Here is a 57,671-nt window from a genome sequence, read left to right on the forward strand (position 1 = left end):
CACTGCGAGGCAATACGCGCATCAGCGTTGATTCCCTACGATGCCATGAGCAGTGTTTTCTTAAATTGACGGCTATGGTGCGGAATGTAATACAAGGAACGGATTTAGTCTATTCGTAGACGAAATCCCCTAACCGCATCGATTCTCAAGGGCACACTTAATTGTGGATTTTACTATATAATTCCCTATAGTTGAGGGAGACGTGACCGAAATACCACTACGCGCAAACAACATCAGACCAAAAAATAAAAAATATATAAACAATGAAGGAGTTCGCTATGGCAAAAAAGATAGGTGTTCTAACAGGTGGAGGCGATACAAGTGCTCTTAACGCCACCCTTAAAGGCATTGCGTTGAAAGCCGAGGAACTCGGTTTTGAACTCATCGGACTCATGGAAGGGTGGCGTGGCGTTTTGGAGGGTGGACGCTACTTTACGCTAACACCTGACTTGATTGATGAAAACCGGGGTGGGACGCTGTTAAAAAGCTCACGCACGAACCTGATTAAAGATGGCAAATTAGATGAAGCCGTCAGTAATCTGAAAAAACTGGACATCAGTGGTCTTATCCCGATCGGTGGCGATGATACTCTGACGGTCGGGACCGCACTGTCGGATCAATTTACGACCACATTCGTCACCAAAACAATTGATAACGATGTGGGTATCAATCCACCTGAAGGGGATGCCGTCGATTACTCGAAGATGGTGAACTATTTCTGTCCCGGTTTCCCTTCATCTGCAAACAGCGTTATCAACTACGTCCAAGATCTGCGGACAACCACCTACTCCCACGATCGTGTGATTGTTGTTGAAGCGATGGGGAGAGATGCAGGTTGGTTGACCTTATCCGCCGCTTATGGACTCGCGGATCTTATCGTTGTTCCAGAAGTGCCGTATCAACCGGAGAGATTGGCGGAAGCGATTCGTGAAAAACACGCAGCACAAGGGAACGTCATCGTTGTCGTGTCGGAAGGGATTCGGAACGATGCTGGGGAATTGATGATTACTTCACAGGCGGAACTCGATGCTTTTGGGCATACCAAACCCGGAGGGTGTTCAGAAATTATCGTTGAGACGATGAAAAAACTGCTTCCCGAAATTTCAAGTTCCGCTTTCCGGGCATTGATACTCGGTTATCTCCAGCGGTGCGGTAGCCCGATACCCCTGGACAGAGACATCGCTATGAAGGCGGGTGCGATGGCGGTGCAGGCACTCTCAGACGGGATGTTCAACGGTGTTGCGACGATTACACGGACAGAGGTCGGCATTGAACCGACCCTATTGCCGTTAGATCAAGTGCTGAAACGGGATGCCTCCGGACATGTTATGCGGAGGAGTCTCGATCTACGGTTCTACGACGCGGAACGGTATCAGATATCTCCAGCGGGGGTAGGATATTTTCGGCCGATGTTCGGCGACTTACCACACCCAGAATTGTCATTAGATGATCGATTGGCACTGGGTGCTCGGTTGATTGAGATTGGGGAGATTGGATAATAACTGGGAAACGTAAATAAAACGTAGGCGCGATTTTAAACCGCGCCTTTAATTTTGCGTGTAAATGCTTTTTCCTTCGCCGTAGTAAGAATCGTAGATGTGCTGATAAACCGCTTCAGACTTCCGACTAAATAGTTCTGGTGTGTAAGGTAGCGGTAGTTCATCATCAAGTATGTTGCTAACAGTCTCTTTGACTTCAGCTTTCGACTGTGTCCGTTTCCGCCAATCCGAGCCCAACTTCTCTTGCTTGAGTGTCTCAAGCAATCTTCTCACAGCCGTTTTCACTTCCTCTTTCTCAGGGACAGTCAGATGCGGTTCGCGTCGTGTCAGAATATCTAACACTGCCAATTCCTCTTCGGAGAGATCTTCGGTAGTAGTGCGCTAATCTTCTTGATGGAGTTCATCAGCGAAGTCAAAAAGCTGCTCGAAGTAATCTTGGACACCAAGGGTGCCTCCGTTGTATTCTGCAATCATCTGCTCAAATTTTTCCTGATAATCCATTCGACTCCTGTTGAGGCGAATCATCGAAGCGAGTTTGGCGTTGATTGCACCTCTGAGTCTTTCTGCCTCAATGCGTTTATGTTCTGTACCGAATTGTTCCCTTAACTGCTCAAAATCAATTTGGCTTAAATCTACCTGTGCAGCTTCCAATGATTCTGCACTTTGTCGAACATCTTGACAGCGGTGGCTTTATCAATTGAGATGACCATGCCTTTCCCTTGATAGCCTCTGCCCATAAAGTGAGCGACTATATCTTTGGCGATGGTCTCTAATCGATCCTCTCGCGTGATGAGATGATATTCTCTGGCAAATTCGTATTCTAGTGCTGTGTCACGCCTAAAATGATGGATGTGGGCAGCCACAAGGGACTGCCCCTACAGGGAAAATCCCTTCAACCCAACTGACAATACTATCCACGTAGCGAAAATCTTCTGATGTATTCTCATGCCAACCCCAAAGTATGTCTGGGACATTCACACCGTAAGGATTGAGTTTTAAGGATTCCTGAATATCTTGTGTAATAGGAGAGAATCTATTAGGATTCGTTCGTATGTGGTCTGGTTGAAAGTCATAAAATTCCCATCCCTGAATAAACTTTGCTAAGGCACTCGTAGTGGGTTTATAGCCATAATCACCAGCCGACCTCAACGCGAGTTTATTGGATTTATATGTCGTTGTATTCTTGTCATCTTCATCCTTAACTTTACCCTCTCCACTTTGAACTGAGATAACCTCGACCTTATGAACCAATAATGCCTCGTCAATAGTAAGTTTTTCATCCTTAGATTTAAATTCTAATTTATATCGAACGGGTTTCTTCTTCACTTTGACGTGTAATTCGCATTTGATGTCATTTGCCCCACCTGCCTAACCCCTATCTTGGATAAAATCAGCCGTTGTGGGAGGTGTTTCAAATCTCAACATACTGTTGAGAAGACGTAGAGATCTCAAGGTGTTGGATTTTCCACTGGCATTGGGACCAACGAGAACCGTCAAAGGCTTCAGTGGAAGCGTAACGTTCCGCAAGCTTAGGTAATTTTCGATATGAACTCTAAAAACGCTTTCTGTTCGGACATGGGCTTCGCCTTTATATCGGGATTCAACCTTCGGGGCATCTCAGTTTTCAAGGTTCAAGAGGGCCTGCGTAAACTCATCGATGCCTCATGAAAACTGTAGGAGAAAGTCTCTTGCTGTGACGATCTGTATGTTCCGATAGTTTCCAAGTGGTAACAGGTGCCGGCGATCTCCAGTAACAATATGAGTGGTCGCACCGACAACAGCACATTCAATAATTTCGTCGTCGTCCGGATCAACGGTAGCACCTTTGAGCGCGTTGGTAATCTTGACGAGCCTCAGGAAACCGCGGAGATCTTCAAGCGTATCCACCGTTTCGGCAGGCGAAAAATTAAGTTTTGTTGGGAGTTTATCTTCCAATTCTCCCAGTATTTCTGTGCAGGTTAATCCTTCAACGTTTCCTTGGCGTGCTAATTCAAGGCATCGTCCCGGGGTTCCTCCCCAACCAATACTGGACAACAAAATATTTGTATCGTAAACAACTACCGGGAGCATTCACGATCCTCGTGGATGAGATCGTCGACAAATTCCTCGCGATCGGTTTCAAGCATTGCGTCCCAATCTAAACCTCGTGCGGCGCATAATTTCCGAAATTGGGCTTCTGCATAGTCCATACGTGCCGCCCGATCAGGATCTTCAATTCCCAGATGCGCTCTCCACAACCGCGACTCAAGTTCCTGAACCCCCGGCGCGAAAAATACTTTGCCAGCAAAACCGGGGTCGGCAACAATCCGTTTAATCTGATCGATGAGTCCCCCTAATTCCTGTAGGTGTTGACGCGTTAACATTGAACTATCGCTATCGAGAAAGAAAATAACGTAGTCATCCTGCTTCAGGTAATCCCGAACTGCTTTTTGAAGTTTGCCATTCAAAGCTGCCTTACCCTTCCTATTGGGCATTAAGAATCCTTTGCTACCCACTGTTTGGACCGACAGATCATTGAATTTCAAGTTTGTCGCCAAACTATCTACCAAAGATTTGAGGGCTTCCGCATCATAATCGGATTCCACAGTCCATATTCTCACGCGTGCCATGCCGGTTCCTCCATTAAGTCTTATCGTATGAAAAACGGCACTATCAACTCCAAAGTCTATAATCCAACCGTCCCCTCACAAAATTTTTCAATTACGATTTCAATACCGACCCGTGTGCCTTTAATCCGAATCGTTTTTGGGTTGACAAACTCAAAGACACTCGCAAGTTCCATGATAGTCTCCCTCCTAAATAAGTCAGGACTTACGCAATGCACAGTCTTTTCGTCTACAAACCGCTACTTTTTGGTAAAATGCTTGTATCTACAAGAGACCTGTGCTCGTAGTGAGGCGATATATCGCCTCTCTGCGTAAGTCCTATAAGTTTTTCAGCTTTATTATAGTAACCCAAGTTGCTACGTACAAGATTTTAGATGTGCAGCCCCGTTTTTCGTTGAAAATGGTTCATGATTCGCAGGAGTTTCGTAGCGTATCCTGTTGGGTTAGGGACGCGCAGGCACAGACTAACAGTCTATGCTACAACAACTACAATCTAATAGATACTTATACAAAGAGGCAATTTAGGTTATTATATCATATCCTCCAGATGTTTACCAAATTTTATACAATGTCTTATCCTACACAGATACCGCTCCTATGGGGTTGAAGGGGGATTGCGGGATAAATTGGTTTCTGATGTGGACAAGCCTGTAATCCTGATTCAGACGAATCGGTTTCCATCAGCAGTCAGTAGTCGGGAATCGGAGTTCCCTCCTGCCGGCGGGTGCCACAGAGGAAAGACTTTACAACGTTGTAGAACGCTATTTTCTCATCCGCTCGACGCGAAGGGAAATTCTTTCGCAACCACGAACCTGTCGTCGGTTTCAGAGGAGCGGTAGATGAGACAGAGGGTGGCAATCTCACATCGGACTGGCTGCCATTCGGTTTGGAGTCGCTCCTGTTCGGTGCGAAGGGATCGATGAGAAAATTGTCCAACGGAGAGGTGTGGATGAAATCCACCCGCAAATCGCGCTGTATCGTCATAGTCGGGAAGGTGGTGCTGGAGTATGGTGTGTAACTGCACGATTTCGTCTGTAGGTTCGGGGACCAAGAACATGGTAGCCGATTTACGATGTTTGAAAGCATCGAAGCGTGTGAACGCAATGGAGAACGGGGATACCTGTCGCGCGGCTTTTGTGAGTATACGGATAGCCGACTCGAAATCGTGGCGTTCCGCGAAGGGATAGAGCAGCGTTATATGTGGCATCCATCGCACGAAGTTACGGTCATGAATTCGCCGAATGGCTTGGATGGGTGATTGCACAGATTCAGGCGGGATGAGGACAACAGCAGTGGTGTGAGTCTTGTTATGCATATTTTACTTTTGTTCATCTGAGTATCACTCCATTACATACGCTGTGGTTTTTGGATACTCTGAGCCTCTTCCTTAAGATCAAGACGCAAGCCTGCAACAACGGCGCAGGGCTTTTGCTGGGGTGTTTCTTCAACTCTACGGAACGGAACATGAATATCCTAACTTGCCTGACCGAACCGCAAGGAATAATCAAAAATTAGTGACTAACGGACATCCCCCAGCGTCCGCCATCTACGTGTATCGTTTGTCCTGTGATGTAAGATGCATCGTCGCTCAGGAGGAAGGCGATAGCGGACGCGATCTCTTCCGGCGCGGCAAGCCGTTTCATGATACACGAAGAAATCGTTAATTCCGCTAATGCCTTTTTCTCAGCTGCCGGATCCGCGGCACTACCAAAGTGCATCTCCGTCACGATCCAGCCCGGGGCGACGGCGTTAACGCGAATACCGTATTCGATAAATTCGTATGCCATTGTTTTCGTGACAGAGACCAGTGCCGCTTTAATGGCATCGTAGACCCACTGTCCGGGTCTGCCAAGAAATCCGCCCTCTGATGAGAGGTTGACGATAGCACCCCCCTCGTTCTTCAACAACGGCAGTAACAACTGCGTAGTCAATACCCATCCTCGAAGACCGGTTGCGGTTTCGAGGTCCCAATTCGGTAACCACTCCCCATTTTCAATTTTACCCGTCCTCAAGATAGCAGCATTATTGACGAGGATGTGAAGCGTAGAAAACTTTTCGGTGACGGCGTGCACAGCAGCGCGGACACTTTCGTCATCGGCAAGATCAATGCCTATGTAGAGTGCCTTTCCGCCCGTTTCTTGGATTTCTGCGACTGCCTGCTGCGCCATTTCGGCATTGTTATCGGCGATGATGACGTGTGCACCTTCGGATGCGAGGCGATTCGCCGTTGCTCTACCGATACCGGAGGCACCACCTGTGATGAGAGCAACCTTATCTGTAAAACGGATTGTTCCTAACGAATTGGTTTGCATCTGTTGCTAAGCCTTTTGATGTATGGATTCGCGTTGAAGTTCATAGACCGACAGACATTCCCCAACGTCCGCCATCTACATGTATGGTTTGCCCTGTGATGTAGGAGGCATCATCGCTAAGGAGAAAAGCGATTGATGATGCGATCTCTTCCGGTCCACAGCGGCGTTTCATAATGCAAGAATTGATCGCGGTCTCCTCCAATTCCTTCTTGCGTGCGGCAGGATCCGGTGCTCTCCCGAAGTGCATCTCTGTGACAACCCAGCCAGGGGCAACGGCGTTAACGCGAATACCGTATTCCACGAATTCGTATGCCATTGTTTTTGTGAGGGAGACCAACGCGGATTTAATCGCATCGTAGACCCATCCGCCGGGTCTGCCGAGATAACCACCCTCTGAGGAGAGATTGACGATCGCAGCCCCTTCCTGTTTCAAAAGCGGTAACAGGTGCTGCGTGATGACGACCCAGCCTCGGAGCCCGATTGCGGTTTCGGGTTGCCAATTTGGAAGCCATCCCCCGTCTTCAATTTTACCACCTCTCGCAATAGCGGCGTTATTGACGAGGATATGAAGCGCGGAAAACTTTTCAGCGACTTCATTTGCAGCCGCTTGGACACTTTCGTCATCTGCGAGATCGACTTCTATAAAAAGTGCCTTTCCGCCTGCTTCTTGGATTTCTGCGACTGCCTGCTGCGCCATTTCGGTGTTTTTATCGGCGATGATGACATGCGCGCCTTCAGCGGAGAGACGGTTCGCCGTTGCTCTACCGATGCCGGAGGCACCGCCGGTTATCAACGCGACTTTATCTGTGAAACGGATTGTTCCCCATTGGTTTGTTTGCATGATGTTGTGAGTCCTTTTGTTGAGCCGTCAGCAATCGGTTTCCATCGGCAGTCAGCGATCAGGGGTGGTTCCGGTGCGGTTAGGCGAAAGACCCTACTGGGTTTGGGTTACACACCTGCAGCGAATCCACCATCAACGAGCAGAGAAGCACCCGTGACCCACTCAGCATCGTCGGAAGCGAGAAAGATTACAGCACGCCCGATGTCTCTTGGTAGACCGAAACGCGGCATAGCGGTTTTCTCTAATGCTTCGTCAATCTGCTCCGGGGTGAGGTAGTCCTGAATTGCCGTCTCGATATAGCCCGGACAGATGGCGTTGACGGTTATGCCGAACTGTCCGATTTCTAATGCTATATCTCGGACCATGTTGACGATAGCGGCTTTCGCGGGAGCATACGCGGGTCCTGCTCCGCCGCCATACGCATGGACGGAGGCGATCTGGATAATCCTTCCAAATTTCGATTGTTTCAGGTGTGGAATGGCGAGTTTTGTAGCAACAAAGACGCCGCGGAGATTAACCCCAACGACCCTGTCCCACTCAGCGATTGAGAGTTCCTGCGCGCCGCCGGGGATATGGATACCGGCGTTATTGACGAGAACGTCGAGTCCACCAAAATGCTCAACGGTTCGCTGAATTACGCGTGCAACCTGCGATTCATCGGCGACATCGGCTTCGAGGAAGAGTCCCTCTGCTCCGAGTTTTTCGATTTCTACGACGGTCGGGGTTGTGGTATCGGTTTCGTGGTATTTGCCACGGAGAGGTGTCTCCTGTTTATCAATGACAGTAACCCGCGCCCCCTCACGCGCACATTCGAGTGCGATGCCGCGCCCGATGCCTGAACTCCCACCGGTTATGATAGCGATTCGATCCTTGAGTAGCATTTGGGTCTTTCTCTTTGAAAGTAAAGGGACATCATTAGGTCACAAAAACCCGCTGGTGCCTTATTGTTCCATCCGAAGGCGTAATATGAATTTCAACGTTACGATTTAGTTTCTTCAGGATCATTAGCAATCGCTCCAGAGCGAAATCTGTATCCATCTTCTTCAGGCGAGACACATCACTCCGATTGAGTCCAAAGCGTGCTTCCGCTTTCGCAGGAGTCAGTTTTAGTTCCTCAAGAAGACGGTGGATTGCAAAGGCGAGGTCTACTCTTAGCTGATGGTACTCCGCTTCTTCCTCCGAGAAACCGATGTCTAAAAACACGTTACCAGAACTTTCCTCAATTTTGACTTCTTCACTCATTTTTTTTCTCCATCGTTTCGTCGCTTGGTCCAAGACCCTACCCCTTTGGTATTATACCTTATCTTCCAAAATCTTTACAACGTTTTCGGCAATGCGTTCCTCTAATTGATGTGCCTCGGCATTTAGGATTTCCAATTTCTCGTTGAGTTCACCAAATCGCTCTGCGAAGTCAAAATCATCAGAGGTTTGTTCGGCGACCCCAACATACCGCACAAGGTTGAGACTCCATCCTTGTGCTTCGATTTCCGCAAGAGTCGCCACCTTTAACGATCTTCCGTCAAATCCCCATGCTTTAGCTTGTAGGATGTAGACGGCGTATGGGTTTATCATGGAAAAAAGGTTTGATATTGCCCGAAAAATGTGGTATAATGAGAGTATCAAGTTGGCAGACATGTTTAGCGTAACCGCCCCCTTCCAGTAACGGGTGGGGACCCCGGTTGCGTGTCTGCCTCCCACTAAACAGCGGATAACTGCCTGATACCTGATTCCTATGAAGACAGAAAAATACGAGTTTTATCACCAGTCGAATATTATGCAGATTGGCAATCTGATAGACGATCTGCATAGCGTGCATGTCCATCTCTTATTGTTGCAGAGACGCTATTATCGGATTTATGGTAAGTATGCCTCCCTCTCTCGTATTCTGAAACACATAACGAAGTTGAAACGAACAAGCAAACCGCATTGGAATCACCTCCCGTCGCAAATGATCCAAGACGTTGCGATCCGCATTGATCTGGGTTACCAAGCTTTTTTTGACAACATAGAAGATAGGAAGTTAGGCAAAACGAACCGCAAAGTCGGCAAACCGAAAATCAAGCCGAATCATAAGTATAAGTCAATCACCTTCACACAAGCAGGTTTCAAAATAGAAGGCAATCGATTGAGAATCAATTGTCTGAAAAAGTCCTTCACGTTTTGGAAACACCGTGAGTGGACTGGAAACCCGATAAAGAAAATAACACTCAAACGCGATAATGTAGGCGACTACTATTTGTATCTTATCTGTGAGGATTGCGAACCTTCGGAGAAACTCCCATTGACCGGTAGTGAGGCAGGGGCAGACTTCGGAAGTAAAACATTCCTGACACTTTCAGACGGCATAAAGATAGCGTCGCCAGAGTTCTATAAGCAAAGTCTCAACGCAATCCGTTCGGCAAACAAGGCACTCTCTCGTAAGCAATATCTTTCGAGTGGCTGGTTTGGTGCGAAACGTCATCTCGCCCGTGTTCATAAGGATATAGCCAATCGTAGACGGGATTGGTTCTTCAAGTTGGCACTCCGACTTGTGCGTAAATACGATAAGATTGCCATAGAAACGCTGAACCTCGAGGGTATGAAACGCCTCTGGGGACGCAAAATCTCTGACCTTGCCTTCGGTGAATTCGTCTTGATACTTCGGTGGACGTGTGCCAAATACGGCAAACATTGTTGAAATCAGGTCGCTGGACCCCTACGACAAAGCCCTGTTCGGAGTGTGGACACCTCAACGAAAATCTAATGCTTTCAGATAGACAGTGGACATGTCCTGAATGTGGTTCATACCACGACAGAGACGTAAACGCTGCGATAAACATTTTGCAGGCTGGGGTACCCTGGACCTAAACCAGATAAAGCCGCTCTGATTCGGAATAAGGGTTTCCTGCGGGTGGAGCGACAGTAAGACGGTGGACTCTCTGAGAAAACCGCAGTTGCTATGAAACCGAAGCCCCAACCTTTAGGTTGTGGGTGGTATCACAAATCAAGGGTAGCTGCTGAAGGGAAACATTCTTGCCGATAGCTGACTGCCGAAAGCCATTAGAAATAAGATCTGCCGAGTGAGCTTCCAGAACCGAATGCGTTGTAAGGCACGCCAGCCGGTATGGTTCGGAGTCCCCACGTTTCAGTCGTGGCATCGTAACCGATACCCATCGAAACGGCAGGCTCCTGAATCAGATTCACCTGGAACGTGAAGTCCTGACGGACGCTGTTGTAGGGGGAGTCTTCGCGCTTAATTCCGACACGGTTCCAAGAGATGCGCAGGTTCCAATCGTGGAGATTGCGTGTCATACTAATGCGTTGAGAATAGAATTGTCCTTCAATGGGATAATAGATAAGGCTCATGTCAAATGAGAGGTCTTGGCTAACACGGTAGCGTCCAGTAGCAGTAATAGATCGAGATGCCCGTCGGGACGTATGCCGTTTGCTGAAAGAGTTTCCGATACTGACGTTCCAAGACGGTCGGGTGTAGCGGATATTCGTCCGGAACCCTACCATCTTAAACTGTTTCCCATCGTCGGGATGTGGGTTGGGGTCGTGTGTGAATCGGACGGTCATATTTAGGTTTCGACTCGGAAGCGGGACGAATGTGAAATCACTCTCAATGGGTTCATATTTCCGCCTATACAACGGCTCGAAGTCAGTGAAATCGGCGGTGAGTCGGGTATCAAAATAAAAGATACGGTGTGCCGACTGGCTCCGTCGGGTCTTGATTTCAAAGTTTGTATTGAAGTTATAGGTGAGCCTCTTCCGTTCATAGAAGTAGGTGCTCGGACCGAAAGGATAGAGGCTATCATCTTCGTCAACAGCGGGCTGATAATTGAATCGGAGTGAGGATTGGATTTCGTGTCTCAACTTTCGGAGTCCAGGGATATAACCGACGTTAAAAACCCGGAAAAGTGTGTTTGTAGCGGATCCATTGAAGCTGTAAACGCCTTTTACGATGTTCCTATTTTTGTCTTGGTCTTGGTCGTGCCATATCATATTTGTGTTGAGATCAAGGCTCATTTGGAGTTCCCGCAAGGGTGTAATCAGGAGCGTTGACTGCTTACGAACATCGAATCCGAGGTCCAGCGTCTGTAGGTATACATCTCTCTCCTCTACTTTACCCTTATAGACTTCTCTAAAGAAATTTCCCAATTCAAGATCCAAGTCGAAACTTGTGCTTTCAAGGGTTGGAACGGTGAAAAGTGAGAGAAAAGGTTGCTCAGTTTTGAAATTTTCAGCAACCTCTTCCAGACGATCGTTGAGGCTGCCAAGCAGCGGGAGTGCACTTACTCGCATCCGTGAGAAATTTAAGGTGAATTGTGGCAGTTTCTGAAGCGAGGTAGTGCCTTCATCCGTGAAATCGTGAACGTGTCGGACTTCGAGCCTACCGGTAATATCTCCGATTGTTTCCCGCGAAAACGTGAGATTGTCATTCTCGTCGCGATCGGAGTCAGAGACGGTAGACAAACCGGATCCATAGGTGAGTATTGCGAAAGTGTTCAGCCTGGATTCTCCGGGGAGTTGCAGTTCTTCCTTGAAATTACGGGCTTGCAACTCTGTTCTACCGGTAAAATTGATGGGGCGTCTACCTTCTTCACGGCTATCCCACGGCGTATAGAAAGATTGTGTATGTCCCCATCGCATAATCCACCGTCTACCGATACGTGTTGCGTTCTGCCGCTCGTAGGAATATCGGTCCGCACCGTAGAAGTAAATATCGCCGCGATAGGTTCTCTTTTTATCGACTTTGATGAGTCGAATGGACTTTTTGGTTTGAATGGGACGACTGCTAAATTCACCGGCATATAGCCTTTGTGCATCTGAGGCGACGGCACTCGGATCCTCCCAACGTCCTCGAAAACCGTTTTTCCGATACACTTTCAGTTCATCCTCTTCTTCCGCATCTTCTTCAGTGTTGGGGTCATCGGAAACTGCGTCGTCATCGGACGGCTCGGAAGTCGTCTCGCCTTCCACTTCACCCTCTGACGCGTCCTGTTCTACGCTCTGATTTTCATCAGTATCGTCCACCTCGTCCTGTTCTACGATTTGATTTTCATCAGTATCAGGAGGAGAGTCGTCAGGCTTCAGGCTTTGGCTTTCAGTTCCGTTTTCTGTGTCTGTCCTGTTTTCTATTCTTGTTCCAGCGGTGTCAGATTCGTCGCTGACTGCTTCTTCACTCGCGTCTTCCGATTCACCAGCTTCCTCTATATCTTCCGATTCACCATCTCCCGCGGGTTCTTCAGGTTTAGGGTTCATCACCTCTTCGTAGAAAGTATCCCATTCCGCTTCAAACTGTTCAGCAAGTTCCTCGAAAGTCGGGGTCTCCTCTTTTTCAATCAATTGGAAAATGTAAAGACCTTCGGGCATGGTGATAGGTCTCCGTTCAATAACATCTCCGGGATTCTCTAATCGCCTAACCGCGGAACGCCACGAGGATTCCATCTCATTTAAGAGCAAGCCGTTACCTTCATTCGGTTCGGATAAGGTCGGTTCGGCGATGTCTGCGAATTGCTCAGGGACGTGTATAAGTTGTTCAAATGGCTCACCTTCGTGGGCACGTTTGAGCATGTCATCTGCCAATTCGCGCAGGACGAATTCCGTGTCTTCACTGGCGGTAATAGCGATGTCAATGCGGCGGAGTTTAATTTCGCGTTCGCCATAGACATCAAGCACCCGTTCTGCTTTCAGAATATGGAAGGCAGATTCAGTTTGGACAATGGGACTAATTTCGCCCTCTTGTAGTGCGAACAGGGCTTCCTCTAAAACCGGATCGAGTTTCGGTTTGCCCTCCTCATCAACTTCACCGGGGACGAGAAATCCCATGTCGCCGCCATCGTAACGGGTGTCAAAATGGTCAGAATTGCTTTGTGCGATCTGTGCGAAATCCGCACCTTCTTCTTGGAGCTGCCCGAGGACATCTTCTGCCTTATCTTTCGCACGTTGGACATCATCTTCGGTGATTTTATATTCAATGAAAATCTGGCGTAGCCAATAGCGGTCGTATTCACCATCAAGCCTGTCCTGCAATTCATCCGCTTTATCTTTTAATTTCGTGCGTTGGTTCGGTGTTACATCGGGCGGAATCGGGATATAGATTTCTTGAAACTGGGTATCATTGAATCGGTATTTACCTTCAAACCCGAATCCCTGCCCTCGCTTTGAACTTCTGTCATAGAGCAGTGCCCCATCGTAACGGCGGTTGCGTGCTACAGGTAAGATGATACTGATGTTGGGACCTTGATAACTATCCGTCCCAATTTTAACGATAATCTTCGCAATCTTACCTTTCCGTATGTCCCGCCGAATGACAGGAAAATAGAAGAGCGGAAACCCACCGATACGTAAGACGATATTTTTGGCGATCATCTCCTGATTCATTCGGACAATGACTTCGGACACACTAAAATAGTAGTGTGGATATTTCAGTGAGCAGGTCGTCAGGGATGCACCGCGAATATAGGAGCGATCTTCCTGTATTTTAAAGATTTCACTGCCGCCGAAGTACCATGGGTCGCTGAAGGTAAACCCGTTCCGAGCAATCCCTTTTTTGGTTTCGAGGTTGAACACGAGTTCATCGGAGTAAGTCTCTTCGTCCCCCATTATGAGGTGGACGTTCCCGGAGGCGCGCATGAGGTTTTCGTCGAAATCTGCCCAGATATGGTCTGCCCGGAGAATGACATCCTCGAATTTGATAAGTGCATTCCCATGAATTTGGACGAAATTATCAACCATAGCCATATCGTCGCCATCGCCGATGACCATGCCCTCTTCAGGGACATCAGTTTCCGGGTTCAATCGCTCCGAGGCGGCATCCTCCTCCTGCGTCTGATCCGTAGTAGATTCAGGGGCCTCCGTTTCAGACGCAGGGGGTTCAACGGGTTGTGCCTCTTGCGCAAGAATGGACTGGAGGGGGTAAAGGAGACAGGCAATGACGAGTAAGGTCAGTGCTATACGCTCAATTCTGGGTATTGAGATGCGGAAGGCGTGATGTTGGTTTTTAATTTTACCTTGCGGTTCGGTGAGTTGGGTTTCAGGTTTGAAGTGCCTTTTCGTTGAACCGTCCTCCATTCCATTACAGACTACAAGTTTGGTATTATCTTTAATTTTACCACTGAACGGCGTAGCCTGCAACAACGGCGCAGGCGGATTTAAGGAATACACTTAAAACCGGATGTTCAGTGTTTCTCCGCAAGGTATAATTAAAAATCAATTTTAATGTAAGCGTTTTCAAGGAGTTTGTTGGTGTATGCGTCCCATTCCTCTTGGAACCGCTGCTGGCGGAGTATTGAAGTAATCTGTTGTTTCTCTGTTTCGCTGAGGTTTGGACTATTCCGTTCATCGACTTTAAATATGTGAAGACCGGATTCAGTTTCGTGCGGTTGGCTGTGAGTGCCGGATTCAAGGGCTTCAATGATTGCACGAGTTTTAGGATTCAGTTCGGTCAAGGAGCGGACCCCGAGATCACCGCCGTTCTCTCGCGTCTCAGTATCGTCGGAATGTGCCGATGCGAGTGCATTAAAATCTTCGCCGTTCTCCAGTTTTTTGAAAATTTCAACAATACGCTCGCGTGCTTCTTGTATAGCTTTTTCACTCGGTGTAAGGGGAACGATGAGATACCGAAATGCGATCATCTTATCGGTTTTCATTTCGACAGTGAAAACGTAGAGTCCCTCGTTTCCTTCAACCGGCTCGCTAAATTTGCCAGCCTCCAAGTTTGTGAGCACATCTTGGAATACCTGTGGGAACCTTTTGAGCTCCTCTGTAGTAGCCTCTATGAGAATTCCTGCCTGTGAACTTGGATTTTCCTTAGAGGTATATCGTTGTGCCTCCTCCTCAAACTTCGCACCACCCGTTGTGATTTCATCGATCGATTTTTTTATGGTTTCAAGTGCGGTGTCCCGATCGGCTTGATTCGGTTTAAAGGCAACAAAAATGTGCCGCAAATGCACCTTATCTGTTTTAGTGGGGAGTTGGTCCCGATTTTCCTCAAAAAATTGTTGGATCTCGCTCTCGCGTACTTGCAATCGAGGGACAATTCTTCCCATCACAAGCTTCTCTGCTTTGAGATTTCGCTCCGACTGTTCTCGAAACGCTACGAGTGTCATACCCTCTCTGTTTAATTGATTTTTAAATTCTTCGTCTGTCTCAATTTTATATCGCTTCTTAAAGTCTTGAATGTACTGCTCAATTTCCACATCGCTGACGGTAACCTTCAGCGTTAATGCGGCTTCCAAAAGGAGCATTTGCCTGATAAGTCGGTCAAGTAATTCCGATCGTTGTCGTTCAGCCTCATTGAGTGCTTCCCGTTCGCTGAAGCGATAAACCTGTTGGAGTTCCATAGCACGCTGATTCACCAAGACATCGAGTTCCCGCTTAGTCACAACATCGTCATTAACGTAAGCGACGATTTTGTCAAAGGTGCGGGCGACACCACTCCCTACACCACTGCTAATGAGTAGTAAGATGAACATGAGATACGCAGATACTTTATAAACCATTATGGATGCCTCTATTATCGGTCTTCGATTGGAGGAGTGAATGTGGCTGGAAGGTTGGAAGGTTGGGGGCACCCATCCTTCCATTCTTCCTATCTTCCAGCTGAGCGTTATTCTTCAGGTTCCGCCTCTACGGGAGGTGTTTCGGATTGCGCTTCCTCCGATACCTCTTCGGCTTCTTCAGATTCCGCCTCTGGGATGCGATCTATATACGTTTTGACCTCGGCGCGTTCTCGAAGTTCGATGACCCAGTTGTCCATGAGTTCCTGTCGTTTCTCGCGTTCCGCTTTCCGGATAACACTCTTACGAACGTCTTCCTCCTCAAACGGTTTTTGGTATTCATCGCGAGCTTCATCTTTTCGGAATATCATGTAGTATTTCTGTCCCTGAACGTCGACTTCAATAACACCATCGTGCATCTGACCGATCTCCGCAGCAAACGCCGCATCTAAGAAAGGTTCAGTTCCCGCAGGAAAGGAACTCCGACTAATATAGTCCGTGTCACCCGGAGATGTTGGATTCGCACCGGGACCGACGAGTTCTCCGCGGTCGGAGAGTTCCTGAGCGACTTCAAGGATGTCTTTGCCTTCCTTGATTTGCGCGTATACTTCATCACTCCGCTCTTTATTCAGGAGCGTGATGCACGAGAGCCTGACCTGTTCAGGACGAACGTACTCGGCTTTGTTCGCTTCGTAGTGCTGAGCGTAGTCGTCTTCGGTCAAAGTGAGCTTGCCGTCTACCTCTTGTGCGGTAATTTTCTTGACCATCAACTCGTGAAGATAATCCTGAACCTTCTTGAGAATTTCTGGGTCTTCATTGAGTTTTTCGTCTCGAGCGAGATTGAGAATGAGTCGACTCTCCGCCATGAGGAGCATATAAGTTTCCAGCCCCTCTTTATCCTGATATTGACGCTGCTTGTATTCGGGGAGTTCACTAATCTCCTGCATCATCTCTTCGAGGGTGATGCGTTGTTTACCGTTCCATTCAAATTCAGCGATGACCGTTCCATCCGCACCGATCGCCTTGTCGCCGCAGCTATAGAAGACAGGATGCGTGACAAGGATCCCGATGAGAAGTAAGGGGGTAATTCGCGACGAAAAAATTCTGCCCATGGAGCGGGCAACTATTCTGAGCATTTCTCTAACTCCTTTTTTCATAGCCGTCGGCGATTGGCTATCAGCCATCAGTAAGAAACAAACGCTTTTCTGATTGCTGATGGTTGACGGCTGACGGCTATTCTTCTGACGACTCATCTGATTCCTCGGTTTCCGCTTCTTCTACTTTCGGCGGTTCCGGAATATTTTCAGGATAGGTTTTTAACTTGCCTTTTTCAGTAATTTCGGAGACCCATTCATTGATACGCGCGCGTTTCTTTTCGCGCTCAACCGTTCTACGGACATCGTCCTTGACCTCGTCGAATTCCTGCTGGCGGTCTGGATGATGCTCTTCTTTACGGAAGATGAGATAGAAGGTATCTTCATTGACATCTACCTCAAAAAGGGTATCCGTCGTTTCGCCGATTTCTTGCGCAAAAACAGCGTCGATGAACTCCGCCCAACGCGGTGATGCGGATTTGGTAAACATGTTGGTGTTCCCTGGGTCGTCTTGATTGGTGCCAGGTCCGTTGGCGAGTTTACCGGCTTCGGTGAGTTCCTTTGCCATCTCAGCGATGTCTTTGCCTGCTTTGATAGCATCAAGGGTCTCGTTGCCAAGATCTTCATCGTCAACCGTAATACAGGTTGCGCGAACCTTGGCTTCCTCAATGTACTCACTCAAATTCGCTTGATAATGTGCCATGAGATCTTCATCGGTAATGACGATCTTAGCATCCACTTCAGCTTCGGTCAATTTTTCAACCATCAACTGATGCGTATAGTCTTCAAGCTTTTTGACGTGTTCGGCAAGCGAATCAAATCCGTCGTCGGCAGCGCGAAGAATCTGGAGTCGTTCATCTATCAATTCCTCAAGATACTCGGCTTTGTCTTCCCGAGTATCATAGTTCTGTTGACGATAAACGGGCAATTCTGCGATGGCAGCGTTCAAATCAGCCAATGAGATTTGATAAGGTTTGCCATTCCATTTGTACTCTGCCAAAATTACCTTGCTTTCGTCCATAGCAGACATGGGTTGTTCATGACTATCGGATTGAACAAATCTCCATGTCAGTAGACAGGTCAGGGTAACAATTACAAAGATAGCAATCGTTTTTTTCATATTTTTAATGTTCCTTGCGGTATAGTGGCTATCAGCAGAATAGCCGTCAGCGATCAGCACTCAGGCACCAAAGGAACCTTTGTTAACGAAAATCCCTTAACTGATAGCCGATGGCTGATAATTGATAGCCGTTGGTTACATATCAACAAACAACCTGAGCGTTTGTTGCAATTCGGTCAACATATTCACGCCAGTCACTCCCGGCATGCGAATCTGAAGTTGTGCCGGCGGTTGTAACTGGAGATTTTTATTTTGGTGGACTATTTCAATGAATTTCTTCACATTAATTCGTGGTTTTCTTTCATCAAAGGCAACCTTCACCTGCTCCTTTCCAGCAACAATGGCTGTGATACCGAGATGTTGGCTGAGCTGTTTGATGTCAGCGACCTCCAGCAACATCTCAGCAGGTTCGGGTATTGCCCCGTATCGATCCTTCAACTCCTCGCGAAGTTCATTAAGTGCTCCTCGATCTTTCAAGCCAGCAATTTTCTTATAGATAGAGACCTTTTGACGGCTATCGGGGACGTAGTCATCCGGCAGATACGCTTCAATGGGCAGGTTGATACGCGTTTCCACGGTTTCCTCAACCTTTTCACCCCTAAGCGCCATCACCGCTTCCTCAAGAAGTCGACAATACAGTTCATAACCGACAGTGACGATGTGTCCATGCTGTTCCGCACCGAGGATATTTCCAGCACCGCGAATCTCTAAATCTCGGAGGGCTATTTTGAAACCTGAACCGAGATCTGTGAATTCTTCGATAACGCGAAGTCTCTTTTGTGCGCCCTCTGTGATTGCTTGATCCTGTGGATAGAAGAGATACCCGTAAGCTTGCGCCGCCGCACGTCCGACGCGCCCTCGTAACTGATAGAGTTGTGCCAAACCGAGTGCATCCGCTCGATTAATGAGGATCGTGTTAACGTTGGGAATATCCAGTCCCGATTCAATAATCATTGTGCAGACCAGAACATCATGTTTGTGCCGCACGAACTCCAGCATAATGGTTTCCAATTCACGCTCAGGCATCTGTCCATGTGCGACTGCGATGCGCGCATCCGGAACCAGTTGTTGAATTGCTAAAGCGATGCTTTGTATGTCTTGAACGCGATTGTGGACAAAAAACACTTGTCCATCGCGTCCTAATTCAGTCGTGATGGCTTCCCGAATCACATCACTGTCATAAGGCATGACGTATGTTTGGATCGGCAACCGATCGGCTGGTGGCGTGTTAATGACACTAAAGTCTCGGATACCCACAAGCGACATGTGGAGTGTACGTGGAATTGGTGTAGCGGTCAATGTAAGGACATCAACGGTTTCTTTGAATTGTTTTATTTTCTCTTTATGCTTAACGCCGAAACGATGTTCTTCGTCAACTATTAGGAGTCCGAGGTTGTCGAACGCAACCGTTTTTGAAAGTAGGCTGTGTGTTCCAATCACAACATCAACTGTGCCTTTCGCCAACCCCTCTTTAATCTGTTTTATCTCTTTCGGTGTGCGGAACCGATTTAACATTTCGATTTTGACGGGAAAGGGTTGGAAACGTTTTTCAAAAGTGTCGTAGTGTTGGAGGGCGAGAATGGTCGTAGGGACAAGAACTGCCACCTGTTTCTCGGACATGACGGCTTTGAAAGCGGCACGCAACGCTATCTCGGTTTTTCCGTATCCGACATCTCCGCAGACGAGCCGATCCATCGGACGTTCATCTTCCATATCTGCTTTGACATCTTCAATCGCTTGGAGCTGATCGTTAGTCTCCTGATACGGGAAAAGTGCCTCAAACTCGGTTTGCCAAGGCACCTCAGTCGGGAAACTGAAGCCTTTGCGAGCTTGGCGAAGGGCGTACAATTTGATGAGTTCGCCCGCCATCTGTTCAATGGATTTCTTCGCCTTGCCCTTTCGTCGATTCCAAGCAGCCCCCCCAAGACGATCGATACGGGGTTTATAAGAATTGTCCTTGCTACCGACATATTTCTGAACGAGGTCAACTTGATAGGTCGGTACATAAAGGATGTCATCCGCGCTGTATCTGAGTATCAGAAAATCTTGTGACTTTCCGTCAATTGCCAATCGTCGTATCCCATCATAAATAGCGATGCCGTGCGAGACGTGTACGACATAATCCCCAACCTTTAGATCGATGAGGCTGAGAATTGGCGTTCCGTCTGTAGAAGGGCGGTGTCGGATAGGACGGCGGTGCTGGCGACTGCCAAAGAGTTCATCTTCGGAAATAACAACAAAATTCAGTGATTCGTTGAGAAAACCTTCACTAATTATCCCGACACTGGTTTGAATATCTGGAGGCGATAATTCGCGTTCTGCTAATATTTCAGATACGCGCTTCGACTGTTGCGGCGTTTCACAGAAAACATGAATTCGGATTCCTTCCTCTGTCCAAGTTTTCATCTGATTGATGACCGTTTGATAGTTACCAGAGGGGAGTGCCAACGGTTGCATCTCAAAATGCAAAGATGATGTCTGATTGTCCATTACCTCACGGGGTGGTGCTAAGGACGATGAAATAACCGACTGCTTCTCGAATTCAGCAGTGAGTGTTTCAAAGGAGGCGAGAAGTTTATCGGGTGGGACCATGAGGCTGGATTCCACTAACTTCTTCTCGTACAACTCCTGCATCTGCTCGTGCATGTGTGAGGCTTCGCGCTGCTGCCATTGGGGTTCAATGAAACAGACAATTGTGTCATTGGGCAGGTAATCGGGCAGCAACTCGGTTTCTGGAACCAGCATCGGCAAAAAGCCTTCTATGCCGTCATGCAGTGGACATTCTTGAAGCCGATATTGAGAAGATGCTGCTTCTGTTAAAGATTGTGTTATTTCCCGAACCGTGTTTATCAATTGTGGCGTTGCGTGTTCTTTGATGAGAGCATCCGCTTCGGTTTGCCAATGGTCGACCGATACATCAGCAGAAAGGACTTCCCGTAAGGGCGTAAGTGTAACCGATTCCATTGCTTCCGTTGAACGTTGCGATATCGGATCGAAAGCGCGGATCGTATCAATTTCATCGCCAAAAAACTCTACCCGAATAGGCATATCGGCAGTAAGTGGATAGACATCTAAGATGTCGCCTCTACGCGCAAATTCACCCTTGACTTCCACCAGTTCAACATTTTGGTAGCCCCCTTGAATCAGCATCGCTGCGACATCATCTGGATCTATCTCATCTCCGAGATTGAGGACGCGACATGCCTCGGCAAATCGATGGCGCGGCGGGAGTCTGTAAAGTATCGCTTGGCTTGATGTTACAATGATGCTTCGTTCTTTATGGAGCAAGTGTTCCAGACATCGCATTCGCTCCGCGACGGTTTCCTTGGGAGGCGCGATGCCATCAAAAATTTTTCGGTGCCAGCCTGGAAACAGATTTATCTTCGACTGCACATCGAGCATAGGTGTCGCTTCTGAAGCGGGATATGCCGTGTAGGCACAAATTTCTTCTAAGACTTGCTCGGCTTCACGTTGTGAAGGAAGGATAATCAGGAAGGATTTTTCAGGAAAATCGCAGCTGAGGGTTGCCAAAAGATACGCCGTTGATGCGTTTGCTAATCCTCTGAGCCATGGAAGATTCTGGTTTCCATCTTTGAGACGTGCCACCAGCGTTCGATAATTTTCCGTTTTGCGTAGAAGCTCTATCACTACTATTTCCTTCATTGGCTGTCAGGGGATTAACCATCGGCTATCAGGTCGCTTCGCTTTCGGCGGTCAGGAAAGCGGTGTTTTGCTGACCGCCGAGAGGGGTCCCCACCCGTTACTCGGAAAGGGAAACGCAGCGAACCCCCTGACTGCTGATCGCCATGCTTAATCTGTAAATTCGATGTCAGCTAAAGCGATTTTTACTGTCAATTGTCCTATCTTGCTCTCCGCTTTGACAGGTAAGCGACGTTCATCATCTGTGAGCCAGAAGCGGTCGCCTGCTGAAGTTCGCAGGACGAGCGTTTTGACCATGCCCAATGCCTTACTTTTTACCATCTCGCTACGCTCAACAGCGAGCGTAACCTTCTGGACTTTTCCCTTGGCGATAATCGGAAAAAAATAGGTTTTACCGAGTTCAAATTCTTTAGAACGCAAAAAGTAGAGCGTTGACAGTTCATCTTGTGTGCCAATGGGTGTTTCTATGACTTTTGTTTCGCGTCTTTCAGGCGATTTCGGCTTCGGACGTGAGGTCTTTTCATATGCTGCCGTTTCTTCTCGAAAATCAACGGTGACGGTGGCACGATATTTTTGATCTTGCAGGCGATTCTGAAAGCGAACCGGTGAGAGGGTAATCGGATTTAAGTACGTCTCCTCTTGTCTTTGGAAACTATATACTCTAAAAAGTGAACGGGTTTTCATTTGAGACTGGATGTGATAAACGTCCTCCCCATTCATTGAGGTCTCTTTGACAATCCAGTCCGTTCGCTGGGCGGCAGGTATTTTTTTCCAACTAATGTTATAGGTTAATTTTTCTCCGACCCTTAGTGGATTCGGAGCGAGGTCTGGGCTTTCAACAAGTGAACGGGAAACACCATTTACGGCAAGCGTCCCGATCAGCAAAAAGATGGAAATTAAGTGCTTTGCATACTGCAAACTTTTTGTCCTTTTTTAATTACACCTTGCAAGTAAGTTTCGCGATCTGTTATTGGCAGGCTTATGTTTCGAGTCGCATGTCATTTCATTCCGTGCTCGGTTTTTGACTGGAGCATTTTCTCTTACCAGCCACTGACCACTAATCGCTATTAGAACCGATGTGTAAAGATTAGAGAACGGATACCATTGTCTCTTTGTTGCACCTGCACAGAAAATCTTCGATTATTATACGCTTCGGTTGTCTTCGGGGCATCAATGATGTTCCAAATGTGGATTCCGATACCCGCGGCGAGAAAAACGCCGCTCAAAAAGGCGTGGTTATTTCTCCGGGTGCGTCCCTGTTCATACGTTAAGAATTCACCCGTTCGGATGTCTTGAAATCCTGTCTCGAAAACACCTTGATCGTTGTAATGCAGGGCGCGTGCAATATTATAGCCAGCAAGTGCAAAGGTCCCTAACTCAGCAGTCAGAAAAAGCGTCGCTTTTGTATAATTACGAGCGTAAGCTTGCCCCAGTCCAGGCATAAAAGTTGACAACCGCGATGCTTTTTTGAGATCAAGTGCTGGATAGTAGCGTTCTGCGTGTTCCCGAAAGAGTGGATACTCCGATTCAGGCTCAGGAGTGCCCAAATAGTTTCGGAAAAGCGATTGCGTTTTGTTGTTTTCAGTGTCAGAATTTTCATCAGGGGACGCGGTTTCAGCGTTTACCGATACAGAACCGGAGATGAAAATTAACAGAAACACAAGTAGCATGCATAGAGGCGGCACCCACACCGCCTTAACTTTTTTTAGCATGAAGTGTACTCCTTATTGAAGTATCTTAAGAGATGGTGCCAATTGGACATTTTCTGGTTCCGTTTGGTATGCCCAATCGAAGATGACGGCATCATCAGAAAGTTTGCGCACCTGGATTTTGGCGAAGTTTCCATCGGGTGTATAGATGGCATAGATATGCCCCTCAATGAGTTCAACAAATAGCGTCGTATACCCAAATTCCGGAACAATATCAATGCCGTCAAAGTATTCATGATACCCCAAATCTTGCATGGACGTATCATTGTCCGAATAGAGATAAGGAACGTTTACCTCAGTATCAAAACCGAAATAGACATCGGTCGCGGGTGTGTCCCAGGGGATGCTCCCTTTTTCTGGTCGAGAGAAATCAAACCCACTTCTTCCAGGCGAAAGGTTGTAGTCATCAAGGACGACGTTCTGTCCTTCGGGTCGGGGCGTATCCCAAGCATCTTCGGGACTCAGTTTGCTCTCGTTTCCGTCAATGTCATAAGCGGAAACAGCGTAGTGGTAAGTCTCCCCGTTTCGCACTGTTGTATCTTCATAACGCGTGGTATTTTCCGATACCTCTACTAATGCATTAAAATCTGTGTCGTTGCGTCCACGCCACACTGTATAACCCGCCAAGTCATATTCGCCATTCGGGTACCACTCAATGGTGACCTGCTCATCGCCTGTAATAGTTCTGACTCCGCGAGGCGTCGCAGGCGGCTCGTCGTCCGTATCGCTCGTATCAACGTAACATCCACCGATATTACCAAGCAACATAACAAAGAGTAGTGTTATGAGAATCCCGTTAATTTTGACTAACATGTTTTATTTCCTCCAGAGTTTGAATTGTGTTGAACTCTGTAACGGATATTCTCCTAAATGTGTTGACAGGCTCTTATAAAATAATATCACAAAAGGCTTCGGAATGCAAGTCAAAATTTCTGGTAATTGGCTATCAGTTATCAGCAATTGACATCGTCTGAATCGGGGATCCCGTAGATTTCGCGGATTACGGATACTTCTGTCTTAATCAGGTTTCTCAGGATTATGGGTTTTCCAAGATTAGAGACGCTCCTTGTCGGGAATCGGAATTCCCTCCTACAGAAGAATTGAATGCTTCTACACCGTAAATCTCCAATTGACATTCCATCCCAATTGTGATATGATACGAGGAAAGATTTATGATCAACATAAGGGATAGAAAATGAAAACGCTCCTGATTCTGAGACACGCCAAATCCAGTTGGAATTATCCGGAACTCTCTGATTATGACCGCCCTCTTAATGTGCGCGGCAAACGGGACGCACCGCGCATGGGAAAATTTCTGCGAGAACAGAAGTTAATTCCCGATAGGGTCCTCACTTCATCAGCAAAGCGGGCAAGAAAAACCGCGAATAAAGTCGCAAAAGCGTGCGGTTATACGGGCAAAGTCAAAAAGTTAGATGCGTTTTATGATGCCGTTGTTGGGGTTTATTTTGAAACATTACAAGCATTACCAGACAAATATGAATGCGTTATGGTCGTAGGACACAACCCAACGATGGAACAACTCGTAGGCTACTTGACTGGACAGATTAGGCGGATGCCAACCGCGGCACTGGCACATATTGAACTCCCCATCCAACAATGGGAAACACTGAACTTGGATACAGCAGGAACTTTAGTCAACTTATGGACACCCAAAACGCTTTTCACAGATTGAGCCAATTGCTATCAGGGGTGCTGTTTCTCCTGTTTGCAGGGTTTTGCACGTTCTGTAGACCTTCCGTAGCTGAAATCCCGGTTACGACAGCCAAAGATGGACAATTCCTCCCATGGGTCGTCGACGATGGTGAGGGTGGCGTTATTGTTATGTGGGAGGATTACCGCACCGGTAAGGATTGGGATGTCTACGCGCAGCGTGTTGATGGTAGTGACACAACGCGTTGGAAAGAAAATGGGATCGCAATCTGTAAGGTAGGTAGGAATCAACGCCGTCTACGAATGATTCGACATGAACAGCACGCGATCGTTGTTTGGAACGACAGACGCGACAGGAGTAATTGGGATATTTATGCCCAAGCGGTGAATCTTGAAGGTGAGGTGCTTTGGCAAACAGATGGAATACCTGTCTGCGTAAACAGTGCGGATCAATCGACGCAAGCGATTTTGAGTGACGGTGAAGGCGGTGCCATCTGTGTTTGGGAAGATGAACGCCGAAGTTCTGAATTCCAAGATTTGTACATCCAACGGATCAATGCGAAAGGCGAAATGATGTGGGAACCTAACGGAATGCCCGTTTTTCCATCGGAATCCCTCCAGAGCGATCCGATTCTGCTTGCTGATGGGACTGGGGGTTTCTATATTGTTTGGTGGGATGTTATCGGATATGACGCTTGGCACATCATGGCATACCGATTGAGTTTAGACGGGAAACCGTTGTGGGACGCGCCGCGTCTCATTTCGCCAGCAGAAGGGATGCAAGGCGAACCGCGGGTGATTGCCGATGGTGAAGGCGGATTTATCGTCGTGTGGCAGCTTTATGAAAACTTTATCAACGATCAACTTTACGCCCAACGGGTTGCACCCGACGGTAGCAAATTGTGGGAGGACACAGGGGTTCCTGTTTGCACTGCACCGGGTATCCAGAAACATGCCTCGATTGTGAGCGACGGAGCAGGCGGTTTCATCGCTGTCTGGCACGATGAACGGGATGTTTACTCCGATTTATATATGCAGCGCATCCGTGCCGATGGAACGCTCGTCTGGGAGACGGATGGTATCCCGCTTTGCACAGCCGGTGGACATCAGGATAAACCTTTCATCGTGCGAACTACGGAAAACCGTTTCTCTGTAGTGTGGTTAGATTATCGAGAGGACTTTGGTGAAGAGAGTAGCGATGCTATTTATCGCCAGCAAATTGATTTAGAAGGCAAACCATTATGGGAAAGAAACGGGGTCGCTATTTCTACAAGTGAGGGAAAACATTATCCGCCGTTTGTGGTAACCGTTGGAGCGGGAAAATGGGTTGTTGTCTGGAGTAACACCCAGCAAGACAATGGCGATATCTATCTTGAGCGGTTTTAGACGGATTCTCTGGTCATCTCAATAATTATCACAATCTAAAAGATTATGCTACAAAGGGGGCAATTTGGGTTAGTAATAGATTGTATCTATATTTGAGCAGCAGGATCTGAAGGACGTTCTTGCACGACAGGAATGACATAACTCCGAATCGTCAAATCCTGTAATGTTTGCGTTTCTACCCGAGATTCGGGGTTTTTGCGATGATCGAAGACGACGTAGTAGCCTTCGTTCGCATTTTCTATGCTGAGATACTTCGCGAGTTGCTGTTTGCCCGCTTCATAGAGCAGATCACCTTCCCAAATTTTTGTTTCAACAACATACTTGCGCGCTTTATGGAGAATGAGCAGATCTATCCTGCCTCGTCCTGTTTGGACCTCAAGATACATGTTACCACCGACGAGGCGGACAAATTGGTCAAGATAAGCGAAGAGGAGATATTGTCCGACATATTCGTGCGGTGTATCTGGGATTTGCAATATTCTGAAACCTGCGCGGGCGATAAAATCTTTGAAGTTATCCAAGAGAGATGGCATGTGAATGTGTCCATCAGGGGCAAGATAATCTCGAAAGCCGGCGCGGGTGTCTTCCGGAAGGTATTCCCGCTCTAAGCCGTTAATGGGTTGCTTGAATGCCTGCATAATACGGAACTGATAGATTGGGTTAACAATCTTACATACCCCCCCGGTATCTTCCGCAATCACGCCATACGTAACGAGTTCGCTGATAACTTCATTGTCCAAGTTGAAGGCCACGCCTTCATCGTAAGAGGCGATCTGCATCAGGATTCTCTCGAAGCGCGGGTCTCTGCGGATATTCGTCAGCAGGTGCTGAATATTGCGATTCTGTTCACGAAGGAGCCGCGTATGTGCCTTTGAGAAGTGCCCCATCGTGATCGGCTCGGTCTTTGGGATATCCAGTTCTGTTGTGAGAATTTGGGCGCATCGGTTGACGAGAAAGGGTTGTCCAGCAGTCTGTCTGTGGAGATTTTCGATAACTTCAGGGGCGAAGGCTTGTCCAACTTCGTCTGTATATTGCCCAAGAAGTTCACGCACCTGTTCGAGGGTGAAATTGGACACTGCAAACTCGTCATGAATATTGAAGGGAGACACTGAACGGTCATAATCAAGTTGAGCGATGCTCTTGATTCCAACGATACCGACGCTGTGTGGACATTGCGGAGCACTGCGGGTGAGGTAGATGCGACGTAGCGAATGAAGGAAACCTCTCACAGCAGTTTTGGGAATGCCATCAAACTCGTCAATGACAATTCGATACATGCTGGAAAAATCTTATCATCGACAGATGGTCGGTTATCTCTGCAGTGTCTAAGAACTCTACAAACGCTTCAGTAGGTATGCTTCCACGTTTTCGGAAATTGTGCGCTATCCGCTCGCGAAGATCTTCGGCGAGGTTTGTGTAAAAATCGACCGAATCTACATCTTCGTATGCTTCAAAGTTGAGTTCAATAGGAAAATAGGTTGGATCCTCCGCGACAAGCATGTCAAGAGCGAATTGAAAAAACGTGGTTTTGCCGGTTTGGCGCGGTGCGAAAATAACAAGGTATTTTCCATATTTGACGCGATCAATAAAGTCGCTGAGTTCGGCGGTCCGGCTGACAATGTAATTTTTCTCTGGGGATACGGGGCCTTCAGTTCCAAATGTTTTCATTTTTCTTTCTCATCGGCGGGAATGATATAGCAACAAGTGTATCCTATTGAAAAAATAAATTCAATCTCCCACCTCTATGCTTCTCTGGTCATCTCAATGAGATGCGCGCCTTCAAGCCCTAAACGAACATCTGCATCATAACTCGTCACAACGACCTGATGTTCTTCAGCGAGTTGACGAATGAAATCGACCATCAACGCCTTTCGTTCTTCATCTAAGTGGAGCGTTGGATCGTCGAAGACAAAGAAGCCGGGGTTGCCTAATACCTTGGCAAGGGCAACTTTGAAGCAGAGATAGAGGAACATCTTTTCACTGCCACTGAGCAACATCAAACTCCGATCGACACCATCTATCGTGAGCGAAGGGAGTAAGTGTTGGCGTTGTAAGTCAATACGCGTTTGTCCGAAAAGTGCCATTTTTTCGAGCCAATGATGCAACTCCTCTTCAGCGGGTTTGAGGATCTGACGTTGGAGAGTTTCGATGGTTTTGTCCACGCCAGCGCAGGCGAGTTCTAAACTCAGGAGCGTCTTTTCAATTTTAGCTGCGTCTCTGTTAGTTCGCTGGAGCGCGCCAAGCCTATCCAAACGAACAGCCTCTTGCTGCTTGAGTTGGTCCAGACGTTTCCGCTCCTGATCGATTTGGGCTTTCAACTTCGGTTTGTCTAAGCCTGCCGCGGTTTCAGAAGGCAACGCTTCCCCTTCCTGGATTCCCCTTTCTGCGAATCGAGAAGACAACATGCTGAGTTCACTCTGAATTTCTTCAATTTCGCCGGAGTGTTGTTCAAATCGGGCTAAACGTCCCTGCAAAGTTTGGAGCCGTTGTTCAAGTGCACGACGATGCTTTAAATTCTCGGTTTCCGTTTCCAATGATTGTTTATAGGTATCCAATTCAGTGCAGCGTTGCGATTTTTCAGCTTCCTTTTCGTCAATAATCTGTTGCACGACTTCGCGCTCTACCTCCTGATAACAGGTCGGGCAGTGCTGTTCATCGCTTTCAATCAGGGTTCGGAGGGTATTACAGACAGTCGTCAACGCCGCAATCTGCGACTCAAGACTACCAATCTGTTGTATAAGTGCTTCCCGCTTTTTCTCTAATTCGGTGGCTCCCTGAATACTGGTCTCGATTTTAGTTGTCATTTCTCGCAACGGCTCAATGCCTTTGAATCCGCGCAACGCTTCGTGCTGCTCGCGTGTGAGCGTGTCCAGTCGCTTTTGCAAGCGGTTCTGGTGCTGTCGCCATTCTGCGATTAACGCGGCATCCCCCGCTTCGGCACCGTAAGCGGTTTCCAAACCTTTCAATTTATCTTCAATGCGTTCGATTTCGGCTTGATCCACGTTCTGTGCAGTGAATCGCAAACTATTCTGATGTGCCCGAATTCTCCCCTGTTCACGTTTCGCTATACGCCGTGTGTCAATGAATCGCTCTCGGACTTCAATGAGCCTGTCAATACCGAGGAGTGTATGGAGAATATCGCGTCGAGTTGTGGATTGGCGGGCAAGGAATTCAAAAATCTCGCCTTCACGGAGAAAAGTGGTGAGGGCAAGCTGCTCGTGCATAATGCCGAATTGCTTTTGCAACATCGCTTCTGTCACCTTGACACGTTTTTCGTCGAAAAGCACCTGCCACGCGCCGTTTTTTTCTGAACGGAGTTGGATACGTTTCCCTGTCGCTCGGTAGAGTTGATAGCGTTCACCATCTACGATGAATTGGAGACCCGCTGTGCCACTATAGGCTTTGGCATTTTTTATGGCGGAGGTATCCACGCGTGGGACAATCGGTTTTCCGGTTAATGCAAAAAAGATCGCATTGACAAGCGTGCTTTTCCCACTGAAGTTGGGACCGAAAATGAGATTGATGCCGTTGTGAAGATCAAAATCGCGCTGTTGGAAACAGCCGAAAGCCTTAAGGCGGATCCGCTCTAACTGCATATCAGTCGTCTCGCTTTTGGTGAATGAGGTCGTAAAGCATTTGGGCTCGAACCTTCTCTCGCCCATTCGTTAAAGTCAGTTCAAATGCACGCACAATCGCTTCAAGTTCAGCCGGACCGAGGGCTCTATATTTCTCGTCACGCTGAATCAATGCCTCAATTTCTTTTCTGTAAATATACTGCGTTTCGTTTTCAAGGGAGATGTCCATTTTTGGTATCCATTGTCTGAATCAGGATTTTCAGGCTTCTTCGATCTTCTCAAGATTATCGTTAGCAGTCGGGATTCGGAGATCCCTCCTACAGGAGAAGTGAACGGAGAACCCACAGAGTGTGCCTACTACTTTTCAGATTTTCGCTTTGATCTGCATCAAGCGTTCGACGGCTTCGGCGAGGATGGCGTCCGCCATACTAAACATGAACCGAAATTTCGTTCTGCCGAGGTGTGGGCGGCTGTAGAAACTCGAACCCGGCACACCACCGACGCCGATCTCTTTCACCAACCAATTCGCAAAGGCTGTGTCATCAGGGAACCCAAAATCGGTAATGTCGGTCATGATGTAATACGCACCCTCCGGTTCATGACAACGGAATCCGGCTTTCGTGAGGTGCTCAACGAGATATTTACGATTCTTGTCGTATTTCGCGACCAAGGTTGCGTGGTAACTCGGCGGCAAATTGAGGGCTACAACGCCCGCACGCTGCAGCGGATGCGGTGCCCCGACGGTCAAGAAGTCGTGCATTTTACGGATAGCATCTGTCAAAACCGCTGGGGCGATGACGTATCCCAATCGCCATCCCGTCATAGAATATGCCTTACTCAATCCCGATACGGTAATCGTCCGATCCCGCATTTCTGGTAGTGAACCGATACTGAGATGCGACGTATCATCATAAATCATGTGCTCGTATATTTCATCGGTGATCGCGAGGCAGTCGTATTCACAGCAAAGGGCGGCAATCTCTTGAAGTTCGTCTTGGGTGAAAACCTTACCGAGTGGGTTATTCGGCGTATTTATGACAATCGCCTTTGTGTTGGCAGAGAAAGCGTCTCGGAGTTCAGTCGCGTCGTAGGTAAAACGAATTGTGCCATCAGGTGCGGGTGTCTCTTGTAATGCCACATAGACGGGTGTTGCACCAGAGATAATAGTATCGGGTCCGTAGTTTTCATAAAAGGGTTCAAAGATGATAATTTCGTCGCTCGGATTGATGATTGCGAGAAGCGAGGAGAGCATGCCTTCCGTTGAACCGCACGTGACGGTCACATTTCTGTCCGGATCGGTCGGAATACAGTTGAACGTCGTCATCTTATGCGCGATTGCTTCACGAAACGCCGGTGCCCCCCACGTGATGCTGTACTGATTATAGCCTTCTTGGATCGCTTCAATCGCGGCGGCTTTGACTTCAGGAGGCGGTTGATATGCTGGCGTGCCTTGGGAGAGGTTGATTGCATCATAGCGCAGACAGAGTTGTGTCATACCGCGGATGACGGATTCGGTGAAACGGGTGGATTTGTCTGAAAGTTGAGATTGAACGGTGATTTTGAACACCCCTTCATCAAGGTGAATGTATTAAGCAATATTATGAAAGCAATATCAGGTTTTGAGGAAGGGTGGAAGCACAGGAAGACTGGAAGAAACGCCGTGTTCCCTATCTTCCAACTTTCCATCCCAATTGTGAATGCAAAACTTCAATGTTAATTCTTAAACTTGCTTATCAGCCCCTATGCCTCGGTTTTGTAACTCAAAATGATACCGTCGTCTAAAGGGATGTCAACTGAGTGTAGTAGCGGTGTGCTAAAGACGAATTCGACGTAGTCGGGCATTTCATCGCGCATTGTTACGGTGTCATCAGCGACAATCAGACCCCCAGGACGAATGTGGGGGAATGCCAATTCGAGGTAGCGTCGATACTCATGTTTCTCAGCATCAAGGAATACAAGATCAAAGGTGGCATCGCATTTCGGTATTTCGTCGAGTGCGTTTCCGACACGGACTTCGACGATACGCTCTAACCCGACTTCCTGAAGATGCGCCTGCGCTTCTTCAGCCCGTTTCTGATCGAACTCAAGGGTGATGAGTCTACCCCCTGTCTCCTTCAACGCGGCAGCGAGCCAGATTGTGGAGTAGCCGTTGCTTGTCCCGACTTCGAGCACGTTTTGTGCTTGAATGGTGCGGATAAGAATAGAGAGGAATTGTCCATTCTCCGGCGCGATATTGGTATACTGTTTTGCTGTCTTTTCGAGGCGTTTTAGGATGGATTCGTAATTTTCCATAGTGTCCGGCATCTCGCTGGCTTTCTTATATGAAGATGAGAAATTTATTTCGACAATTCCCTAACAATGTCCAGTGCGGTTACAAACCGCACCTACCGGTATGGAAAAATAAAGAGAGAGGCGACAAAAATTGCCGCCTCATTTTTGTTAGCGAAGTCTCTTAATTTTGCCCCAAGATGTGGCGAGTTTATCTTTTGGATTCACAGCCAAAAATTCATCAGCCCCCATCTCCATACTCTGTTCCATCTCGTCATCAGAGAGGGCGCGATTCCAGAGCCGAACTTCATCAACTATACCGGGCCACGCTTCACCAGACCAGGTCCCGATCTGAACTCGGCTCGTAGCACCTGCGGGTGCGACAGGGTTGTTAGAGTCCTGCTCGTGCGTGACTTTGCCGTCTACATAAATCTTAACTTTGCCTTTGTTGTCACTTGTATGGGTATAGGACAGGTAATACCATTTGCCGGTATCAAGTCCCGTCTTGTTATCGTTGATATCCAAGAACCCGCCGCCAGCACCGTTTGTCCAGACCTTGATGCCGTTTCCGGGGTTCATCCCATAGCCGAATCCGATGTGTCTTCCACCGCCACCCATGCGAGTGCCAAAAACGATTGCGTGGGCACTCGGCAGCCGGTCAAGATTAATCCATGCGGCTTGCGTGATTTCGTCTTCAATGTGGAAAACCGCGTCGTCCTCAACAGCGACAAAATCGCTGGACGCGCTGAATTCAAGAGCCTTTCCGAATTTACCATCAACCCACTTGGGTCCGCCGTTCAGTTCACCTATAAAGCCGTTTTCGGAAAAGTCATCAACCTTATCACCCGCACCTTCATCAAGCGGCATATAGAGAACGAGCCCTTCCAGCAAATCGGCAGCAGCATAAGTGCTGCAAACCAGGGCAAGCATTAAGACAATAAACAGTTGTTTCACTTGTTACCTCCATAGTAGATAATTATACGTATAATAATACCACAAAATGTAGCACCTGTCAAGGATGTTTCATCGTGGTGAAATAGGTTTACTGGAACAGCTGCCAACTTCTGCCGGGTAGGTCGACGCGAAACACCTCTACATTTCCTCGGTCTGCCATCGTGACGTAACACGTGCATCCATCTGAACCGCCGAAAGCGATATTGGAGCAAAGCTTACCCGTTAACTGGACTTCCAGCAGCACCTCACCTGCCGGTGAGAGTTTCGCGACTGTCCCTTTGCCGTGTCGAGTGACGTAAAGATTGCCTTCAATATCGCACCGCATGCCGTCCATGTTGAAATCCGGGAACTGGATCAGAAGGCGTTTGTTGCGAATCTCGCCTTCAGCTGATAGGTCATAAGCCCAGATGTTCCGTTGCGCGGATTCGTTGACATACAGCACCTTTTCATCAGGACTCACTTCGATACCGTTTGTAGTGCCCATACCTGCTTCCAGTAAAGTCACCGCTCCATCCGTATCGACCCGCCAGATTTGTCCAGTTGACGCACCCCAATTCGGGTCGCTGGCATAGAGGATATCGTTCGCACCTATGGCGATATCGTTCGGTTGATTCATGGTCGGCTCATGCGCATGGATAGTAATGTGCCGTGTGTCCATATCCACTTTCAGGACGTTGTGATTCGTGTAATCAGCGATGAACATGAACCCTTCGCTGTTGAAACGGATACCGTTGCCGATGCTACCGGTGGGAAGTTCGACAAAAACACTCGCTGCGCCGTCAGGTGTCACCTTGCCGATGGTGTGCTGCCGTTCGTAGTTAACAGCATATAGATTTCCCTCTGCATCACAGGCGGGTCCCTCGATTCCTGATGTAAATCCGTTAACGGATGTAAATTCTTGACTGACAAAAAGTTCTTCGTTCATTGACTTTGTGATTCCTCGAATTCAGTTTGCGGTGCAAAGCACGAACACACCGGTATAGGCATGTGCGAAGTTACGTCCACCGATCGGTGCGAACTCCGAATTCCCGAAAAACCCGATAACGGGGAGTCCTGGAAACTTCTCTTGAATCACACCGATGTCGTGATTTGCTACACCATATAATCCCTTACCACGACCTAAGCAGTTGAAATAGAGCCCGAAGGCAGGTGTGTGTTGACGTGTTCTTTCAGCTAATTGTGTAATAATATCCTGGATTTCTTCTGCGGCGGCGTTAGGATTTCGTAAATGGAACTGCACCAATTGTCCTTCCGTTACCTCCTCAGATACAGCCAGGGCATCATGCTCCTCATTAATACCGACAAGATTACGAATTAGAAAATCTCCCCGGATCGGATTTTTGTTTTCAGGATCCATCGCGATACCGACGAAAACTGTGCCACCTGAGCGACGAATATCGTCCTGTGTTAGCAATTGTAGGCTTCCCTTAAATTGTTCCAATGCAGGTTCACCGTCCAACTCGAAAATAACGCGTCCCTCTGCTCTTGTGACTTCACGGGGTCTACCGATGGGTTGACATCCTTGTGCAACGCCGATCTCCGTGTTGAAGTCACCCGTCAAGAGGATACCCGTCAGTCCACCTTCTGTTGCCTCTTCTCCCTTCCAATGATACATCTGTGCCCCTGTCGCATCGCCAGAAACAGCGGCACCCACGACAGGTAATTCTGTTCCGTCATCACCAATATGCTTCACGAGTTCTGCTGGATTCACGGCTCGAACATCTGGGAAAATGACGAGAAGGGAGTCATCACCGAGTCCAGACTGAATATCTTTTTCTATCTGTTTGCCCACTTCCGCTGCTGTCCCGTGTGCACTGAAGGATACTGCCGAAAGTTGCTCACTACGGATAACCATGACTGCGAGGGCTGGTTCTTCTTCAAACTCCCCTGCTGAGGTCAGAACGCTCAGCCCGCTACATCCAATGAGTTCATCACAATTGGAGTTAGAGTGAACCACTTGGTACAGGTCCTCATATTCCGTTTGATAGTTAATGGTTGCAAATACGATGGCGAGATCGGCTTTGGCGATACCTGCGTTTCCCATTGCCATTAGTGTTGCGCGCGCTGCGGCTTCCACAGTTGAGAGACTTTGCGAATGCCCCACACCTACATGAATCATCTGTCCCACCTCCCCTTTTGCCGTAAATAATACAGTATCCACAAGAAAAGGTCAACAATTAGCTTAAAAAGGCAACAGGTTTTTCGTTGACAATCCGTGCAGGTCGTGTTATTATATTTTTAAATTCGACGCAGGACATTTTGAAAAAATTGGGCGCGTTCTGGCGAGCCGTAAGAGACTTTTGGAGAACAGGGAAAGCGGGGGTTGCCCTGTTTCTGGTTTCTCTCTTTGTTACCATCTATGGTTATATTGCTTTAGACTATGAACTAACGAGGGGTTGGCAGGGACACGAATCTGTTCAAAATGTGCTGAAAGATATTTCGGACTTTATTCCCGTTGGTGCAGCATTCGTTGGAATGATCGTGGGAGGCATAGATTTACTCATGTTATTGTCAGATTGGTATTTAGCGAGACAAGAAAAGCGAATTCAGGCTGCCAAAGCTGAGGGCAAAGCCGAGGGCAAAGCTGAGGTTTACCAAGAGATCGCGGCATGGCATGCGCGTCGAACGGCAGCGGAAGCGCGAGGCGAGACATTCACGGAACCGCCTCCCAGTGTGCCACAAAACGGCACTGAATAGGGTGTCTAACGTCAGAGAGTCACCAACTTCTACAGGTGGAGACTCTCTTTTGCTTTAGAAGTGTCGGGATTCAGAAATCCCTCCTACAAGAGAACGAAATAATTCCGCGATACCACATTGCGTCAAGAGATGTGTAAATTGGAGGAAAAAGGATTTGTCAGCAGAACTCCTTAAGGGTAGTCAACTTGCGAAGCGCGTCCGGAGCCAGATCCGGCGAAAAATTAAAAAACTCACGTTTACTCCAGGTCTTGCTGTTGTCCAAGTAGGTGACGATCCTGCCTCAACGCTCTATATCAAACACAAACAACGTGATTGTGAAAAGGTGCATTTCCACTCCGAAGTCCATCGCTTACCCGTAGACATTAACCAAGACACCCTAATTGCACACGTTGAAGCCCTAAATGCGCGTGCGGATATCCATGGAATACTGGTGCAAATGCCACTACCAGAGGGTATAGAGAGAGAGGCAGTCATTGATAAGATTCATCCACATAAAGATGCAGACGGGCTGAATCCCGTCAATTTAGGGAATCTTCTCATCAACCGCGAGGGTGTGACACCTTGCACCCCGACAGGAATTATTCGCCTGATTGAACTGACAGGTGAACCGATTGAAGGCAAACATGCCGTCTGTATCGGTAGGAGTCCACTGGTCGGGAAATCTGTTGGATTGATGCTGCTGAATCGGAATGCTACCGTTACGTATTGTCATTCCCGAACGGTAGACTTGACGGCGAAGGTTCAGAAAGCAGATATTCTCGTCGCTGCAGTTGGTAGACCGGAATTTGTAACTGCGGACATGGTGAAACCTGGGGCTATCGTCATTGATGTCGGGATTAACCATGTCAATGGACGGGCTGTTGGGGATGTTAAATTTGAAGAAGTTAAAGAGATGGCTGGATTTATTACCCCTGTCCCCGGCGGGGTTGGTCCTATGACACGCGCAATGTTATTAGAAAATACTTTGAAATTAGCGATTGGAGGCTAAAATATGGCGTTTCCAGGATTTGAATTGAAAGATAAGGTCATGTTAATCACGGGTTCCGGTAAAGGCATCGGCAGGGGGATTGCGCTCGCCGCTGCACAGATGGGTGCAAAAATCATCTTAAACAGCCGGACTCCCTCTGATCTTGAGGAGGTAGCGAGCGAAATCCGTGAGAACGGAGGTGAAGCGGAGTCGGTTGTGTTTGATGTGAGCGATATGGCACAGGTTGCGACAGGCGCACAAGCCGCACTCGATGTATGGGGTAGAGTCGATGTCCTCGTCAATAACGCTGGCACTAACCGTCCGAAACCTGCGCTCGAGTTAACAGAAGAAGATTGGGATGCGATCTATGATCTGAATCTTAAAGGACTGTTCTTCCTAACGCAGATGCTCGTGAAACCGATGATAGAGCGGGAAAACGGGAAGATTATCAATATCTCTTCGACGATGGGGTTGGTAGGGGGTCCGTTACGGACTGCCTATTCAGGGAGTAAAGGCGGTGTTGTGCTGTTAACGAAGGGGCTTGCCGTTGAGTGGGCACCCCATAACGTCACCGTGAACGCTGTAGCACCGGCGTTTACGCGGACACCGCTCGCCGATGTGCTTTTACAACGTAAGGAATTCTATGAAGACGTTGTTCGCCGTATTCCAATGGGACGTGTCGGTGAGGTGGATGAGGTAGTCGGCGCGGTACTTTTCTTAGCATCGGATGCAGCGAACTGGGTGACTGGACAAACGATCGCCGTTGATGGTGGATGGGTTGCTTGGTAGTTTTCACTGTTCTCAGAACTACAGGCGCGGTTTTTTAACCGCGCCTATTTTTTCTCTACTGTCTCCGAAGACGTTTCAGTGTACTCGGTGGACTTGAAGGGATAAGGATCGCTCCAGAATTTGAGACCGAGGCTCATATTACCCTTAAAGTCAAGTGTAAGTAGGCAACCTTGACTCCTATCACTTAGAGGATTTCCAGGGTATTTTTAGGTTTTAGCACGTAGGTCCCTTACAACCAATGCGGAAATGCTACGTGCTGGTGCTCATCAACTTTGACACACAACCGGTTTTTGCTCCACATAGCACCGCACAATGTTAATAATGAGTGCAATGTCGTTCCGCGCAGATTCCAGCGAGGTATAACACGGCTCGCCTTCTATGATGCACGCATGGAAATGACGTAACTCCCGCACGAACGCGCTTTCCCACTCAACAGCCGGTGTCTTGCTATAGGTTGTGCCATCGGCATCTATTCCGTGTATCGTTACCTCTGACAGGATACCCCGTGAAAAACCGGTCGGATAGGAGACAATGACGCGTTTGGTATCGCCATAGATTTCCAGCGTCTCTTTAAAGTCCCAGAGATCCGGTAGGTCCACCCATGTGGCGACACAGCGTGCGCCATTCGGATAGCCTAACACAATTGTCACACCGCGTCCTTCCGACCAGACTTCCGCGCTAACCACCTCACTCGGTGAACCGAGCATTACCCGTAGACTGTAGATATCGTGGATCATGCTACCAGCAAGCAAGTAGAACACTCGTGCTGCCTTGCTTTGGATGGCACTTTCGAGTCCGGTTTCGGACAGAACTTCACCGATGGCTTCGGCTTGTGCTTTTTCACGCGCCGCGCCCGCAGGTTTAAATGCGTCCGCAGGAACATCGTCGAATCGTTCGACATCGAATTGGCTCAAATGTAGGTTATTATTCGGGTGGAGATGGTTGATTTGCACGAATCGGTAACTCTCCATTGCATCCACTTCGCGCTTGGCGAGTTGAAAGGCTGGATCATGCACCTTCATGTATCCTGCTTGCGCGACAGTGTCCGCTTCACGTTGAGCAGCGAGCATCGCATCCATTTCTTGAAGTGAAAAGCAGACGGGTTTTTCTATAAAAACATGCTTTCCCGCTTTAAACGCAGCGAGTGCGACTTCCGTCTTTGGATCCCCGTGGCAAAGCAGAACAGCATCCACATCTGTGCTGAGCAACTCATTGTAATCTGTCACGAATTTCGGAACATGAAACCGCTTTGAGACGGCTTGTGCAGCACTACGCGAAAGATCACAAACGATAGACACTTCAAATTCTCGATGAAGTGCGGTAAGATTCGGGAGATGATGTACCTGTGCGATTGCACCACATCCGATAACACCTATCCGTATACGACTCATATCTTTTAGCCTCCAGTAGATAACGCTTTCTATATGCTTTATCGTATCACATACACGAAATAGGTGCAATGTTTGGTTGTCAGTTGTCAGTAATCAGCGGTCAGCAGTTGGGATTCAGAAATTTCCTACGGAAAGATTCAGATAGAGGGCGGTTGACAATAAAAGCGAAAACTCTCATAATACATGCAACAGATTCTGTGAAAAGCGGAGGTTATAGATATGGACATAGCAATAATTCCGTGGCAAATGGTACTTCTGTGTGGATTATCTGTATGTGTTGGCTGGGGAATACGCGGCAACTTCGGACATGAATATGGTGCAGCACTCGCTGGCGCACTTGGAGCAATTGCAATTGCACTGCTCTCTGGACGAGAGGATTGGTGGCGGCATGTTCACTACTTCGCCTTGTTTGGGGCAATCGGTTGGTCCTTCGGTGGCAGCATGTCATATATGATGGTCGTTGGATATAGCCACTCTTCACAGCCATTGACTGTGTTTTACGGCTTTGCGAATCTGTTCGTTATCGGTTTCCTATGGGCAGCCCTCGGCGGTGCCGGAACCGCACTGCCTGCGTTTCTGACGCATAGCCAATTGTCTCTGCTCTTTACACCGATCGCTGCGGTCTTCATCGGGTGGTCGCTTCAGGCGGTGATTATTGATCGGGTGCTCGCACCGAAACGGATGCAACGACACGAGAGTCCGCTCTATTGGTACGACACGGATTGGGTGTCCGCATTGGTGGCGATCGTTGCGGCACTGATTGTCGCACTCATCCGTGGCGGTTTGGACATGGGCACGAACCTCGTCCTGTATCTGGGCATCTGTTGGTTCGTTGGGTTCTTGTTGCTGGTGAACGTGTGTCGTCTCCGTATGACACCCCCGCGTGGGGACAACTGGGCAGGCTGTGTCGGTATGGTGATCGGGATCTTGGGATACTGTTCGCGTTATGAACTCAGCGGTGTGGCTTTCACTACGCTGATGGCGGGGTTCGGAGGTGGTATTGCGTTCTCATTTGGACAATTGCTGAAACTCATCTATATCTGGATCGGGAACCGAACGAATTGTCACACGAACTGGCACAGTGTCATGGAGCAGACACAAGGCTTCCTATTCGGACTTGGTATCGCAATACCGTTCGGTCTCCTTCTTAACCGAGCACCACTTTTAGAAACCAACTCGAATCTCCCACAATGGATGGAAATATTCGCTGTGTTCACTGTGCTGATTCTACTGACATACGTCAACTATCGGAAAGCGGCAGGGACATGGGTGGATTTGGTCGAAGGCTTACCGGAGCGGTTTTTTGGTCTGCCCGTCGTCGGTTGGTTTCGGCATTCGAGAGGCTGGATAGGCTGGTTTGAACTTTTTTATATCGGTCTCGGTATCGCCTGCGTATGGCTTTTGTCGGTGCACTTCCGAGAACCGCTTGCTTTTATCCCTACGAGCTGGTTGGGGAAGGGGCAGCTGCTCTATTTTGTATTCCTGTGGTGGGTGGTCATCTTCAACTTTGAACGCGCTTTGGTCGGTTTCAGTCCACATCGACTCGTAACGGAAGGTGTGATTACACTCAACGCCATTATCTGTACCGTGCTGATGGGACTCGGTCCACTGTCGGTTCCGAAACAGACAGGGAGTCTCTTTTCGTTCACCGAATGGGTGTGGCAGACATTGATTTGGGGCATGGTCGTGCTGGTGGGATCAACCGTTGTGTTTTGGGGGGTGAAGCATCTACTTTTCGGAAAGGAACATGCTCCGGGTGCCTCTCTGCATATCCGCTTTGGACCGGATTCCAATGCCCCGAAGGCGAAACCGAAAGAAGGGGAACAGCATCCGTGATGCGGAAGATCCGGGTTACAAACCTCTCCCACAAGTATTGCAGCCGATCGGTGCGGTTAGAAACCGCACCTACCGTGATTAGGGAATTTAGATGTGGGTATGCCGTTGGCGATACACTTGTCCGCCTTTGACAACGACGACAGGTTCCAATATTTGTTTGCCGACTCTAACTTGATCATGGGCATCTACGAGTTGGAATTCACCCTCGCGCAACTCAAAAATCACCGCGTCTCCCCACGCATCAACAGCCAATGTTCCGACCTGTCCCGGCATCAGGATGGTCTCTGCCGGAATGCTCGTGACCTTCGCCAAAGCATCGTCAAGCGACATACCGAGATACAGGAATTTGTTGACGACATTGACGAGATCGTAAACGGGGCCGTGGACGTTATAAATGTGCAGGTCGGACGAAATTGTCGTGGGTTCAACGCCTTGCGCCATCGCTTTCTGAACGACATCCCAACTGAAAGAACCTGCGCCATGTCCAACATCGAAGATAACACCACGTTCAATCGCCGCATGGACAGCGTCCCGAATCCTGTCGTTCTCATCCAAGATGCCGCACGCCATATCGTGGAAACAGTGCGTTAGAATATCACGTTCACCCATCAGTGCCAATATATCGTCTATAGACTCACACCACGCGTCCTGTGGATGAACCATCAGGGGTAATCCAGCCGCATCAGCGGCTTCACGCGCCCTGTGTAACGGTAGCATTTTCGCTCTCTCACCGACGATCGTCTCCCGCGTCAACCGCACTTTGACCCCCAAAATGATGTCGCGATGCTGCTCTATCATTTGGCACGCTTTTCCGACATCCGCATAGTCAGGGTTTTCCAACTCGCCAATCTCCTGCGTGAGCATACCTTGTGAAGAGATATTCAACTGTGCGAGGATACGTGTGTCGCTTACGTCAATGACGTATTTACGGAAACCGGGAAACGTGTCCGCCCCTGCTGAACCCGCATCGACGACTGTCGTTGCCCCGCGTGCCAAGCACGTCGGATCGGGTTCAATCCCGAAATGGCTTACGCCGTAGAAGACATGCACGTGTAAGTCGATTAAGCCGGGCGTGACGAAACACCCTTCCGCATCTAATACTTCGCGTGCTTCGGAGGTCGGTATATCGTCGCTGATTGCCGAGACGCGACCATTCGCAAACGCAACGTCTTTGCGCGCATGGATGCCCTGCGCAGGATCAACAACGGTTCCATTTTTAATGATGAGATCATAGTTCATAAGATTAGAATGTGCTTTCACGATTTGTAATCGGACACCACCGCGCCATCAACAAATAATCAAATAACGCCGATTCCGCTTCTGGCGTGTCGATGCGTTTCAGTGCCAAGACAGCATTGTCTCGGACATACCGGTTTTCATCACTGAATGCTTTTGCTAATACTGGAATAGCGTCGCTTGATGCGGGCCCAATCTGTGCCAATGCTAATGCGGCTTCAAACCGCGCTTGATCGTCCTCATCACTTGCGACCATATCTGTCAGGACAGGCACAGCTGGAGCGGCAATGGGGCCCAGTCCACCGAAGGCTTCGGCGAGATAGCGACGGACCTCAACGCATTCGTCTTTTGTGCGTTCCATCAATGCCGGGACAGCAGATTCCGCTGGATTTCCTATTTGTGCCAAAGCATAAGCGGCTTCGACGCGAACGGCATCTTCAGGATGTTGCAGTGCTTCACTCAACGCAGGAACAGCCGGTTCACCGACCGCCGCTAATGCATACGCCCCCATCCGTCGCATAATTGGGTCTTCCACACCGAGCGTTTCAATCAGTTCGGGAACAGCTGGTGCCCCAATGGATCCGAGCGCATACGCGGCGTTCAGTCGGACAGGTTCATAAACATCACACAATGCTTGGATGAGGCGCGAAATCGCCGCTGCTGCGGATTCACCTAACCTCCCTAAGTCGTCAGCGGCACGGGATCGGACAGCCACATCATCATCACCCAATTCGGCAATGTGCATCGCCAAGTTTCCATTGGAAACCGACTGCGTCGAATGCCCGTTGGACTCACCCGCCATCCAATTCCAGACATGTCGCCATGTCCCTTGATGCGTGGGCGTTGCTGAATCAACATCTTTTAGTTTCCAGTGCGGATCCGTTACATTCCACTCCGGTTTCTGCGGCGCGTCCATCCGAACGAACTGAAACTTCATCATGTAGCGTGTTTTGTCCGTCAGGTTTGCCATGGCGCGATGCCACAAGTCAAAATGGATAATCGTTAGGGTACCTGCTGCCCCACTGAGTGCCAATTCACCATCATTATCCTTAGTGATACGCGTATCATAGTACTGCGTTCCCGGTAAGACTGCCGAGGGTCCGATTTCGAGCGGTGAGTCCTGTGGATAGTAGAACGCCATCGCCCAGCGTGGACAGTGGTGCCGGACTTTATGATAGCCCCAGTAACTATCCTTGTGGAATCCCTGTCCATCGCTGTGCGGACGGTTTTGATGGGGGTGCCGATGGGAATGCATGGCGTAATTCTCGCCCAGAATACTCGTAAATGCACCACGGACAGCAGGTTCCTCAAAAACGGCTTGCAATTCGGGAACGCGTGGCAAAATGTTGTTTCCCAAATTTCCCTCTTTCGCCGTGAGTTCCTGCGTTTTTCGGTAGATAGTTTCATGGAAACTGCGCGGCAGATCGGCTTTTATGGTGAGATGTCCATTGACAATAAATTCCCGCATCTGTGCGTCGGTCAGTTTATGGCTTTCCTTTAGTTGTGAACTCGCTTGCATGGTCAAACTCCCTTTTAAGGGTTATCAGTTGTCGGTCGTGAGTTATCGGTGATTCCTATTTTTCGCGGTGCTTTTTCCTGTCAGAATCAGGATTTACAGGATTTTAAGATTTGCAGGATAATCGTTGATAGTCAGTTGTCTGGATTCGGATATCCCTCCTACCAGAGATCTAAACATTCCTAACCTATTTTACTTGACCCGCATTTATTTGTCATCTGTTTTAATTCGGCGTGTGGGTATTTTGGTAGTTGTCTGAATCGCGGATTCTCACGGATTTCACAGATTTCGCGGATTTTGGGGGGCTTCTGTCAAATGGACGGGGCAACTGAGGTTAATTTCAATTCCTTTCAAGTTGTATCGTATATGCCATCAAGGGTCCGATTATTTTTTCTGAGACATCTTCACTTGAAAACATGGATTCCACCTCTTGCAGCACTACGCTTTTTTCTTCGTCGTCGATGATCTCTTCCCACGGATTGAATTTAAGATGTTTTTCCAACTTCGCGATTGGAAAGATCATCTTGCGACGCAAACTTACTTGTATGCACATAACCTCAAGTGCTCTCTCTTTGCCGATAAAAGGTACATCGTTCTTATTAACGATGAGTATCCAATTAGGTAATTTCGCTATCGGATGCAGTATGTTCATAAGGATCCCTTAACTATGGGATATCAATTGTCTGAATCAGGATTTTCAGGATTCAAGGATTTTCAGGATTACATATCCTTGTTGCGGGAAAGCCTATCCAAAATAGTATTCAGCCCGCAGTGGTCAGCAATCAGAAATAAACAACTGAAGATACACCTTTTTATAGTAGATCCTACAATTACTAAAGTTTGGACAATCTTGATCAGGTTCCTGTCTGATTTTCAAAGCCTCTGTGATTTTTCTCAGGATTCTTGACGCAAACGCAACTGAAAAAAAATAAGTCCCAAAGCGGCAGCCCCAGCGGGGCGACAGGTGGAAATTCTAAAAATTGTCCAAAGCTTAGTACAATTAACATTACATTATTGAATTGTAGGAGGGGGGAAACACCCAAGCAAAAACACCCCGATTCCCGACTGCCAGCGGGTTGGGTCGCGATTCGGAGGGTACGCCCCCTACAGAAGAGATGTGAACTTAATTATGGGCTTTACTATAACTGATAGCCGACAGCTGACCGCCATTCCCCAATTCGCCACGAGCAGGAAGGTATCTTCAGACGAACTGTGGGAAACACTTGAAGGAAATTGCCTCGCGTTTCAATTCCCTACGAGCGGGGGGCATCCTTCTTGAAGTCATAGGCAGCATGGGCAGCCAGTTTCAATTCCCTACGAGCGGGAAGGGGCATTCAGACCCGATGATGGGATCGTTACATTCGCCGAACCGATACGATAGTTTCAATTCCCTACGAGCGGGAAGGGGCATTCAAAACAGTAATCAGCTATCAGCCGTTAGCAACCAGAAACTCTCTTACTGATAGCCGACGGCTGACTGCCGACTGCCATTCCTCATTCCCTTCAAACGGGAAGGCATCTCCAAAGGGCAACAACTAATCCTAAGACGAGGACTATTGTCATATTCCTCATTCCCTACGAACGGGAAGGCATCTCCAAAGAGACCCCATTTTGCACCCAGTTCAGCCGTAGCACCGTACACCCCAAAACCAAACGCGAAAAAATTGTCCTTCATTTGCACCCGTTATTCATACATTTGAAGGACATAGCAATGAATCGTCACACCCTCGACGATCGAGGTTTCAATACGAGGTTCCGGTCCCTGCCTATGATCGAACACGATGTAGAACCCCTCGGTCACACCCTCTAACTTAAGATACCTCGCGAGCTGCCGCTTCCCTGACTGATAATAGTGCGTGCCTCGCCAAATCTTTGTCTCAACGATGTATTTTCGCTGATTATGCGTCACAATGATATCCATCCGCCCGCGCCCGGTTTGAACTTCAATGTGCATCATACCACCGATCCGTCTGACAAACGCGTCAAGATATGCCATCAAAAGATACTGTCCGACCGATTCCTGCGGTGTATCCGGCATTTGTAGTATTCTGAAACCCGCACGGACAATGAAGTCTCGGAAGTTATTCAGTAGCGATCCCATATCAATCCGCCCTGTAGACATGAGATAGTCATCAAAGCCATTGTCTGTGTCGTCTGGTAGGTATCTATCTTCTAAGCCGTTCACCGTCGGCTTGAACGTGCGGAGGATACGATACAGATAGATCGGGTTGAGAATTTCACACATACCATCGATCCCCTCTTGAATGACTCCGTAAGTTGCTAATTCACTGATGATGTCGTCGTCCAAATTAAAGTCTACACCTTCATCGCGCGTCATGATGTGCATCAGGACGCTTTCAAAACGGGGATCCCTACGGATATTGGTCGTGAGATGATCAATATTCGTGTTCCGCTCGCGTAGGAGTCGTGTGTGTGCGGTTGTAAAGTGTGCTATCGTAATCGGTTCGTTCTTTGGAATGTCCAACGTCTCCGTGAGGATCTGCGCTAACCGATTCACCAGCACGGGTTGCCCTGCCGTCTGCTTATGAATGGATTCTATGACCTCTGGCATGAAGATTTGCCCAACTTCTTCTGTGTATTGTCTGAGGAGTTCACGTACCTGTTCAAGGGTAAAGTTGGGTAAGCGGAATTCGTCTTGGATATTGAAAGGTGAAACCGATCGGTCATAGTCGAGTTGGGTAATACTCTTGACACCTACGATGCCAACACTGTGCGGACACCGAGGTTCGTCGGAGAGATAGATAAGGCGGAGCGCATACAAGAAATCGCTTAAGGCACTTTGAGGTATACCATCAAACTCGTCTATCATCAGAACAATCCGCTGATTTTGCAGGATCCTCTGAAGCTCTCTGAAAAAGTCAATCATCGAAATATGGGTCGTGAGCGGGGTGGCATCTAAAAACTGAGACAGAGCAGGCATATGCCGCTGTTTCTGAAAAACGCTTTCGATTTGGGACCGGATCCCTTTTGATAGGTACGTGTAAAACTCAGGGATTGATAAATTGCGACACACCTGAAAATCAAGGCGGATTGGGAAGTAGGCAGCCTCAGATGTGGGAGAAGCAGCGTTCTGTCGGGCGGTTTCGTGGCGTGCAGGTTCAACTTGTGATCCCGTTCCTGGTCCTTCGCTGAGTACGTCAATGACGCACCGGAAGAACGTTGTTTTGCCCGTTTGTCGCGGTGCGAAAAGCACAATATACTTACCCGCTCTGACACGGTTGATGAAGTCGGCAATCTCGTTTGTGCGGGGGACAAAATAGTGTTGTGCGGGGTCGACGCGCCCTTCAGTACCAAATCTTCTCATTTGCTGCAGAATTCCTTATCTTTCCACCGAACTCATGTTATTGTTAAGTATATCCACATTTGCACAAATGTCAATCTTTAAATAATAGCAGTTTCTACACATTTTTCGCCCCGCTGGGGCTTAAGGGGCTGATAGGCGTGAGGCTTTTATCCTGCCAATCTTCAAATCCCGAAAATCCCGATTCAGACAGACAATCAACAAAAACTTTACACCTCCCAATACTGTTATTTTCCTTGACACGAATTTATTTCTCGGCTATTTTATTGCTTAGTTTTCAGTCATCAGTTTCCAGGAGTCAGTAACAGAACGGATAAATAAACGAGATCGCAAAACTGGACGACGGAGGCAATACATAGATGGGAATTTTATCGAAGGATCAACGTAAACAGTGGAAGACAGACGGATACCTCGTTTTGAAGGGGGTGCTCTCTCCTGAAGAGCTCCAAGCATTGAGAGCGACGGTAGATGAAATGGATGCGGAATTTCGGAAAGGTGAAAATGTCACTGCCGATTCTGTTTTCGACAAGCGGAATGTGATGGAAGACAACGACATTTTTGTGGATATGATGGATCATCCAGTAACGTTTCCGATTGTGCGTGAACTGATAGGCGATTACATCCAACTGAGTATGTCTGAGGTCATCGTTCGACCACCGAACCCGAAGGATCAAGGGTATCTGCATACGGACGGCGGACAGGCGATGCGAACGATTCGGGTCAGCAGATCGAGTTCACCCCTACAAGTCAAAATCCATTATTTCTTAACGGATCTTGATAAGACAGACAGTGGAAACTTTACCGTTGTGCCGGGGAGCCATAATCGGACGTTTCCAGAAACCGGGGTCAAAGATGGCCCCTATATCCCTGAAGCCGTGCAGTTGCGTGTAAAAGCAGGTGATGCCGCCGTCTTTCCGCACGCGTTGTGGCACGGTGTTGTCGCAAACCGCTCGGAACACGCCCGGAAAACGCTTATCTACTGTTACAGCCATCACTGTTTCCGTCCATTTGATTACGAAAAGGCAACACCTGAACTGATGGCGCGATGCACGCCACGTCAGCGCAGGTTAATCGGAGACATCGGGGATTGGAGACCGGGATCGTATTTCTATTCGCCGGGTGATCAGGAAAAATTAATCGACGGGTTAGAAGAGAATAGTTAGTCGATTTCAATCACAACATATTGTTGTTCCACGGTGACAGGAAAGGTGTCGGCGACATAAGGACCCTTTTCGGCTCCAGAATTGGATGCCTCGATGTTCTCACCGCTCTCGACGTGGACTTCGTATTTTCTGACGCGTCGTTGTGCGGGACTCCACCAAGATTGTCCTGTTTTGATGTCGAATTCCCAACTGTGCCATGGGCATCGGAGAATTTCACCGTGGCGGGTGTAGTTATAGGTGCCAGGCACAGGGGATTCTAAAAATCCAGTGACCAGCCCACTGCACAGGGGGCCGCCTTGATGTGGGCAGCTATTACGGATAGCGAAGTACTCGCCATCAATATTAAAAACACCGATGGAGCGTCCGCCGATTTCGACGATTTTACGTTCACCGGGAGGAATTTCGTCTGGGGTTGCGACTACGTATTTAGGCATGTGGTTGTTAGGGAGCCGTCAGCAATCAGCCATCAGCGGTCAGTAAGAGTCGAGAGCATAGGAAAAACACTCGTTCCTACAATTGGTTATTGGTTTTCGGTTATCAGTAAGAGTCGGGATTCGGAGATCCCTCCTACAAGCGTTTACGAGTTGAAAACTTGGAAGGATGGAAGGGCGGAAGATAGTGGACACAGTGTTTCTTCCAGCCTTCCTGCTTTCCATCCTTTCTCAAAACCTGATATTGGTTTTCTGATATTGCTTCATCAAAGTGCCTACCTACTTTAAGAGGGAAGCTGCCACTACAGTTTATCAAATGCGTAAAGTTCGCGGGCGTTCTCTGACAGGATCTTGCGACGCAGTTCCGGTTTCAGGAAACTGGGCAAAGCGCGGTCGGGAGAATCAAAATCCCAATGCGGGTAATCCGTGGCGAACATGAGCTTATCGTCCATATTCATCTGCTCCAGCATTTGCTCGAAATACTCGCGTTTCGGCGGTTCTTCCATGGGTTGTGTGCTCAGCCAGAAATGATCTCGGATGTATTCCGAAGGTTTCCGTTTAAGGTCTGGCACTTCCGCGCGTAACTTCTCCCATGTGGCATCGAGTCGCCAGATAAGCGGTGGGAGCCATGCGAATCCGCCTTCAATAAGGACGATCTTGAGGGTCGGGAAACGGTCAAATACGCCTTCAATGACGTAACTGATGACTTGGGTATGGAAGGCTTGCGGCATACCGCCATGGTCTTCGATGTAATAAGAGGGCCACCCGGCGCCTGATATGGGACCCTGATTGCCGCCAAAGTGGATACCGATCGGTAGATCGTACGCAGCGGCTGCCTCGTACATTTTCCAGTATTTTCGGTTTCCAAGCGGGTCTCTCGTCCGCGCGAGCAGCAATATCTGAACAAACGCTGGATTTGGACCGCAGCGATGGATCTCCGCAGCAGCGAGGTCCGCGTTCTCATAAGGAACGACGATAGATGCCCGGAGACGCGGATCCGGTTCAACCCAGTCGGCGACCTGCCAATCGTTGACTGCGCGTGCGAGTGCATCACCAAATTCAATATTTAACTGCTCACCCACGGGCATGAGTGGGTTCAGCACGCCGTACTCAATGTTGAATGCGTCGAGGAGTTGTTCCTGCATGAACGCTAAATCTGCACCGGGAGAGACACCTGACGGGGGCCAAGCATCCCGTCGTGCGGCATTCAGGAGCGCGCGCGGATAATAGCCGCCGATGCGGCCCTTGAGACCGAAAGTCTTGTAGTGCTCCTGCCACCGCTCGGATAGATAGGGGGACAGACCTCCGGGTGGGATAGAGTTATGGATGTCGCAATCAATAACAGACTTTGCAATATGGGCTTGCGAGCTGCGCCCTAAATTAGAACGTTTCGGCGTTGTGTTTTGCATTGCGTTTTTCTCCAAAAGACTTAAAAAGTGAAAACGGATTGACTAAAGTTGATAGAAGACACGTGCGTTCTCGTGTAGAATTTTACGAGCAAGTGCACCGGGTAGATCTGCTGGGAAAGCCTCGTTGGGCGTATTGAACTGCCAATGCGGATAATCTGTTGAAAACATTAACATCTCATCGGATTCCAATTGCCCGATAATCTGAAGAAGTTGCTTCGGTGTCGGTGGCGCATCGATAGGTTGTAAGGTAAACCGAATGTGCTTGCGCATGTATTCAGACGGTGGACGTTTCACCCACGGTGTATTGTGTCGGAGACCTCGCCACTCTTTATCGATCCGCCACATCACAGCCGGAAGCCATGTAAAACCACTTTCAATCAGAACGACACGCAGGTCGGGAAACTGGTCGAAAACGCCTTCCGCAACGAGGCTAATCACCTGTGCTTGGAAGACCTGTGTCATCCCACTATATTCCTCTAACAGTGTCGAGGGCCAGCCAGTTGCAGAGGGCTGATTACCGGGGGCACCGCCGTAATGGATGCCGATCGCGAGATTCTTGCGGACTGCGGCTTCGTAGATCGGATGGAAAATGCGGTTACCGTAAGGGGTACGTGAACGAACAGGGAGAATCACTTGAACAAACCCTGGATGATCGCCAACTCTCTCAATTTCCTTCACAGCGAAGTCTGGAATTTCGCTCGGAATCACAAGTGAAGCACGGAGTCGAGGTTCAGGATCAAGCCAATGTTCTATTTGCCAGTCGTTTACCGCCTGTGCGATAGCTGCAGCGAGGTCGGGTTGGTGAATGCTTTGCACACGATAGGCACAGTTGAGAATACCGTATTCCAGATTCCAAGCATCAAGCAGGTGTTCACGGACATGTTCGAGATCCAAGTCCCACGGAGACGGCGCATCCGGATGTGTTGTTAACGGGGCCTGACGCGGATAATCATTGGCATCGGGACCTCTAAAGCCGGAAGTGCTACAATAGTCGACCCAGAAATCAGACATGTAAGGAAAAAGCGTCTGTAAGGTTGGGACTTCGTTATGGATGTCGCAGTCAATTGCCTTGACCCCTGCTTGGACGAAATTCGGGGTATCCTTACTTTCCATCTACCTCTCCTCGGTTTGACAAACAATGGGGCGTACTGGATTTGAACCAGTGACTTCTACCGTGTGAAGGTAGCGCTCGTACCCCTGAGCTAACGCCCCACGTAAACCTAGGACCAGCCGGTTATGAGCCGGCGGCTCTGACCACTGAGCTATGGGCCCTTTTCAGTCAATTTTCGTGTAGAAATTATATCATATTTCACATTAAAAATCAAATATTTTAAGAGTCATCAGTTATCAGTTATCGACCGGTTACTATTTACCCTTAATGAACAAAATCTCGGAGTTTTCGGCTGCGTCGGGGGTGTCTTAACTTCCGAAGTGCTTTCGCCTCAATTTGCCGAATGCGTTCCCGTGTTACTTCAAAGATATTGCCGACCTCTTCAAGCGTCCTCGGATAACCATCTTCAATCCCAAAACGGAGAGAAATTACCCTTCTTTCGCGTTCATTGAGTTCGGAAAGGACTTCCTGAATCTGCTCTTTGAGGATATTCAACTCGGCTTCTTGGACAGGGGACGGAGAATCAATATCCATAATGAAAGCACCGAGTGGGTTCTCATCCTCTTCACCGATCGGGGTATCTAAAGAGGCTGTTTCTGGGGCGACTGCCAAAGCTTCATTGACCTTATTGGTGGAAATCCTGAGATCGGCGGCGATCTGTTCAGCTGAGGGTTCAGTGCCTAACTCCTGTAAGAGTGAACGTTGCACACGCTTAATTTTGTTAATGCGTTCGTGCATGTGGACAGGGATACGGATCGTGCGTCCTTGGTCAGCGATAGCACGTGTGATACCTTGCCGAATCCACCATGTGGCGTAGGTGCTAAATTTATATCCGCGCTGATAATCAAATTTGTCCACTGCCCGCATCAAGCCGATATTTCCCTCTTGGATTAAGTCGAGAAATTCGAGTCCCGATGCGCGGTGTCTATGTTTTTTGGCAATACTGACAACCAGTCGGAGATTCGCTTCAACAATCGCCATTTTTGCGTCTTGTGCCTCGGATTCACCCTTGTCAATCTGCTGTGTGAGGGTCCTGAGTCGTTCTCGCGGAACGCCTATTTCGGTCATGTGCTGTCGGATATTGCGTTGTAACCGAACAATGTGTATGTATGCGACTTTTGTTGCATCGCTTTTAAACTGGCGATCCGTTCCGTTACTGCCGTTGAGCCATTCATCGGGGATATTATAGGTCTGCTGAAGGTGCTGGATTTCACTTTCCCAAGTGCTAATCTGATACTCGGCTTGTTTGACCAGGTCAGAAATCTTGCTAATTTCCTCTCGGTCAATTTTAAGTTGATCGAGCGTCTTAATGAGATTGGTCCGGGTTTTCGATTTCGCAGAGGTTTTCCCACCGTTTTTAGCAGCGGAAGGCGGGGTAGTGGTGAGACGTTCCATCTCCAAGTTTTCGAGTACACCCAACGCCTTCTTGACCTGTTCGCGTAATTTGCGTTCCTTATTCTGTGTCGAGGTGCTCGAAACAGGCATATCAATAATATCAGAGGCGCGCTTTTTAGCCGTGACGATTTTATAGAGAAGTTTCCGAACTTCAGTGATGGCAAGTGCTGTACCGAAGGTCGCTTCATGAGCCGTGCGATGTCCCGCCTCAATCTGCTTCGCGAGTTCCACCTCTTGTTTCTTATCAAGGAGATGAAATTTCCCCATCTCGCGCATGTACACCTTCACGGAATCGTCCGTGTAACTTGTACCCGCTGCAGCGATTTCTGCCATTTCGTCTTCGTATCCGAGTTCATCGTTGCTCTCGGTATCCAGGTAATCAAGGGTAGGATGATCTTTAAAATCCACCATCAACTTCCTCCTTCATTTGAGTTTTCCCCGTGAGTGTCCACAATATCGTTATTACGTAAGGCGCGTCTTTGGTTCGAGAGTTTCACCAATTCCTCAAGAGTTTCTCTTTCATCTGCCCCCTCAGCGAGTGCGTGCGATCGAACACGCTGTTCAAGATCTCGCAAAAGGAAATGCCGTAGTTTTTTAAGGCATCCGTCCACCCGTGCCTGTAGTAGGTTCGGTGGCGGTGTTCTCTGTAGAATTATACTTGAAATAAACGCACTGAGTTTTTCATCAGGGCATTCATTGATGAGGGCTTGGATATCTACAGTCTCGTCGTCTGTACAACCTTCCCACAGCAATTGTGCGATGCTAACAAAATGAGGTTCCGTGAAACTCTGATAGTCAAATTGAGATTTGACATTAGAGATTAACGCTGGGCTTTGGATTAATGCTTCAATCAATTGACGTTCAATTTGTGCGCGGGGTGTCAATCGTTGGTTATTTGTTTTCGTTCGCCGCTGCTGATCGGAAGTAGAGGTCTCCTTAAACCCCATGTCTCGCAATTCCTGCCAAAGTACCGATTCCTCCACATGGAGTTCCCTTGCGGTGTATTTGATGTATTCGCTCCGCTCTACCCGATTCTTGAGATTTAGGAGCGTCTCAACAACCTCTTTGACGACCTGTGTTTTCACATCAATCCGATGAATGTCCTGCCGTTGGATGGCGGCTTGAATCTGAAATTCGATGAGATTTATCGCTTTGTCCGTGAATTCTGTGAACGCTGGTGCTCCATGTTTTCGCGTAAACGAATCTGGATCTTCGCCTGTAGGTAGCAGCGCAATACGCACCCGCAACCCTTCTGCAAGGAGTCGGTGCAATCCGCGTTGTGCCGCTTGGAAACCGGAGGCATCTCCGTCGTAGACAATGATAACTTCGGGAGCAAACCGCTTCAGTAGGTTCGCATGATTTTCGCTCAACGAGGTCCCAGAGGACGCTACGACATTCTCAATTCCGGACTGAAAAAGCATCAAAACGTCCATATACCCCTCTACAAGAAGGACATGTTGCTTTTTGTAGATAGATTGGCGTGCCTTGTCGAGATTGTAAAGAATATTACTCTTATCGTAGAGAACTGTCGCCGGAGAATTCAGATACTTCGGTTGATGTTCTTCAGAGAGCGATCGTCCACCAAAACCGACGGGTATGCCGCGTTCATTGTTAATCGGAAAAAGCACCCTGTTCCAAAAACGATCCTGTGGACCCCGATCTTCGTCACGAATCAGTCCGGCATCGATGAGTTGCTGTATCGTAAAACCTTTATCTGTAGCGACTTTAATAAGATCACGTCGTCCAGACTTGGCATAGCCCAACTCGAAGGAACGGAGCGTTTTCAATTGGACACCCCGGTGCTTGAGATACTGCCTCGCCGACGCACCCGCCCCATCAACCAGAAGTTGCTTGTGGTAGTGTTCCACAGCAAACCGGTTGAGATCTTCCAAAGTTGTGAACCTTTTTCGGTTCGCACTCCCCCGACTATCTTGGCTCGGTAGGTCAATATTCAGCCGACCCGCTAACCACTCTACCGTCTCAATGAAGTTCTTACCTTCATGTTTTTGCACAAAAGAGATGACATTGCCACCCGTTTGACATCCAAAACAGTAGAACATCTGCTTTTGCGGTGAGACCGTGAAGGAAGGGGTCTTTTCATCGTGAAACGGGCAGAGTCCCTTGTAATCTCGACCGGCAGGTCGCAGCGCGACACCGCACTCGGAGATGACTTCAACAATGTCGCTTCGACTCCGAATCTCATCAATTGTTTCGCGTGGCACAGGGGCTCTTGTCTGCGGACTTTTCACGGTGAATCTGCCTCTAATGTATTAAGGTAAACCTATTCTTTCAAACCCAGTGCGGTTGGAAACCGCACCTACCAGTATGGTAACCATCAACGGTTAGGAACCACATCTAATGGCAACTTGCTTAATATACTACTCCTTGAATGTAACGATGGTTACGCCCTCACCGCCTTGGCTGAGTGGCGCGAACTGGTACTTGGTTACATGCGGATTCCCACGCAACTCGTCATGAACGGCTTTTCGCAATGCGCCGGTGCCTTTGCCGTGAAGAATCCGAACTGTCGGGAGACCCGCAAGATACGCATCATCAAGATACTTATCGGTCAAGTCTAACGCCTCTTTTACAAGCAACCCTCGGATATTGAACTCACTACTGATTGTATTGGACTTACTATATTGAATATCGAGTACAGACGTTGATAGGTTTGATGTTTCTTTTTTCGGGTGGACAGAATCGATTTCGTGGTAGGCAGCTTGCGTTTGCATATTCCCTACCAGAATCTGAAGTGGCGTTTTACCGCGCGGTTTAATAGCCGTGACTTCTCCAAATCGGTTAAGCTTCTTGACTCTGACCTTATCACCGACGTTAACTTTGAGTTTCGGTTGGTTAGATTGTTTTTTCGGGGGTTCTTTTTTCAGTGATTTTTTCGCAGCCTCTATCTCTGAAAAAGCGTTTCGGATACTATTTTTAGAGGCTTGTTGTTTCCGAATATCACCGACGAGTTTCTCTACGGTTTTGCGTGCGTTGGCGACGATGTCGCGAGCCTCGCTCTCAGCCTGCTGTTTTAAGGTGTTCCGTTGTGTTTCAAGGGTTTGAAGGAGGTGTGTATGTTTCTCGGATGCGACCTCAGCTTCTCGAATCTTATCGTGCAGGAGTGCGCGTTCTGTTTCCAATTCATCTTGTGTTTGCTGCAAACGCACGAGAAGGTCTTCAACCGCCACGTTATTATTGCCTAAATGCGTTTGTGCTTCATCAAGAATGTCAGAAGGGATTCCGAGTTGCGAGGCGATTTTTATGGCATTGCTACTTCCGGGTATACCTATCTGGAGTCGGTAGGTCGGACGTAGGGTCGTCCAATCGAACTCCATTGAAGCGTTTTCCATAGTTTGTTGTGTATGGGCATACGCCTTGAGCGCGCCATAGTGCGTCGTGACGATGGTATTTACTTCTCTATCACCGAGCCAATCAAGGAGTGCCATACCGAGAGCCGTCCCTTCGCTCGGATCCGTTCCAGCACCGATCTCGTCCAGCAACACAAGTGAGTATTCAGCATGCTCGATTTTCCGAAGCATCTCCGCAATCTTCGTGATATGTGAGGAGAAGGTACTCAAACTCTGTTCTATGCCTTGGTCATCGCCGATGTCAGCAAAGATCTGGTCGAAGATAGCGACCTGACTCCCGTGTTCCGCTGGAATATGTAAGCCGGATTGTGCCATGAGCGTCAGTAGCCCGACTGTTTTGAGAACAACAGTTTTACCACCGGTATTCGGACCCGTGATAACCAGCGTATTGAACGTTTTGCCGAGATGAACGTTTGTCGGCACAACATCTGTCGGTAGATCCGCGCTTCTCTCCGAATCGGAATCTGACGGACGCTCGTTCTGAAGATGGAACTCCAACAAGGGGTGCCGTGCTTCAATTAATTTTACGACACCGCGGGTATTCAATTTCGGTTCGACAGCGTCTAACGCCAAGCTAAAACGTGCCTTTGCGTTCAAAAAATCGAATTCCGCTAACAGATCGAGCGACAGTTCCAATTCGTGTAGGTTATTTCGCACGCGGTCGGTGAGGTCGAGGAGGATGCGTCGAATTTCACGGTGTTCGGCTTCAGCGGCTTCATGGAGCGCGTTGTTCATCTGGACGATTTCCAACGGTTCTACGAAAAATGTAGCACCGCTTGTGGATTGCCCCTGAACGACGCCTCGAAAAGATGAGCGTGCTTCCTGTTTTATTGGAATGACATACCGATTGTTTCGAGAGGTGATGATCTGTTCCTGAATTGCTTTCTGATGCTCCGGTGAACGCAGCGTCGCTTCGAGTTTTTGGTGTATATTTTCACGAAGGCGCGACAATTTCCGACGGATGGTGCGCAACTCAGGGCTTGCGCGATCCAACAACATTCCCTCAGCATCGATGCAATGACGGATCGCCTCAACTAATTCTGGAAACACCGGCAGTGCATCGACAATGGCAAAGAGATTGGGAAATTCCTCTCGATCGCGTTTCTTAAAGGTACGATGGATGTCTTCGGGAATCTGTGCGACCTTTCGGACATCAAGAAGTTCCTCAGCATCTAAAAAGGCACCTGTCTTCGCAGCATGGGTTAGCGATTTGCGGATATCCTTTAAACCGTTCAGCGGGATTCCACCGTAAACTTGATGAAAGAATTTCGTTTCACTGCACAACGTGAGTAGATAGCGGACTTTATCGACATCAGAAGAGGGCGCGAGGGTGTCAACACGCGCCGTTCCGAGTTGAGAAGCGGTGTACTTTTTCAAAAGTGCACGAATTTTGTCATATTCTAATGCTTTTTCAACACTGGCTAACACTTTTTAATTGTTCCTTGCGGTTCGGTCAGGTGGGTTTGACAGATAAAGTGCCTCTCCGTAGACCCGCCTGCGCCGTTGTTCCAGGCTACGTTTTTACTTATACCTTGCGGAAACCTTTATGAGGCGAAACCCTCTTAACCGACGGCTGATGGCTGACTGCTGACTGCTTAATAATTCTTGTGCTTAAGGTTACCCCATGTCGTGACTAACTTCTCTTGCGGTTCAACCGGCAATATCTGCCCATCCCGCAACCAAGCAATGACAAAAACGCTACCATCTACCTCGACGATGACTTCGGTTTCTTGGGTAGCAAATTCATAGAGATAGATGGAACCCCATCGAGAATACGCTATATAGTCTCCTTCAGGTGCCCAATCTGCCCAATACCCGGTGGCTTTGTCCACATCAAACAGTGTCTCAATTGCTTTGGTTTC

Annotated in this window: 52 protein-coding genes, 1 tRNA gene and 1 pseudogene (1 of these 54 running past the window's edge); 10 read left to right on the forward strand and 44 right to left on the reverse strand. The window is 48.4% G+C overall.

Features of this window, described 5'->3' with window-relative positions; all coding sequences use genetic code 11:
- Positions 1–278 precede the first annotated feature (278 nt).
- The gene (locus J4G07_11380; GenBank protein MCE2414599.1) at positions 279–1,499 is read left to right on the forward strand and encodes a 6-phosphofructokinase; all 1,221 of its coding nucleotides are present in this window, start codon (positions 279–281) and stop codon (positions 1,497–1,499) included.
- Positions 1,500–1,547: 48 nt separating this feature from the next.
- Here J4G07_11380 and J4G07_11385 read toward each other — a convergent pair whose 3' ends face one another.
- From J4G07_11385 to J4G07_11445, 13 genes and pseudogenes are all read right to left on the reverse strand, one after another.
- A complete protein-coding gene (locus tag J4G07_11385) occupies positions 1,548–1,841 on the reverse strand; it encodes a hypothetical protein (protein MCE2414600.1) in 294 nt (97 codons plus the stop codon).
- A gap of 39 nt (positions 1,842–1,880) precedes the next feature.
- Complete coding sequence (locus tag J4G07_11390) at positions 1,881–2,150, reverse strand: DUF3387 domain-containing protein (protein MCE2414601.1); 270 nt, start codon at positions 2,148–2,150, stop codon at positions 1,881–1,883.
- Positions 2,132–2,362, reverse strand: coding sequence for a hypothetical protein (locus J4G07_11395; GenBank protein ID MCE2414602.1), 231 nt, complete (start codon positions 2,360–2,362; stop codon positions 2,132–2,134). The genes J4G07_11390 and J4G07_11395 overlap by 19 nt, the downstream gene beginning before the upstream one ends.
- Positions 2,337–2,750 (reverse strand): hypothetical protein, encoded by a 414-nt coding sequence (locus J4G07_11400; GenBank protein ID MCE2414603.1) that lies wholly within the window; start codon positions 2,748–2,750, stop codon positions 2,337–2,339. Before J4G07_11400 ends, J4G07_11395 begins: the two co-directional genes overlap by 26 nt.
- A 117-nt stretch (positions 2,751–2,867) precedes the next feature.
- Complete coding sequence (locus J4G07_11405; GenBank protein ID MCE2414604.1) at positions 2,868–3,044, reverse strand: AAA family ATPase; 177 nt, start codon at positions 3,042–3,044, stop codon at positions 2,868–2,870.
- A 117-nt stretch (positions 3,045–3,161) separates the two neighbouring features.
- A complete protein-coding gene (locus J4G07_11410) occupies positions 3,162–3,569 on the reverse strand; it encodes a putative toxin-antitoxin system toxin component, PIN family (protein MCE2414605.1) in 408 nt (135 codons plus the stop codon).
- Positions 3,557–4,108: a hypothetical protein gene (locus J4G07_11415; protein MCE2414606.1), complete on the reverse strand. Its 552-nt coding sequence runs from the start codon at positions 4,106–4,108 to the stop codon at positions 3,557–3,559. Before J4G07_11415 ends, J4G07_11410 begins: the two co-directional genes overlap by 13 nt.
- 766 nt (positions 4,109–4,874) lie before the next feature.
- Positions 4,875–5,420 (reverse strand): 2'-5' RNA ligase family protein, encoded by a 546-nt coding sequence (locus J4G07_11420; GenBank protein MCE2414607.1) that lies wholly within the window; start codon positions 5,418–5,420, stop codon positions 4,875–4,877.
- 196 nt (positions 5,421–5,616) lie between these two features.
- Positions 5,617–6,417, reverse strand: a complete 801-nt coding sequence (locus tag J4G07_11425; GenBank protein MCE2414608.1) for an SDR family oxidoreductase — start codon at positions 6,415–6,417, stop codon at positions 5,617–5,619.
- Between the two features lie 40 nt (positions 6,418–6,457).
- Positions 6,458–7,258 (reverse strand): SDR family oxidoreductase, encoded by an 801-nt coding sequence (locus tag J4G07_11430; protein ID MCE2414609.1) that lies wholly within the window; start codon positions 7,256–7,258, stop codon positions 6,458–6,460.
- Between the two features lie 107 nt (positions 7,259–7,365).
- Positions 7,366–8,139 carry a glucose 1-dehydrogenase gene (locus tag J4G07_11435; GenBank protein MCE2414610.1) on the reverse strand — a complete coding sequence of 258 codons (774 nt, stop codon included), beginning with the start codon at positions 8,137–8,139 and terminating at the stop codon, positions 7,366–7,368.
- Between the two features lie 34 nt (positions 8,140–8,173).
- Positions 8,174–8,500 carry an XRE family transcriptional regulator gene (locus tag J4G07_11440; GenBank protein ID MCE2414611.1) on the reverse strand — a complete coding sequence of 109 codons (327 nt, stop codon included), beginning with the start codon at positions 8,498–8,500 and terminating at the stop codon, positions 8,174–8,176.
- Positions 8,501–8,551: 51 nt separating this feature from the next.
- Positions 8,552–8,764, reverse strand: a pseudogene (locus J4G07_11445) (SAM-dependent DNA methyltransferase).
- 226 nt (positions 8,765–8,990) lie between these two features.
- On the opposite strand from J4G07_11445, the gene J4G07_11450 reads away from it, so the two are divergent.
- Together J4G07_11450 and J4G07_11455 are read left to right on the forward strand one after the other, a co-directional pair.
- Positions 8,991–9,935, forward strand: coding sequence for a transposase (locus tag J4G07_11450; GenBank protein MCE2414612.1), 945 nt, complete (start codon positions 8,991–8,993; stop codon positions 9,933–9,935).
- Complete coding sequence (locus J4G07_11455; GenBank protein MCE2414613.1) at positions 9,932–10,105, forward strand: transposase; 174 nt, start codon at positions 9,932–9,934, stop codon at positions 10,103–10,105. Before J4G07_11450 ends, J4G07_11455 begins: the two co-directional genes overlap by 4 nt.
- Positions 10,106–10,297: 192 nt before the next feature.
- Here J4G07_11455 and J4G07_11460 read toward each other — a convergent pair whose 3' ends face one another.
- From J4G07_11460 to J4G07_11495, 8 genes are all read right to left on the reverse strand, one after another.
- Positions 10,298–14,314 carry a peptidylprolyl isomerase gene (locus tag J4G07_11460; protein ID MCE2414614.1) on the reverse strand — a complete coding sequence of 1,339 codons (4,017 nt, stop codon included), beginning with the start codon at positions 14,312–14,314 and terminating at the stop codon, positions 10,298–10,300.
- A 131-nt stretch (positions 14,315–14,445) separates the two neighbouring features.
- Complete coding sequence (locus J4G07_11465) at positions 14,446–15,744, reverse strand: peptidylprolyl isomerase (protein MCE2414615.1); 1,299 nt, start codon at positions 15,742–15,744, stop codon at positions 14,446–14,448.
- A 107-nt stretch (positions 15,745–15,851) separates the two neighbouring features.
- The gene (locus tag J4G07_11470) at positions 15,852–16,994 is read right to left on the reverse strand and encodes a peptidyl-prolyl cis-trans isomerase (protein MCE2414616.1); all 1,143 of its coding nucleotides are present in this window, start codon (positions 16,992–16,994) and stop codon (positions 15,852–15,854) included.
- The gene (locus J4G07_11475) at positions 16,975–17,955 is read right to left on the reverse strand and encodes a peptidyl-prolyl cis-trans isomerase (GenBank protein MCE2414617.1); all 981 of its coding nucleotides are present in this window, start codon (positions 17,953–17,955) and stop codon (positions 16,975–16,977) included. The genes J4G07_11470 and J4G07_11475 overlap by 20 nt, the downstream gene beginning before the upstream one ends.
- Positions 17,956–18,090: 135 nt before the next feature.
- Complete coding sequence (mfd, locus tag J4G07_11480) at positions 18,091–21,603, reverse strand: transcription-repair coupling factor (GenBank protein ID MCE2414618.1); 3,513 nt, start codon at positions 21,601–21,603, stop codon at positions 18,091–18,093.
- Positions 21,604–21,765: 162 nt separating this feature from the next.
- Positions 21,766–22,533: a DUF3108 domain-containing protein gene (locus J4G07_11485; protein MCE2414619.1), complete on the reverse strand. Its 768-nt coding sequence runs from the start codon at positions 22,531–22,533 to the stop codon at positions 21,766–21,768.
- A 149-nt stretch (positions 22,534–22,682) separates the two neighbouring features.
- A complete protein-coding gene (locus J4G07_11490) occupies positions 22,683–23,327 on the reverse strand; it encodes a hypothetical protein (GenBank protein MCE2414620.1) in 645 nt (214 codons plus the stop codon).
- A 12-nt stretch (positions 23,328–23,339) separates the two neighbouring features.
- On the reverse strand, positions 23,340–24,137 hold the full coding sequence (locus tag J4G07_11495) for a hypothetical protein (GenBank protein ID MCE2414621.1): 798 nt from the start codon (positions 24,135–24,137) through the stop codon (positions 23,340–23,342).
- 382 nt (positions 24,138–24,519) lie between these two features.
- Between J4G07_11495 and J4G07_11500 the strand changes: the two genes are divergently transcribed.
- Together J4G07_11500 and J4G07_11505 are read left to right on the forward strand one after the other, a co-directional pair.
- Complete coding sequence (locus J4G07_11500; GenBank protein MCE2414622.1) at positions 24,520–25,017, forward strand: histidine phosphatase family protein; 498 nt, start codon at positions 24,520–24,522, stop codon at positions 25,015–25,017.
- The gene (locus J4G07_11505) at positions 24,987–26,381 is read left to right on the forward strand and encodes a hypothetical protein (GenBank protein ID MCE2414623.1); all 1,395 of its coding nucleotides are present in this window, start codon (positions 24,987–24,989) and stop codon (positions 26,379–26,381) included. The genes J4G07_11500 and J4G07_11505 overlap by 31 nt, the downstream gene beginning before the upstream one ends.
- An 86-nt stretch (positions 26,382–26,467) precedes the next feature.
- On the opposite strand, the gene J4G07_11510 is transcribed toward J4G07_11505, so the two are convergent.
- From J4G07_11510 to J4G07_11550, 9 genes are all read right to left on the reverse strand, one after another.
- On the reverse strand, positions 26,468–27,658 hold the full coding sequence (locus J4G07_11510; protein MCE2414624.1) for an NERD domain-containing protein: 1,191 nt from the start codon (positions 27,656–27,658) through the stop codon (positions 26,468–26,470).
- Positions 27,639–28,049 carry a hypothetical protein gene (locus J4G07_11515; GenBank protein MCE2414625.1) on the reverse strand — a complete coding sequence of 137 codons (411 nt, stop codon included), beginning with the start codon at positions 28,047–28,049 and terminating at the stop codon, positions 27,639–27,641. The genes J4G07_11510 and J4G07_11515 overlap by 20 nt, the downstream gene beginning before the upstream one ends.
- 74 nt (positions 28,050–28,123) lie before the next feature.
- Positions 28,124–29,977, reverse strand: coding sequence for an AAA family ATPase (locus tag J4G07_11520; protein MCE2414626.1), 1,854 nt, complete (start codon positions 29,975–29,977; stop codon positions 28,124–28,126).
- Position 29,978: 1 nt separating this feature from the next.
- A complete protein-coding gene (locus tag J4G07_11525; protein MCE2414627.1) occupies positions 29,979–30,185 on the reverse strand; it encodes a hypothetical protein in 207 nt (68 codons plus the stop codon).
- 135 nt (positions 30,186–30,320) lie between these two features.
- A complete protein-coding gene (locus tag J4G07_11530) occupies positions 30,321–31,451 on the reverse strand; it encodes an aminotransferase class I/II-fold pyridoxal phosphate-dependent enzyme (protein ID MCE2414628.1) in 1,131 nt (376 codons plus the stop codon).
- 245 nt (positions 31,452–31,696) lie between these two features.
- Entirely contained in the window at positions 31,697–32,260 is a 564-nt protein-coding gene (locus tag J4G07_11535) for an O-methyltransferase (protein MCE2414629.1), read from the reverse strand.
- A 135-nt stretch (positions 32,261–32,395) separates the two neighbouring features.
- Positions 32,396–33,178, reverse strand: coding sequence for a LamG domain-containing protein (locus J4G07_11540; protein MCE2414630.1), 783 nt, complete (start codon positions 33,176–33,178; stop codon positions 32,396–32,398).
- 88 nt (positions 33,179–33,266) lie between these two features.
- Complete coding sequence (locus J4G07_11545; protein MCE2414631.1) at positions 33,267–34,103, reverse strand: SMP-30/gluconolactonase/LRE family protein; 837 nt, start codon at positions 34,101–34,103, stop codon at positions 33,267–33,269.
- Positions 34,104–34,124: 21 nt separating this feature from the next.
- Positions 34,125–35,297, reverse strand: a complete 1,173-nt coding sequence (locus J4G07_11550; GenBank protein ID MCE2414632.1) for an FIST C-terminal domain-containing protein — start codon at positions 35,295–35,297, stop codon at positions 34,125–34,127.
- Between the two features lie 140 nt (positions 35,298–35,437).
- Here J4G07_11550 and J4G07_11555 point away from each other — a divergent pair, with 140 nt between their 5' ends.
- From J4G07_11555 to J4G07_11565, 3 genes are all read left to right on the forward strand, one after another.
- Positions 35,438–35,875, forward strand: coding sequence for a hypothetical protein (locus J4G07_11555; protein MCE2414633.1), 438 nt, complete (start codon positions 35,438–35,440; stop codon positions 35,873–35,875).
- Positions 35,876–36,029: 154 nt separating this feature from the next.
- Positions 36,030–36,863 carry a bifunctional 5,10-methylenetetrahydrofolate dehydrogenase/5,10-methenyltetrahydrofolate cyclohydrolase gene (locus J4G07_11560; GenBank protein MCE2414634.1) on the forward strand — a complete coding sequence of 278 codons (834 nt, stop codon included), beginning with the start codon at positions 36,030–36,032 and terminating at the stop codon, positions 36,861–36,863.
- Positions 36,864–36,866: 3 nt separating this feature from the next.
- Positions 36,867–37,631 carry a 3-oxoacyl-ACP reductase FabG gene (locus tag J4G07_11565; GenBank protein MCE2414635.1) on the forward strand — a complete coding sequence of 255 codons (765 nt, stop codon included), beginning with the start codon at positions 36,867–36,869 and terminating at the stop codon, positions 37,629–37,631.
- A 266-nt stretch (positions 37,632–37,897) separates the two neighbouring features.
- On the opposite strand, the gene J4G07_11570 is transcribed toward J4G07_11565, so the two are convergent.
- Entirely contained in the window at positions 37,898–39,022 is a 1,125-nt protein-coding gene (locus J4G07_11570) for a Gfo/Idh/MocA family oxidoreductase (protein MCE2414636.1), read from the reverse strand.
- Between the two features lie 219 nt (positions 39,023–39,241).
- On the opposite strand from J4G07_11570, the gene J4G07_11575 reads away from it, so the two are divergent.
- Positions 39,242–40,858, forward strand: coding sequence for a hypothetical protein (locus J4G07_11575; GenBank protein ID MCE2414637.1), 1,617 nt, complete (start codon positions 39,242–39,244; stop codon positions 40,856–40,858).
- 87 nt (positions 40,859–40,945) lie between these two features.
- Here the strand turns inward: J4G07_11575 and J4G07_11580 are convergent, their stop codons facing one another.
- From J4G07_11580 to J4G07_11600, 5 genes are all read right to left on the reverse strand, one after another.
- Positions 40,946–42,097 (reverse strand): amidohydrolase/deacetylase family metallohydrolase, encoded by a 1,152-nt coding sequence (locus J4G07_11580; protein ID MCE2414638.1) that lies wholly within the window; start codon positions 42,095–42,097, stop codon positions 40,946–40,948.
- A gap of 4 nt (positions 42,098–42,101) precedes the next feature.
- On the reverse strand, positions 42,102–43,613 hold the full coding sequence (locus J4G07_11585; protein MCE2414639.1) for a HEAT repeat domain-containing protein: 1,512 nt from the start codon (positions 43,611–43,613) through the stop codon (positions 42,102–42,104).
- A gap of 337 nt (positions 43,614–43,950) precedes the next feature.
- The gene (locus tag J4G07_11590; protein MCE2414640.1) at positions 43,951–44,262 is read right to left on the reverse strand and encodes a hypothetical protein; all 312 of its coding nucleotides are present in this window, start codon (positions 44,260–44,262) and stop codon (positions 43,951–43,953) included.
- Positions 44,263–45,066: 804 nt separating this feature from the next.
- Positions 45,067–45,285 (reverse strand): hypothetical protein, encoded by a 219-nt coding sequence (locus tag J4G07_11595; GenBank protein MCE2414641.1) that lies wholly within the window; start codon positions 45,283–45,285, stop codon positions 45,067–45,069.
- Between the two features lie 9 nt (positions 45,286–45,294).
- Positions 45,295–46,935: an AAA-like domain-containing protein gene (locus tag J4G07_11600; protein ID MCE2414642.1), complete on the reverse strand. Its 1,641-nt coding sequence runs from the start codon at positions 46,933–46,935 to the stop codon at positions 45,295–45,297.
- Positions 46,936–47,291: 356 nt separating this feature from the next.
- Between J4G07_11600 and J4G07_11605 the strand changes: the two genes are divergently transcribed.
- Positions 47,292–48,095: a phytanoyl-CoA dioxygenase family protein gene (locus J4G07_11605; protein MCE2414643.1), complete on the forward strand. Its 804-nt coding sequence runs from the start codon at positions 47,292–47,294 to the stop codon at positions 48,093–48,095.
- Here the strand turns inward: J4G07_11605 and J4G07_11610 are convergent.
- The 8 genes from J4G07_11610 to J4G07_11645 all read right to left on the reverse strand — a co-directional run.
- Positions 48,092–48,529, reverse strand: a complete 438-nt coding sequence (locus J4G07_11610) for a Rieske (2Fe-2S) protein (protein ID MCE2414644.1) — start codon at positions 48,527–48,529, stop codon at positions 48,092–48,094. The genes J4G07_11605 and J4G07_11610 overlap by 4 nt on opposite strands.
- Before the next feature lie 299 nt (positions 48,530–48,828).
- Positions 48,829–49,935: an amidohydrolase gene (locus J4G07_11615; protein MCE2414645.1), complete on the reverse strand. Its 1,107-nt coding sequence runs from the start codon at positions 49,933–49,935 to the stop codon at positions 48,829–48,831.
- Positions 49,936–49,977: 42 nt separating this feature from the next.
- Entirely contained in the window at positions 49,978–51,048 is a 1,071-nt protein-coding gene (locus tag J4G07_11620; GenBank protein MCE2414646.1) for an amidohydrolase family protein, read from the reverse strand.
- A 26-nt stretch (positions 51,049–51,074) separates the two neighbouring features.
- Positions 51,075–51,147, reverse strand: a tRNA-Val gene (locus J4G07_11625).
- Positions 51,148–51,310: 163 nt separating this feature from the next.
- The gene (locus J4G07_11630; GenBank protein ID MCE2414647.1) at positions 51,311–52,852 is read right to left on the reverse strand and encodes a sigma-70 family RNA polymerase sigma factor; all 1,542 of its coding nucleotides are present in this window, start codon (positions 52,850–52,852) and stop codon (positions 51,311–51,313) included.
- Positions 52,852–54,690, reverse strand: a complete 1,839-nt coding sequence (dnaG, locus tag J4G07_11635) for a DNA primase (GenBank protein ID MCE2414648.1) — start codon at positions 54,688–54,690, stop codon at positions 52,852–52,854. Before dnaG ends, J4G07_11630 begins: the two co-directional genes overlap by 1 nt.
- 129 nt (positions 54,691–54,819) lie before the next feature.
- The gene (locus tag J4G07_11640; GenBank protein MCE2414649.1) at positions 54,820–57,237 is read right to left on the reverse strand and encodes an endonuclease MutS2; all 2,418 of its coding nucleotides are present in this window, start codon (positions 57,235–57,237) and stop codon (positions 54,820–54,822) included.
- Positions 57,238–57,404: 167 nt separating this feature from the next.
- A protein-coding gene (locus tag J4G07_11645) for a PD40 domain-containing protein (GenBank protein ID MCE2414650.1) crosses the window boundary here: on the reverse strand, positions 57,405–57,671 show its 3' portion. The gene runs 756 nt beyond the window's last position; 267 of the gene's 1,023 nt are visible here — the last part of the coding sequence; its start codon lies off the right edge, out of view; its stop codon occupies positions 57,405–57,407.

The organism is Candidatus Poribacteria bacterium (genome assembly GCA_021295715.1).
Classification (GTDB): domain Bacteria; phylum Poribacteria; class WGA-4E; order WGA-4E; family WGA-3G; genus WGA-3G.

Coding starts and splice junctions, on each gene's coding strand:
- J4G07_11380 (MCE2414599.1), top strand. CDS start 279: ATGGCAAAAAAGATAGGTGTTCTAACAGGTGGAGGCGATACAAGTGCT.
- J4G07_11410 (MCE2414605.1), bottom strand. CDS start 3,569: ATGCTCCCGGTAGTTGTTTACGATACAAATATTTTGTTGTCCAGTATT.
- J4G07_11415 (MCE2414606.1), bottom strand. CDS start 4,108: ATGGCACGCGTGAGAATATGGACTGTGGAATCCGATTATGATGCGGAA.
- J4G07_11420 (MCE2414607.1), bottom strand. CDS start 5,420: ATGCATAACAAGACTCACACCACTGCTGTTGTCCTCATCCCGCCTGAA.
- J4G07_11425 (MCE2414608.1), bottom strand. CDS start 6,417: ATGCAAACCAATTCGTTAGGAACAATCCGTTTTACAGATAAGGTTGCT.
- J4G07_11430 (MCE2414609.1), bottom strand. CDS start 7,258: ATGCAAACAAACCAATGGGGAACAATCCGTTTCACAGATAAAGTCGCG.
- J4G07_11435 (MCE2414610.1), bottom strand. CDS start 8,139: ATGCTACTCAAGGATCGAATCGCTATCATAACCGGTGGGAGTTCAGGC.
- J4G07_11440 (MCE2414611.1), bottom strand. CDS start 8,500: ATGAGTGAAGAAGTCAAAATTGAGGAAAGTTCTGGTAACGTGTTTTTA.
- J4G07_11450 (MCE2414612.1), top strand. CDS start 8,991: ATGAAGACAGAAAAATACGAGTTTTATCACCAGTCGAATATTATGCAG.
- J4G07_11460 (MCE2414614.1), bottom strand. CDS start 14,314: ATGGAGGACGGTTCAACGAAAAGGCACTTCAAACCTGAAACCCAACTC.
- J4G07_11465 (MCE2414615.1), bottom strand. CDS start 15,744: ATGGTTTATAAAGTATCTGCGTATCTCATGTTCATCTTACTACTCATT.
- J4G07_11470 (MCE2414616.1), bottom strand. CDS start 16,994: ATGAGTCGTCAGAAGAATAGCCGTCAGCCGTCAACCATCAGCAATCAG.
- J4G07_11475 (MCE2414617.1), bottom strand. CDS start 17,955: ATGAAAAAAACGATTGCTATCTTTGTAATTGTTACCCTGACCTGTCTA.
- J4G07_11490 (MCE2414620.1), bottom strand. CDS start 23,327: ATGCTAAAAAAAGTTAAGGCGGTGTGGGTGCCGCCTCTATGCATGCTA.
- J4G07_11495 (MCE2414621.1), bottom strand. CDS start 24,137: ATGTTAGTCAAAATTAACGGGATTCTCATAACACTACTCTTTGTTATG.
- J4G07_11500 (MCE2414622.1), top strand. CDS start 24,520: ATGAAAACGCTCCTGATTCTGAGACACGCCAAATCCAGTTGGAATTAT.
- J4G07_11505 (MCE2414623.1), top strand. CDS start 24,987: ATGGACACCCAAAACGCTTTTCACAGATTGAGCCAATTGCTATCAGGG.
- J4G07_11510 (MCE2414624.1), bottom strand. CDS start 27,658: ATGTATCGAATTGTCATTGACGAGTTTGATGGCATTCCCAAAACTGCT.
- J4G07_11515 (MCE2414625.1), bottom strand. CDS start 28,049: ATGAAAACATTTGGAACTGAAGGCCCCGTATCCCCAGAGAAAAATTAC.
- J4G07_11520 (MCE2414626.1), bottom strand. CDS start 29,977: ATGCAGTTAGAGCGGATCCGCCTTAAGGCTTTCGGCTGTTTCCAACAG.
- J4G07_11525 (MCE2414627.1), bottom strand. CDS start 30,185: ATGGACATCTCCCTTGAAAACGAAACGCAGTATATTTACAGAAAAGAA.
- J4G07_11530 (MCE2414628.1), bottom strand. CDS start 31,451: ATGACACAACTCTGTCTGCGCTATGATGCAATCAACCTCTCCCAAGGC.
- J4G07_11535 (MCE2414629.1), bottom strand. CDS start 32,260: ATGCCGGACACTATGGAAAATTACGAATCCATCCTAAAACGCCTCGAA.
- J4G07_11545 (MCE2414631.1), bottom strand. CDS start 34,103: ATGAACGAAGAACTTTTTGTCAGTCAAGAATTTACATCCGTTAACGGA.
- J4G07_11550 (MCE2414632.1), bottom strand. CDS start 35,297: ATGATTCATGTAGGTGTGGGGCATTCGCAAAGTCTCTCAACTGTGGAA.
- J4G07_11565 (MCE2414635.1), top strand. CDS start 36,867: ATGGCGTTTCCAGGATTTGAATTGAAAGATAAGGTCATGTTAATCACG.
- J4G07_11570 (MCE2414636.1), bottom strand. CDS start 39,022: ATGAGTCGTATACGGATAGGTGTTATCGGATGTGGTGCAATCGCACAG.
- J4G07_11575 (MCE2414637.1), top strand. CDS start 39,242: ATGGACATAGCAATAATTCCGTGGCAAATGGTACTTCTGTGTGGATTA.
- J4G07_11580 (MCE2414638.1), bottom strand. CDS start 42,097: ATGAACTATGATCTCATCATTAAAAATGGAACCGTTGTTGATCCTGCG.
- J4G07_11585 (MCE2414639.1), bottom strand. CDS start 43,613: ATGCAAGCGAGTTCACAACTAAAGGAAAGCCATAAACTGACCGACGCA.
- J4G07_11590 (MCE2414640.1), bottom strand. CDS start 44,262: ATGAACATACTGCATCCGATAGCGAAATTACCTAATTGGATACTCATC.
- J4G07_11595 (MCE2414641.1), bottom strand. CDS start 45,285: ATGAAGGACAATTTTTTCGCGTTTGGTTTTGGGGTGTACGGTGCTACG.
- J4G07_11600 (MCE2414642.1), bottom strand. CDS start 46,935: ATGAGAAGATTTGGTACTGAAGGGCGCGTCGACCCCGCACAACACTAT.
- J4G07_11605 (MCE2414643.1), top strand. CDS start 47,292: ATGGGAATTTTATCGAAGGATCAACGTAAACAGTGGAAGACAGACGGA.
- J4G07_11610 (MCE2414644.1), bottom strand. CDS start 48,529: ATGCCTAAATACGTAGTCGCAACCCCAGACGAAATTCCTCCCGGTGAA.
- J4G07_11615 (MCE2414645.1), bottom strand. CDS start 49,935: ATGCAAAACACAACGCCGAAACGTTCTAATTTAGGGCGCAGCTCGCAA.
- J4G07_11620 (MCE2414646.1), bottom strand. CDS start 51,048: ATGGAAAGTAAGGATACCCCGAATTTCGTCCAAGCAGGGGTCAAGGCA.
- J4G07_11630 (MCE2414647.1), bottom strand. CDS start 52,852: ATGGTGGATTTTAAAGATCATCCTACCCTTGATTACCTGGATACCGAG.